The 57,671-nt window shown below is 63.9% G+C and carries 44 protein-coding genes and 3 tRNA genes (2 of these 47 only partly in view); 10 read left to right on the forward strand and 37 right to left on the reverse strand.

What is annotated here, in order from left to right; all coding sequences use genetic code 11:
* The 3 genes from secA to GT748_RS06320 form a co-directional block, all read left to right on the forward strand.
* Positions 1 to 1,271: the 3' end of a preprotein translocase subunit SecA gene (gene secA / locus GT748_RS06310; RefSeq protein WP_021660270.1), read on the forward strand. 1,465 nt of this gene lie to the left of the window's left edge; the window shows 1,271 of its 2,736 coding nt (coding positions 1,466-2,736); the start codon falls outside the window, past its left edge; it ends in the stop codon at positions 1,269 to 1,271.
* A gap of 216 nt (positions 1,272 to 1,487) precedes the next feature.
* Entirely contained in the window at positions 1,488 to 4,094 is a 2,607-nt protein-coding gene (locus GT748_RS06315; protein ID WP_021660268.1) for a heavy metal translocating P-type ATPase, read from the forward strand.
* Positions 4,095 to 4,098: 4 nt separating this feature from the next.
* On the forward strand, positions 4,099 to 4,362 hold the full coding sequence (locus tag GT748_RS06320; protein ID WP_021660267.1) for a metal-sensing transcriptional repressor: 264 nt from the start codon (positions 4,099 to 4,101) through the stop codon (positions 4,360 to 4,362).
* A gap of 66 nt (positions 4,363 to 4,428) precedes the next feature.
* Here GT748_RS06320 and GT748_RS06325 read toward each other — a convergent pair whose 3' ends face one another.
* From GT748_RS06325 to trhA, 4 genes are all read right to left on the reverse strand, one after another.
* Positions 4,429 to 5,766 (reverse strand): amidohydrolase family protein, encoded by a 1,338-nt coding sequence (locus GT748_RS06325; RefSeq protein WP_021660266.1) that lies wholly within the window; start codon positions 5,764 to 5,766, stop codon positions 4,429 to 4,431.
* 102 nt (positions 5,767 to 5,868) lie between these two features.
* Complete coding sequence (locus tag GT748_RS06330; protein ID WP_021660265.1) at positions 5,869 to 6,561, reverse strand: L-2-amino-thiazoline-4-carboxylic acid hydrolase; 693 nt, start codon at positions 6,559 to 6,561, stop codon at positions 5,869 to 5,871.
* Between the two features lie 123 nt (positions 6,562 to 6,684).
* Positions 6,685 to 7,512, reverse strand: coding sequence for an undecaprenyl-diphosphate phosphatase (locus GT748_RS06335; protein WP_021660264.1), 828 nt, complete (start codon positions 7,510 to 7,512; stop codon positions 6,685 to 6,687).
* A gap of 225 nt (positions 7,513 to 7,737) precedes the next feature.
* Entirely contained in the window at positions 7,738 to 8,391 is a 654-nt protein-coding gene (gene trhA / locus GT748_RS06340) for a PAQR family membrane homeostasis protein TrhA (protein WP_021660262.1), read from the reverse strand.
* A 144-nt stretch (positions 8,392 to 8,535) separates the two neighbouring features.
* Here trhA and GT748_RS06345 point away from each other — a divergent pair, with 144 nt between their 5' ends.
* Positions 8,536 to 9,081 (forward strand): DUF1836 domain-containing protein, encoded by a 546-nt coding sequence (locus GT748_RS06345; RefSeq protein WP_021660261.1) that lies wholly within the window; start codon positions 8,536 to 8,538, stop codon positions 9,079 to 9,081.
* Positions 9,078 to 9,695: an HD domain-containing protein gene (locus GT748_RS06350; RefSeq protein ID WP_021660260.1), complete on the forward strand. Its 618-nt coding sequence runs from the start codon at positions 9,078 to 9,080 to the stop codon at positions 9,693 to 9,695. The genes GT748_RS06345 and GT748_RS06350 overlap by 4 nt, the downstream gene beginning before the upstream one ends.
* Before the next feature lie 72 nt (positions 9,696 to 9,767).
* On the opposite strand, the gene GT748_RS06355 is transcribed toward GT748_RS06350, so the two are convergent.
* From GT748_RS06355 to GT748_RS06370, 4 genes are all read right to left on the reverse strand, one after another.
* Entirely contained in the window at positions 9,768 to 11,114 is a 1,347-nt protein-coding gene (locus GT748_RS06355) for an amidohydrolase family protein (RefSeq protein WP_021660259.1), read from the reverse strand.
* A 733-nt stretch (positions 11,115 to 11,847) separates the two neighbouring features.
* Positions 11,848 to 14,763: a competence/damage-inducible protein A gene (locus tag GT748_RS15950; protein ID WP_021660257.1), complete on the reverse strand. Its 2,916-nt coding sequence runs from the start codon at positions 14,761 to 14,763 to the stop codon at positions 11,848 to 11,850.
* Positions 14,764 to 14,796: 33 nt separating this feature from the next.
* The gene (gene thiI / locus GT748_RS06365; RefSeq protein WP_161213559.1) at positions 14,797 to 15,969 is read right to left on the reverse strand and encodes a tRNA uracil 4-sulfurtransferase ThiI; all 1,173 of its coding nucleotides are present in this window, start codon (positions 15,967 to 15,969) and stop codon (positions 14,797 to 14,799) included.
* Positions 15,970 to 15,972: 3 nt separating this feature from the next.
* Positions 15,973 to 17,118 carry a cysteine desulfurase family protein gene (locus GT748_RS06370; protein WP_044992971.1) on the reverse strand — a complete coding sequence of 382 codons (1,146 nt, stop codon included), beginning with the start codon at positions 17,116 to 17,118 and terminating at the stop codon, positions 15,973 to 15,975.
* A gap of 263 nt (positions 17,119 to 17,381) precedes the next feature.
* On the opposite strand from GT748_RS06370, the gene GT748_RS06375 reads away from it, so the two are divergent.
* Positions 17,382 to 17,777, forward strand: a complete 396-nt coding sequence (locus tag GT748_RS06375) for a DUF2127 domain-containing protein (protein WP_052537683.1) — start codon at positions 17,382 to 17,384, stop codon at positions 17,775 to 17,777.
* A 153-nt stretch (positions 17,778 to 17,930) separates the two neighbouring features.
* Here GT748_RS06375 and hflX read toward each other — a convergent pair whose 3' ends face one another.
* The 14 genes from hflX to GT748_RS06445 form a co-directional block, all read right to left on the reverse strand.
* Positions 17,931 to 19,196 (reverse strand): GTPase HflX, encoded by a 1,266-nt coding sequence (gene hflX / locus GT748_RS06380; RefSeq protein WP_073261201.1) that lies wholly within the window; start codon positions 19,194 to 19,196, stop codon positions 17,931 to 17,933.
* A gap of 28 nt (positions 19,197 to 19,224) precedes the next feature.
* Positions 19,225 to 20,418, reverse strand: coding sequence for a M20 metallopeptidase family protein (locus GT748_RS06385; protein ID WP_021658082.1), 1,194 nt, complete (start codon positions 20,416 to 20,418; stop codon positions 19,225 to 19,227).
* 51 nt (positions 20,419 to 20,469) lie between these two features.
* A complete protein-coding gene (gene alr / locus GT748_RS06390; protein ID WP_244273536.1) occupies positions 20,470 to 21,630 on the reverse strand; it encodes an alanine racemase in 1,161 nt (386 codons plus the stop codon).
* 161 nt (positions 21,631 to 21,791) lie between these two features.
* Positions 21,792 to 22,439, reverse strand: a complete 648-nt coding sequence (locus GT748_RS06395; protein ID WP_044991742.1) for a hypothetical protein — start codon at positions 22,437 to 22,439, stop codon at positions 21,792 to 21,794.
* A 157-nt stretch (positions 22,440 to 22,596) separates the two neighbouring features.
* Entirely contained in the window at positions 22,597 to 23,325 is a 729-nt protein-coding gene (locus tag GT748_RS06400) for a helix-turn-helix domain-containing protein (RefSeq protein ID WP_052537577.1), read from the reverse strand.
* 156 nt (positions 23,326 to 23,481) lie between these two features.
* Positions 23,482 to 24,282 (reverse strand): RnfABCDGE type electron transport complex subunit B, encoded by an 801-nt coding sequence (locus GT748_RS06405; RefSeq protein WP_021658087.1) that lies wholly within the window; start codon positions 24,280 to 24,282, stop codon positions 23,482 to 23,484.
* A 14-nt stretch (positions 24,283 to 24,296) separates the two neighbouring features.
* Positions 24,297 to 24,887 (reverse strand): electron transport complex subunit RsxA, encoded by a 591-nt coding sequence (gene rsxA, locus GT748_RS06410; RefSeq protein WP_021658088.1) that lies wholly within the window; start codon positions 24,885 to 24,887, stop codon positions 24,297 to 24,299.
* A complete protein-coding gene (gene rsxE / locus GT748_RS06415; protein WP_021658089.1) occupies positions 24,887 to 25,600 on the reverse strand; it encodes an electron transport complex subunit RsxE in 714 nt (237 codons plus the stop codon). The genes rsxA and rsxE overlap by 1 nt, the downstream gene beginning before the upstream one ends.
* Entirely contained in the window at positions 25,600 to 26,142 is a 543-nt protein-coding gene (locus GT748_RS06420; protein ID WP_021658090.1) for an FMN-binding protein, read from the reverse strand. The genes rsxE and GT748_RS06420 overlap by 1 nt, the downstream gene beginning before the upstream one ends.
* A gap of 2 nt (positions 26,143 to 26,144) precedes the next feature.
* Positions 26,145 to 27,110 carry an RnfABCDGE type electron transport complex subunit D gene (locus GT748_RS06425; protein WP_044991745.1) on the reverse strand — a complete coding sequence of 322 codons (966 nt, stop codon included), beginning with the start codon at positions 27,108 to 27,110 and terminating at the stop codon, positions 26,145 to 26,147.
* A gap of 18 nt (positions 27,111 to 27,128) precedes the next feature.
* The gene (gene rsxC / locus GT748_RS06430; protein WP_044991747.1) at positions 27,129 to 28,463 is read right to left on the reverse strand and encodes an electron transport complex subunit RsxC; all 1,335 of its coding nucleotides are present in this window, start codon (positions 28,461 to 28,463) and stop codon (positions 27,129 to 27,131) included.
* Positions 28,464 to 28,854: 391 nt separating this feature from the next.
* Positions 28,855 to 30,318 (reverse strand): amidohydrolase, encoded by a 1,464-nt coding sequence (locus tag GT748_RS06435; RefSeq protein ID WP_021658094.1) that lies wholly within the window; start codon positions 30,316 to 30,318, stop codon positions 28,855 to 28,857.
* 257 nt (positions 30,319 to 30,575) lie between these two features.
* Positions 30,576 to 32,798 carry a 5'-nucleotidase C-terminal domain-containing protein gene (locus tag GT748_RS06440; RefSeq protein WP_021658095.1) on the reverse strand — a complete coding sequence of 741 codons (2,223 nt, stop codon included), beginning with the start codon at positions 32,796 to 32,798 and terminating at the stop codon, positions 30,576 to 30,578.
* A gap of 415 nt (positions 32,799 to 33,213) precedes the next feature.
* Positions 33,214 to 34,593 carry a glycine--tRNA ligase gene (locus GT748_RS06445; RefSeq protein WP_021658098.1) on the reverse strand — a complete coding sequence of 460 codons (1,380 nt, stop codon included), beginning with the start codon at positions 34,591 to 34,593 and terminating at the stop codon, positions 33,214 to 33,216.
* A gap of 278 nt (positions 34,594 to 34,871) precedes the next feature.
* Between GT748_RS06445 and GT748_RS06450 the strand changes: the two genes are divergently transcribed.
* Complete coding sequence (locus tag GT748_RS06450; protein ID WP_044991749.1) at positions 34,872 to 36,233, forward strand: hypothetical protein; 1,362 nt, start codon at positions 34,872 to 34,874, stop codon at positions 36,231 to 36,233.
* A 98-nt stretch (positions 36,234 to 36,331) separates the two neighbouring features.
* Here GT748_RS06450 and GT748_RS06455 read toward each other — a convergent pair whose 3' ends face one another.
* From GT748_RS06455 to GT748_RS06500, 10 genes are all read right to left on the reverse strand, one after another.
* Positions 36,332 to 37,111 carry a LytR/AlgR family response regulator transcription factor gene (locus GT748_RS06455; protein WP_044991751.1) on the reverse strand — a complete coding sequence of 260 codons (780 nt, stop codon included), beginning with the start codon at positions 37,109 to 37,111 and terminating at the stop codon, positions 36,332 to 36,334.
* Between the two features lie 87 nt (positions 37,112 to 37,198).
* Positions 37,199 to 38,491 carry an ATP-binding protein gene (locus GT748_RS15955; protein ID WP_021658102.1) on the reverse strand — a complete coding sequence of 431 codons (1,293 nt, stop codon included), beginning with the start codon at positions 38,489 to 38,491 and terminating at the stop codon, positions 37,199 to 37,201.
* Positions 38,492 to 38,629: 138 nt separating this feature from the next.
* The gene (locus GT748_RS06465; RefSeq protein ID WP_021658103.1) at positions 38,630 to 39,577 is read right to left on the reverse strand and encodes a diguanylate cyclase domain-containing protein; all 948 of its coding nucleotides are present in this window, start codon (positions 39,575 to 39,577) and stop codon (positions 38,630 to 38,632) included.
* 273 nt (positions 39,578 to 39,850) lie between these two features.
* Complete coding sequence (locus GT748_RS06470; RefSeq protein WP_021658105.1) at positions 39,851 to 41,596, reverse strand: hypothetical protein; 1,746 nt, start codon at positions 41,594 to 41,596, stop codon at positions 39,851 to 39,853.
* Between the two features lie 354 nt (positions 41,597 to 41,950).
* Positions 41,951 to 42,775 carry a tyrosine-type recombinase/integrase gene (locus GT748_RS06475; RefSeq protein WP_044991752.1) on the reverse strand — a complete coding sequence of 275 codons (825 nt, stop codon included), beginning with the start codon at positions 42,773 to 42,775 and terminating at the stop codon, positions 41,951 to 41,953.
* A 708-nt stretch (positions 42,776 to 43,483) separates the two neighbouring features.
* A complete protein-coding gene (locus GT748_RS06480) occupies positions 43,484 to 44,056 on the reverse strand; it encodes a 6-carboxytetrahydropterin synthase (protein WP_021658110.1) in 573 nt (190 codons plus the stop codon).
* A gap of 71 nt (positions 44,057 to 44,127) precedes the next feature.
* Complete coding sequence (locus GT748_RS06485) at positions 44,128 to 44,520, reverse strand: Fur family transcriptional regulator (protein WP_021658111.1); 393 nt, start codon at positions 44,518 to 44,520, stop codon at positions 44,128 to 44,130.
* Positions 44,521 to 45,021: 501 nt separating this feature from the next.
* Positions 45,022 to 45,106, reverse strand: a tRNA-Tyr gene (locus GT748_RS06490).
* Positions 45,107 to 45,297: 191 nt separating this feature from the next.
* Positions 45,298 to 45,373, reverse strand: a tRNA-Thr gene (locus GT748_RS06495).
* 57 nt (positions 45,374 to 45,430) lie between these two features.
* Positions 45,431 to 45,507, reverse strand: a tRNA-Pro gene (locus GT748_RS06500).
* Positions 45,508 to 45,784: 277 nt separating this feature from the next.
* Here GT748_RS06500 and GT748_RS06505 point away from each other — a divergent pair.
* The 3 genes from GT748_RS06505 to GT748_RS06515 are packed head-to-tail and all read left to right on the forward strand — an operon-like array spanning position 45,785 to position 50,693.
* Complete coding sequence (locus GT748_RS06505) at positions 45,785 to 46,750, forward strand: AAA family ATPase (protein ID WP_044991755.1); 966 nt, start codon at positions 45,785 to 45,787, stop codon at positions 46,748 to 46,750.
* A 24-nt stretch (positions 46,751 to 46,774) separates the two neighbouring features.
* Complete coding sequence (locus GT748_RS06510; protein ID WP_161213556.1) at positions 46,775 to 47,965, forward strand: DUF58 domain-containing protein; 1,191 nt, start codon at positions 46,775 to 46,777, stop codon at positions 47,963 to 47,965.
* Between the two features lie 16 nt (positions 47,966 to 47,981).
* The gene (locus GT748_RS06515) at positions 47,982 to 50,693 is read left to right on the forward strand and encodes a transglutaminase-like domain-containing protein (protein WP_021658115.1); all 2,712 of its coding nucleotides are present in this window, start codon (positions 47,982 to 47,984) and stop codon (positions 50,691 to 50,693) included.
* 1,058 nt (positions 50,694 to 51,751) lie between these two features.
* Here the strand turns inward: GT748_RS06515 and GT748_RS06520 are convergent.
* The 5 genes in view from GT748_RS06520 to GT748_RS06540 are tightly spaced (at most 44 nt apart) and all read right to left on the reverse strand, a layout consistent with a single transcriptional unit that may run on beyond the window.
* The gene (locus GT748_RS06520; RefSeq protein WP_021658118.1) at positions 51,752 to 52,972 is read right to left on the reverse strand and encodes a hypothetical protein; all 1,221 of its coding nucleotides are present in this window, start codon (positions 52,970 to 52,972) and stop codon (positions 51,752 to 51,754) included.
* Positions 52,973 to 53,016: 44 nt separating this feature from the next.
* Positions 53,017 to 54,150 (reverse strand): nucleoside hydrolase, encoded by a 1,134-nt coding sequence (locus tag GT748_RS06525; protein ID WP_021658119.1) that lies wholly within the window; start codon positions 54,148 to 54,150, stop codon positions 53,017 to 53,019.
* Between the two features lie 22 nt (positions 54,151 to 54,172).
* Positions 54,173 to 55,462, reverse strand: coding sequence for a nucleoside hydrolase (locus GT748_RS06530; protein ID WP_161222321.1), 1,290 nt, complete (start codon positions 55,460 to 55,462; stop codon positions 54,173 to 54,175).
* A gap of 24 nt (positions 55,463 to 55,486) precedes the next feature.
* Positions 55,487 to 56,629 carry a nucleoside hydrolase gene (locus tag GT748_RS06535; protein WP_073261198.1) on the reverse strand — a complete coding sequence of 381 codons (1,143 nt, stop codon included), beginning with the start codon at positions 56,627 to 56,629 and terminating at the stop codon, positions 55,487 to 55,489.
* A gap of 24 nt (positions 56,630 to 56,653) precedes the next feature.
* On the reverse strand, positions 56,654 to 57,671 hold the 3' portion of the coding sequence (locus GT748_RS06540; protein WP_052537578.1) for a nucleoside hydrolase. The gene runs 209 nt beyond the window's last position; 1,018 of the gene's 1,227 nt are visible here — the last part of the coding sequence; the start codon falls outside the window, past its right edge; the stop codon is at positions 56,654 to 56,656.

The following is a 57,671-nucleotide window of genomic DNA, read 5'->3' on the forward strand; positions in this document are numbered from 1 at the left end:
CCGGCAAGAAGGGCGCCGTCACCATCGCCACCAACATGGCCGGCCGCGGCACTGACATCATCCTCGGCGGCAACGCCGAGATGATGGCCAAGGACGAGATGCGCAAAAAGGGCTATTATGAGGAGCTGCTGGTAGAGGCCACCGGCTATTCCGACACCGACGACGAAGAGATCATCGAGTGCCGCAAGACCTTTGCCGAGCTGGAGCAGAAGTACAAAGAGCAAATCGCCGCCGAGGCCGAAGAGGTCAAGGCCGCGGGCGGGCTCTTCATCATCGGCACCGAGCGCCACGAGTCCCGCCGCATCGACAACCAGCTACGGGGCCGCGCCGGACGCCAGGGCGACCCGGGCGAGACCATCTTCTACATGTCGCTGGAAGACGACCTGATGCGCCTCTTCGGCGGCGAGCGGGTCCAGGCGCTGATGAACTCCCTCGGCCTCGAGGAGGACCAGCCCATCGAGACCAAAATGCTGACCAACGCCATCGAGAGCGCCCAGCGCAAGGTGGAGGGGCGCAACTTCGGCATCCGCAAAAACGTCCTCCAGTACGACGACGTGATGAACAAACAGCGCGAGATCATCTACGCCCAGCGGGACAAGGTCCTCAACGGCGAGGACCTCAAGCAGTACGTCCTCACCATGCTCGAGGAGGGGATCAAGGACGTGGTCTCCACCTACCTAGCCGCCGACAGCGACCCGGCCGACTGGAACCTCAAGGGCCTCAAAGACCACTACCTGGGCTGGATTACCGGGGAGGACGACCTGGACTACACCCCCGAGGAGCTGGCGGGCCTGACCCCCGACGACATCGCCGCCCAGCTCATCGAGAAGGCCAAGAACATCTACTTCGAGAAGGAAGAGAAGTACGGCTCCCCCATCATGCGGGAGCTGGAGCGGGTGGTCCTGCTGCGGGTGGTGGACACCAAGTGGATGGACCACATCGACGCCATGGACGAGCTGAAAAAGGGCATCTACCTGCGCTCCTACGCCCAGAAAGACCCGGTGGTGGAGTACAAGATCGAGGGCTTCGACATGTTCGACGCCATGGTCGAATCCATCAAGGAGGACACCGTCAAGATGCTCCTCACCGTGCAGATCAAGACCCAGGAGGAGCCCAAGCGCGAGGCGGTGATGAAGCCCGCCACCAACCAGTCCGGCGACGGCTCGGCCGCCAAGGAGCCGGTGCGCAAGAAGAAGGTCGGCCGCAACGACCCCTGCCCCTGCGGCAGCGGCAAAAAGTACAAAAAGTGCTGCGGCCGGTTTGAAAACTAGCCCCACACACTGACAAAACGGGTCCGCCCCTTCGGGCGGGCCCGCTTTTTTGCGCCCGCGCCCGCATAGCGGGGCCCCAAACAGCCGAACCTCTTAGAGGAAAAAGGCAGAACAAAACTACACCAAATCGGTTGACATTTGTCCGGTGAAGGTGTATGCTGGATTTGGAAATTGACACCCCCCCGGGGGTGGGGTACCATAGAAAGGAAGGCTGCCATGAAACAGAAATTCGATGTCACCGGCATGACCTGCTCGGCCTGTTCGGCCCATGTGGAAAAGAGCGTCGCCAAGGTGAAGGGGGTCTCCGCAGTGGCGGTCAACCTGCTGGCCAACAGTATGGTGGTGGAGTACGACGAGAGACAGATCGGCCCCGACACCATCTCCAAGGCAGTGGCCGACGCCGGTTACGGCGCGTTCCCCGTCGCGGGCAACGGCCGCTCCGCCAAGGCCGCCGCCGGCAAGTCGGCGGTGGACCGGGCGCAGGAGGAGATGCGCGCCATGAAGCGCCGGCTCATCGTCTCCTTTGCCTTTATGATCCCCCTCTTCTACCTCTCCATGGGCCACATGATGGGCTGGCCCCTGCCGGGCCTCTTTTTGGGCAACGAAAACGCCATCACCTTTGCCTTTACCCAGCTGCTGCTCTCCCTGCCCATCGTCTGGGTCAACCAGCACTACTTCACAAATGGCTTCAAGACCCTCTTTCGCCGCTCTCCCAACATGGACTCCCTGATCGCCATCGGCTCGACGGCAGCCATCGTCTACGGCATCTTCGCCATCTACAAGATCGGCTGGGGGCTGGGCCACGGCGACATGCACCTGGTGCACCAGTACTCCATGGACCTCTACTTTGAGACTTCGGGGATGATCCTGGCCCTCATCACCTTGGGCAAGTTCCTCGAGGCCCGCTCCAAGGGGAAGACCAGCCAGGCCATCACCAAGCTGATGGACCTGGCCCCCAAGACCGCCCTGGTCATCCGCGACGGGGAAGAACGGGAGATCCCGGTGGAGGAGGTGCAGATCGGCGACCTGATCGCCGTCAAGCCCGGCGCCTCCATCCCGGTGGATGGGGTGGTGGAATCCGGCGCCACCGCCGTGGACGAGAGCGCCCTCACCGGCGAGTCGATCCCGGTGGAGAAGGGCCCCGGCGACAAGGTGACCGGCGCCTCGGTCAACAAGACCGGCGCCTTTACCTTCCGCGCCACCAAGGTGGGCGACGACACCGCCCTGGCCCAGATCATCCACCTGGTGGAGGAGGCCAGCGCCTCCAAGGCCCCCATCTCCAAGCTGGCTGACAAGGTCAGTGGGGTCTTTGTGCCGGTGGTCATCGGCATCGCTCTGCTGGCCACCGCTGTCTGGCTGCTCACCGGCCACACCTTTGAGTACGCCATGTCCATCGGCATCGCCGTGCTGGTCATCTCCTGCCCCTGCGCCCTGGGGCTGGCCACCCCCACCGCCATCATGGTGGGCACCGGCAAAGGGGCGGAAAACGGCATCCTCATCAAGTCGGCCGAGGCGCTGGAGACGGCCCACTCCATCGACACGGTGGTGCTCGACAAGACCGGCACCGTCACCGAGGGCAAGCCCCAGGTGACCGACATCCTCCCCGCCGCCGGCGTCTCCGAGAGGGAGCTGTTGCAGTTGGCCGCCTCGATGGAAAAGCCCTCGGAGCACCCGCTGGCCGACGCCATCGTGCAGCGGGCCGCCGAGGAGGAGTTGGAGCTCACCCCCGCCGAGCGGTTTGAAGCGGTCTCCGGCCGGGGGCTGCGGGCCACCCTGGGGGGGGAGAGCTGCCTGGCGGGCAACCGGGCGATGATGGCCGAGGCCGGGGTGGACGACAGCGCCCTGGCCGAGGCCGGCGAGGCCCTGGCCGAAGACGGCAAGACCCCCCTCTACTTTGCCAAAGCAGGGAAGCTGCTGGGGGCCATCGCCGTGGCCGACGTCATCAAACCCACCAGCGCCGCCGCCGTCTCGGAACTGCGGCAGATGGGGGTGGACGTGGTGATGCTCACCGGGGACAACCGCAAGACCGCCGCCGCCATGGGGCGGCAGGTGGGGGTCTCCCAGGTGATCGCCGAGGTGCTGCCCCAGGACAAAGAGGCCCAGGTGCGCGCCCTGCAGGAGCAGGGGCGGAAGGTCGCCATGGTGGGCGACGGCATCAACGACGCCCCCGCCCTGGCCCGGGCCGACGTGGGGGTCGCCATCGGTGCCGGCACCGACGTGGCCATTGAATCGGCCGACATCGTGCTGATGCGCAGCGACCTGCTGGACGTGGTGGGGGCCATTCAGCTCTCCAAGGCCACCCTGAAAAATATCAAGGAGAACCTCTTCTGGGCGCTGATCTACAACTCCATCGGCATCCCCCTGGCGGCGGGGCTCTTCATCCCCCTGCTGGGGTGGAAGCTCAACCCCATGTTCGGCGCCTTCGCCATGAGCCTCTCCTCGGTCTGCGTGGTGACCAACGCCCTGCGGCTGCGGTTCTTTAAGCCCAAATACCGCGGCGATGTGCACGGTGCACAGCCCGCCGCCCCCGCTGCGAAAGCCCTGCCGGTCCAGCCGGCGGCTGACGATAAAGCCCCTGAAACGACCACAAACTCGAGACAGACAGGAGGAAACACCGTGAAAAAAGAGATGCTGGTAGAGGGAATGAGCTGCGGACACTGCTCCGCCCGGGTGGAAAAGGCCCTGAACGCCATCGACGGGGTCACCGCCACCGTTGACCTGGACAAAAAGACCGCCTTCATCGAGCTGGCCAAAGAGGTGCCCGACAGCGCCCTGAAGGCCGCCGTGGAGGACGCCGGCTACGAAGTCGCCGAAATCCGCTAGGGCGATGAAGGCCGACAAAGCGTCCGTCACCCGGCTGCTGAAAACCGCCCGCGGACAGTTGGACGGGATCCTCAAGATGGTGGAGGAGGACCGGTACTGCCTGGACATCTCCAACCAGATCCTGGCCACCGAATCCATCCTCAAGAAGGTCAACCGGGAGATCGTCCACGCCCACATGCAGAGCTGCGTCAAGGGCGCGGTGGGCGGCCCCGACGCCGAGGAAAAGGTGGAGGAGCTGATGACCCTCTTTGACAAGCTGGCGAAGTGATCGCCCGCAGAGAAAGGGCCCAGGGAGAACGCGTTCTCCCTGGGCCTTTTTTCTTCTTTTGGCCGGTTAGATCCCCGCCCGGGCGGAGATGTCCACCATCCGCTTCTTTGCCTCAGCGAGGATCTTCTCCTCGTCCAGGGTGAGGACCTGGCGGTCCTTCATCACCAGTTTGCCGTCGATGATGGAGTCGTTGACGTCGCCGGCGGTGACCGCCTCCACCAGGGTACTGACCAGATTGTGGGTGGGGAGGATGTGGGGCTGCTCGATGTCGATGAGGATGACGTCGGCCTTCTTGCCCACCTCCAGGCTGCCCAGGTCGTCCCTCTGTAACAGGGCGTTGGCGCCGCCCTGGGTGGCCATCTTCACCAGCTCCTCGACCCGGATGACCACCGGGTCGAAGATGGGCAGGCCCCAGTAGGCGATGATGCCGTTGCGCATCACCTTCATCTCGTCAAAGAGGCTCAGGCTGGAGGAGCAGGCGCCATCGCTGCCCATCCCCACCGAGCCGCCGCACTCGAGGATGCGGGGGGTTTTGGGGAAGCCGTGATTGGAGAGGTTGGCCCGGGGGCAGTGGACGATCTTGACCCCCTTCTCCACCAGCAGGGTGATGTCTCCCTCGGAGAGGACCACGTTGTGGGCGGTGAGGAAGTTCTCCCCCACCATCCCCATCTCGTCCAGGAAGGCGGCGGGGCGCTTCTGGTAGTTTTTCAGGCAGAAGCTGACCTCGTCCTTGTGCTCGCAGAGGTGGGCGTGCACCCCGGTGCCCAGCTCCTTGGCCCGGGCCGCGGTCTGGCGGATGAGTTCGGGCGAGCAGGACATGACCTGCCGCATGGCAAACCAGATGCGCACCCGGTCGTCCCCGGCGCCGTTGTAGCCGGCAAAGAGCTTCTCGGCCTTCTCCATGGCGCTCTGGGTGGTGTCCTTCATGCTGTCGGGGATGACCCCCTCCTGGTCCATGGTGGAGCGGGCGATGGCCGCCCGCATCCCCGATTCCAGGACCGCCTGGACCACCCGGTCCATGTGCACCCCGCCCGAATCGGCAAAGGAGGTGGTGCCCGACTTGATCATCTCCAAACAGGCCAGCTGGGCCGACCAGTAGACGTCGTCCGGGGTGAGGTTTGACTCAAAGGGGACCAGGAATCGGGTCCAGATCATGGGGTACTCGTCGGTGGCGCGGGCCCGCAGCAGCTGTTGGCAGGTGTGGGTGTGGGCGTCCACCAGGCCGGGCATGGCCAGCTTGCCCTCGCCGGACACCAGCTGCGCGGGCTGGTATTTGGCCGCCATCTCGGCGGTGGGGCCGATCTCGGCGATCCGCTGGCCGACAATGGCGATGGCGCGGTCGTGCTCAACCTTGTAGTCGGGGGTCAGCAGGTCGGCTCCGGTGATCAGGATGTCGCAGTGCATGAAATTCCTCCTTCTTATCCCCGGGCGGTCTCCCGCCCGGACAGACGGCCCTCCCCGCTTGGGGCGGGCCGCACTTGCCACAAATGGATCTTCCTCTCTCCGCTAAACGGCCTCGAAATCGGCCTGGGTGGCGGCTTTCACCGCGTCGGCCGCCGGCTGGCCATACCGGTTGGCAAAGGCTGCCAGGGCCCCCTGGCAGATGGCTTCGCTCTCGCCCGGCAGCAGCTGGGCGAAGGTCTCCCCCATGGCGTGCAGCAGGTGGGCGGTGTGGTAGAGGAAGTCCCGCTGGTTCTTCTCCCCCATGGCCGCCTTTTTGGCCGCAAAGGCGGCGGCGCTCTCCCCGTCGAAGGAGGCGCCGTTCCAGACAAAGTGGCAGCGCTCCGCCCCGGCGGAGAGGGTGCTGTGGATGTCCAGCACCAGGTCGGGGTTGAAGCCCTCCACCAGGCTCTTGTCCACATCGAGGCAGTAGAGCTTGCCGTATTCCAGCAGCCCCAGCTCCTGCCAGCAGGCGCACCAGCCACAGGTGAGGCAGGCGGTGGCGTAGGGGGCAAGGCCCAGCAGCTCCTGCCGGTTTTTGCCCTCTCTGTCGGCCCACTCGCCGTAGAGCAGGTAGCTGGTCATGTTTGGGGGCTCCCCGTCCCGCTGGGCGCGGCGGGCCATCCGCCGGCCGCGCTGGCGGCCGTACTGGCGAACCCCTTCCCGCACCGCCTCCTCCCCCGCGGCGCCGCAGCGCTGCAGGGCCTCGCGGGCCAGGTAGGCAAACAGGGCGGCGTGATGTTCGATTTGAAATTCCACGGCAAACTCCCCTTTTCATCTGTTCTCACAAACCCAGTGTAGCGGATTGCCGCCGGTTTCGCAAGGCCATCCCCCACCCTTTGGGCGACAAAAAAAGAGCGGTTTCCCGCCCTTTTTTCAGCACTATTTGGCAAACAAGAGGAAATAGGCCAGCACCACCGCACCCAGGACGATGCGGTACCACCCAAAGACCTTGAAGTCGTGTTTCTTGACGTAGTTCATCAAAAAGCCCACCGAGAGCATGGAGACCACAAAGGCCACCAGAGAGCCCACCGCCAGGATGGCCACCTCCATCCCGGTGAAGGAGAAGCCGAACTTCACCAGCTTGAGAAGGCTGGCCCCCGCCATGGCGGGGATGGCCATGAAGAAGGAGAACTCGGCGGCCACCGGGCGGGCACAGCCCACCACCAACACCGCCCCCAGGATGGTGGCGCCGGAGCGGGAGGTGCCGGGGATCAGCGCCAGCACCTGAAAACAGCCCATGATGAAGGCGTGCTTGTAGGTGAGCTGCCCGAGGTTCCTCACCCGGGGCTGGTAGCGGCGGTTGCGGTTTTCCATCCAGATAAAGAGGACACCGTAGAGGATGAGGGTGATGGAGACGGTGATGTAGTTGTAAAAGAGGGCGTCGATCTGGTCGTTGAAGGGCAGGCCCACGATCAGGGCGGGGATGCTGGCCACCAACACCTTGAACCAGAGCTGGAAGGTGTCCTTCTTGACGTGGGGCTGGCCCTTTTTGAAGGAGAAAGGCCAGAGCTTATTCCAGAACAGCACCACGATGGAGAGGATGGCCCCCAGCTGGATGACCACCAGGAACATCTCCTTGAACGCCGGCGTGATGTCCATGTGGATGAACTCGTCCGCCAGTATCATGTGGCCGGTGCTGGAGACCGGCAGCCACTCGGTCAGTCCCTCGATGATCCCCAAGATGATTGCTTTTAAAATGTCCCACATGGCAGGTGATCCCTCTCTTCGGTCGGTATTTTTGCCGGCTGGCCGCCGGCGCAATGCAAGTCTTAGTATACACCCTTTTGCCCCGCTGCGGGTGACAATTTTGCAAGAATCAGAAAAACTTCAGATTTTCCCCTCCCCCATCCCTATGGCGGCAGGGCGGGCGGTTATGCCGACGCAAAGGGCGCGCCCCCGGAAAATCCGGAGGCGCGCCGGGGGCTATGATCGCTAAAAGACCACGTAGAACAAAACCGCCATGAAGTGGAAAAAGGTGCCCAGCAGCACAAAGATGTGAAAGAGCTCGTGATGGCCGAATTGGGGGCTGGGGTTGGGCCGCTTGAGGGCGTACATCACCGCCCCCACCGTGTAGCAGACCCCGCCGATGGCCAGCAGGGCGATCATCCCCCCGCCCATCCGAGAAAAGATGGAGAGGTCGAAGAGGATGGACCAGCCCATGACCAAATAGACCAGGGCGGACACCCAGTTGGGGGCGGTGATCCAGACCAGCTTGACGGCGATCCCTGCCAAGGCCACCCCCCAGAGGATGCCGATGAAGAGGGCCGCCCGCTCAAAGGGCTGAAAGCGGAAAAAGATGGGGGTGTAGGTGCCGGCAATGAGGACGTAGATCATCGAGTGGTCGAGCTTGCGCAGCCGCCGCACCCGCGCCGGGTCACCGTTGGAGTAGTGGTAGACGGTGGAGGCGGTGTAGAGGGCCAACATGGAGAGACAGAACACCAGCGCCGGCAGGGCGTAGCGCAGAGGGGTGCGGTTGACCAGCGCCCCCACGGCGATGAGGATCGACCCCAGTCCGGCCAGGGCAATGCCGATAAAGTGGGTGTAGCTGTCCACCGGGTCCCGCGCTCTGCTGAAAAAAGATGGCATTGTATGGTCTCCTTTTTATAATATAGTTTCAAATACTACTTTATGTGTATTTAGTATACCACGTATCCTATGCCGATACAAGTCGAGATATTGCTTTTTGCCCTCTGCTGTTGTAAACTAATTGTGACAAAATGAGTCTGTGAGGTGATATTGGTGCCCGCCGTCGAAGAGCTGTACCGCAAGCTGACAAACACCGGGGAGCTGACCCTGGAGGAACTCCCCGACCTGGACCTCTACATGGACCAGGTACTGACCCTCTTCTCCCGCCAGGGGGAGGAGCCCCTGCTGACCAAGACCATGATCAACAACTACCGCAAGGAAAACATCATCCGCCCCCTGGACGGGAAGCGCTACACCAAAAACCACATCGTGCAGATGCTGCTCATCTACCACCTGAAGGGGATCCTCTCCATCGGGGAGATCGCCCAGGTGATGGAGGAGTGCTATGTCTCCCCCGGCTACGACAACGCCCTCACCCGGGTCTACCGCGAGTTTTTGGAGCAAAAGCCCCTGTTGGACGAGGCGGTGAAGGACTGCTTTGACCAGTTCCTGCCGGAGAGCGCCCTCTCCGACAGCACCGACCTGCTGGCGGCCCTGTTGGGACTCTCCCGGGTGGCGCAGTACGCCGACAAAATGGCCAAGGCCCTGGTCGAGGCCCATTTCGGGCCGGAAAAGGGGGCGGAGAGATGAGCGGCGAAGTGATTTCCCCCCGCCAGATCCTGGACTACCTCTCCCTGGGGGAGAAGCTCAAGTGCGCCACCCGCCACTGCTTCACCACCAGCGGCCGGCAGGAGAGCGTGGCCGAGCACAGCTTTCAGCTAGGGCTCCTCTGCATGCTGCTCTGGGACAGCTGCCCCGGGGTGGAGATGGAGCGGGTGCTGCAGATGTGCATCCTCCACGACATGGGGGAGGCCTTTACCGGCGACATCCCCACCTTCCTCAAGACCGACGGCCAGCGGGCGGTGGAGGACGGCGCCGTGGACGCCATGGTGGACGCCCTGCCCCCCGCCCTGGGGGCGCGCTGGCGGGAACTCTACCGGGAGATGGAGCAGCAGTGCACCCCCGAGAGCCGCCTCTACAAAGGATTGGACAAAATCGAGGCCCTCATTCAGCACAACTTCTCGGACATCTCCACCTGGATCCCCCTGGAATACCAGCTCAATCTGCACTACGCCGACAAGGAGTGCGCCCCCTTCCCCGCCCTCACGGCCCTGCGGGAACTGGTGCGGGAGGAGACGGTGGCGAAGATCGAGGCCGAAAAGGCCCTGGACCCCGGCATCGTCCGCCCGGTGTACGAGCGCTGATTTTGGACGCCCCGACAGAAAAAAGAGCGGGCGCACCCACGAAGGGTGCGCCCGCTCTTTTTCAAAGGCCAATCAGTGGTTCCAGTCGGCGTTCTTGCTGGCCAGATGGGCCTGGTAGATCTCGTTGGCGATCTTCTGCCCGTTGGCGAGGATCTCCTTCTCCTCGGCGGTCTTGAGGAGGTGATCCCGCACCGTCCAGCGGCCGGCGATCATCACGTCGCAGACGTCGTGCCGGTTGGCGTTGTAGACCAGGGTGGCCACCGGGTCGTCGAACATGGGGGTCAGGTTGGGGCTCTGCAGGTCGATGAGGATGATGTCGGCCTGTTTGCCCGCCTCCAGCGAGCCGATCTTGTCGTCGAGGCCCAGGGCCTCTGCCGGCTCGATGGTGGATTTGCGCAGCGCCTTTTTGGCGTTCATGTCGTGCACCGTGCAGCCGGCCATCCGGTCCATGGAGATGGCGGCGCGCATGTTGGTCCAGCAGTCCTGGGTGACCCAGTCAGTGCCCAGGATCAGGCGGACGCCCTCGTCAAACATCCGCTTGACCGGGGGCACATGGCCCCGCTTGCCCAGCATCTCGGCGCAGTGAAGCATGGGGGTGCGGCTCTCGGCCAGCATCTTCACGTCGTCGTCGCTGATGTAGATGCAGTGGGCGCCCATCAGGTGCTCGCCCAGCAGGCCGCTCTCCTTGAGGTAGCCCAGGCAGCTGAAGCCGTAGGTCTCCTGCACGTACTTCGCCTCGCGGGGGGACTGGGAGATGTGGGTGTGAAAGCCCACCCCGTACTTCTCGCCCAGCTCGACGATCTGTTTGGCCAGCTCCAGCGAGACGGTGTCGGTGGCGTGGGGGCCGAAGCGGCAGGTGATGCGGCCGTCGTCCTTGCCGTTCCAGTCCTCGATCAGGCGGATGTTCTGCTCGACAAAATCCTGCCCCATCTTGGGGTAGCGGGTGTAGTCGTCGTAGCGCAGAGCGGCAATGTCCACGTCGACGATGTTCTGGCTGACCACCGCCCGCATGCCGATGTCGTAAAAGGCCTGGGTGACCCGGTCCATGTAGTGGTAGATGTCGTTGGTGCAGGTGATGCCCGCCTTCATCTGCTCCACCGCGCCCAGAAGGGAGAGGTGGTAGGTGGTCTCGGGCGTCAGCTGGCCCTCCATGGGGAGGGAGAGGCCGTAAAAGCCGTTTTCCGGGTCCTCGGTGAGGGCCTTGAAGAGGCTGCCCGCCACGTGGGAGTGGGCGTCCACAATGCCGGGGAGGACGGCCTTGCCGGCCGCGTCGACCACACAGTCGGCCTCGCCCTGGTAGTCCCCCGCGCCGATCTCGGTGATCTTGTTGCCCTCGATGACCAGGTAGCCCTTGTCCAGCACCCGGTCGTCCCTGTCCACGGTGATGATCATGCCGTTTTGGATGACGGTTTTGCCCATTGAATAAAATCCCCCTTCTTGTCGTTTGCTGTCTCGATCCTGTACCAGTATCGCACAAAACGTCCCCCCTTTCAAGAGAGGGGGGCGCGTTTATACATCTTCCACAAAAGGGCGGATTTGTTTATGGACAGAGCGCTGAAAGGGCGGGGCGGCGGCTGTCTCCCCGCTCCAGAGAAAGCCCTCTCAAGCGGGCGCAAAATCCACCTGTCCGGCAACGCCAAAGCCGGGCACAGCGCAAAAGGCCTTTGTGCAGGCTGCCCTTTTTCTACCCAGAGACGAACGGGAACCTCTCCCTGCCACGGCAAATCGAGATGCCAAACGGCTCGGGTGAACAAATCCTGCAAACCGACCATGTGCCCACTGGCAGAGCCCCCTCATCCGGCGCTCATGTGGGTCCGCGGGCTGGGGTGAAGGGCATTGACCGCCCTCTCGCCCTCTAGAGAAAGCCCCGGCCAAGTGGCCCCCCTCTATCCGGCAGTGCTGAGCCGAGCGCGGCGGCAAGGGGCCTTTGTGGCCGACCTCCCCCTTTTACCCGGCAGCCGTGCCGGAGGACGAACAGCCAGCCCCTCTCCGCACACAGCAAATCGGGGTGTGGCGTCGCTCGGGCGGCCAACCGCCGCAAACCGGCCGCACATCTTACAAGGGCGCCGGGAGGGCCCGGGCCGAATCGACAGAAAGAAGGCCGGACAGGCATCCCCGCCTGTCCGGCCTTTGCAATATTTGGTTGGCTGGGTCAGTACTGCAGCGCCCGCTGGTAGTGGCTGTTGAGCTTGGCGGCATAGCCGGAGTCGGCCGCCCAGGTGCCCGCCAGATTTTCCCACAGCGGGGCCTTGCCCTTGGGGGAGATGTACTTGTACCGCGGGTCGACGCAGGCCTGGTTGAGGGGGGCGGCGGAGCCGTACCCCTTCAGGTGCTGAATATTGGCCCGCGCCCCGATGCGGGGGCTGTCAAAGGAGAGGCCGGGCTCGCCGCCCCCGGTGGCCCCCAGGCCGCCGTAGTTGTTCTGGGTCCACTTCACATCGCCGGTGAAGCGGAAAAAGCCCGTCTCGTGGATGGCCTGGCAGAAGGCGATGTCCCCCCGCACCCCTTCGGCCCGCCCCTCGCTCAAAAAGTAGCTGGCTAGCTCTTTGACCGAGCAGTTGAGCTGGGGGGAGGGGTTGTTTGCCAGCACGTAGGCGGCCAGCTGGTCGGCGGTGAGGGAGCTCTCGCCCATGATGCTCAGGCCGTAGATGCTCTGGGGGATCTGCTCTTCCGGCTCCGCCTCGGGCTGGGAACTGCTGGAAGACGACGAGCTGCCGCCCCCGGAGGAGGCGCTGCCGGAAGAGGAGCCGCTCCCCGACGGGGTGCTGGAGGAGGTGCTGGAGGAACTGCCGTCCACCGGAACGGTGGGCTCGGAGGAGGTGCTCCCCTGTCCGCCGGAATGGGCGGGGGAACTGGAGCTGCCGCCGGGGGTGGGTTTGCTCACCTGGGTCTGGGTCAGGTGGGAGAGGTCGGTGTTCAAATCCACCGAGGCCAGGTCCCCATTTTTGTAGAGTTTGGGCTGCACCGGGCTGGGGTTTTTCTGGGCCTGCTCCACGTCCACTGTGGCCTCCTCCCCCTCTCTGACCTTGCGGCCCACCAGCACCAGCCGCTGGCCGTCGTAGTCGTAGAGGCAGGTGGAGAGGGTGACCAGGGTGTCGCCGTACTGGGCGTCCACCGGGGTCTCGATCAGGGAGCGGCTGGTGATCTCCCCCACAAACTCGTCAAATCCCTCCTCGGTGAGGAAGCTCAGGGAGTTGTAGTAGTCAAACACCTCGCCCTGGCTGGGTTCGGTGTTGGCGGTGAAGATGGCCAGCACCTTGTACTGGGACTTCTCGTAGACGGTGTTCATCTCAAAGACCGGGTTGGCCTTGTAAAACTCCAGATCCCGGAACTTGGTCAGGTCGCCGAACATCTGGCTGTCCTTCATGTTGTGGCCGTAGATGACCAGATTTTCGGCGGGGTTTTGCAGGTCGTTGCGGTAGTCGAAAAAGAGGGTGCCGTACTTGGAGTATTCCTTGAAGAAATCGTTTTTCAGGTAGAAGCTGTTGTCGGTGGTCTGGACGATGGGGTAGTCGATCTGGGTGTTGGGGACCTTGATCCAACCCGCCACCTCTCTGTTTTTCAGGTAGAGGGCCTTGAAGTCGTCGAGATACCCCTCGGGCAGCTCCACATCCACGTCGGCGCCGGAGGTGTAGAGGCTGGTGAGCTCGCTGTTTTTGTTCTTGTTCTGCCACCCCTCGTAGAGGTACTGCCCCACCAGGGTCAGCGAGCCGATAAAGACGCAGAGGGCCAGATAGAAGGCCAGCACCCGCACCCCGTCCAGGGCCCGCACCGCCCGGTCGCCCCGGGTGTAGCTGGCGATCTTGTAGGAGGTGTAGGCCGACAGGTCCAGCCCCAGGGCCAGGCGGCGCACCAGGTCAAGGGCGTGCATGCAGGCCAGGTGGCGGATCTTCTCGCGGGAGGTGTTGCCGTTTTTCAGCTCCAACTTGCGCACGTAGAGCTGTTTGCCAAAGGCGGCGGCTATGTAGACGGTGCCCACCGGGTTGCCACGGTCGTCGCTGTCGGGCCCGGCCACCCCGGTGATCCCCACCCCGATGTCGCTGTGCCCCCGCCGGCGGGCCCCCAGGGCCATCCGGCAGGCCACCTGTTCGCTGACTGCCCCGTACTTTTTGAAGTAGCTGCGGCGGATGCCCAGGGTGTTTTGCTTGGCAAAGTCGGCATAGGTGGCGGCGCCAAAGCCAAAGACCGCCGAGGCGCCGGGGATTTCGGTGATCCGCTGGCTCATGAGGCCGCCGGTGCAGGACTCGGCGGTGGCCAGGGTGAGCTTTTTCTCCTTGAGGGCGGCCACCACCGCCTCCTGCATGCTCTCCACGTCCTGGCCGTAGACCGCGTCGCCCAGGCGGGTCTTCATCTCCTCCACCACCCCGGCGCAGAGGGACTTCGCCTCCGCTTCGCTGGCGGCCTTGGCGGTGATGCGCACCTCCACCTCGCCCTCCTTGGCGTAGACGGCGGCGGTGGAGTTTTGCCCCTGCAACAGGTCGTCGATCTTGGTCTCCAAAAGGGACTCGCCGATGCCGAACTCCCGCAGGGTGGTGGACCAGATGGTGCAGCCGGTGACCGACTGCAGGTAGGGGACCACCCACTCCTCCACCATCGGCTCAAACTCCGAGGGGGGGCCGGGCAGCATCACGATGTACTGGTTGCCCTTGTGGATGGCGCAGCCCGGGGCCGAGCCGTGGTGGTTTTCAAAGATCTCCGCCCCCTTGGGGACCAGGGCCTGTTTGACGTTGTTTTCGGTCATCTGGGCGCAGAGGTGGGCGTAGTACTCCTTGATTTTGTCCAGGGAGGGCTGGTGGATCTCCATCTCCAGCCCCAGGGCGCTGCAGATGGTCTCCTTGGTGAGGTCGTCCTTGGTGGGGCCCAGCCCGCCGATGAAGAGGATCAGCTCGCTGCGGGAGAGGGCCTGTTTGAGCGCCTCCAGCAGCCGGGCGCCGTTGTCCCCCACCACGCTCTGGTAGTACATGTCGATGCCCAGCTTGGCCAGCTGGCGGGAGAGGTAGCGGGCGTTGGTGTTGACGATGTCGCCCAGCAGCAGCTCGGTGCCGACGCAGATGATTTCCGCTTTCACGTGTGGTTTCCCCCTTTTTCTCTCTCGGTGCCCCTACCGCAGGATGGCCACCAGTTTTTCGGTGCCGGAGACGGCCTCCTCGATGAGGGGCTCCAGATCCAGCTTCTCCTCTTCCCGGACGATCTGTTCCAGCACCGGCCGGGTCTTGGGGTGCCGGGGGGTAAAGACGGTGCAGCAGTCCTCATAGGGGAGGATGGAGGTCTCGAAGGTGTCGATCTTGCGGGCGATGTCCACGATCTCCAACTTGTCCATCCCGATGAGGGGGCGCAGGACCGGCAGTTCGCTGGCCGCGTCGGTGCAGCCGATGGCCTGCATGGTCTGGCTGGCCACCTGGGCCAGGCTCTCCCCGGTGATGATGGCCCCGCAGCCCCGGGCCTTTGCCACCCGGTTGGCCACCATCATCATCACCCGCCGCATGATGACGGTGAAGTACTCCTCCTTACAGCCGCGCTTGATCTCCTCCTGAATGCGGGTGAAGGGGACCACGTGCACCTCGAAGGTGTTGCAGTACTCGGTCATCTTGTCGGCCAGGGTCAGCACCTTCAGCTTGGCCCGCTCGCTGGTGTAGGGGGGGCTCTCGAAGTGGATGCAGCACAGCTGCACCCCCCGCTTGGCCATCATGTAGCCGGCCACCGGGGAGTCGATGCCGCCCGAGAGCATCAGCATCCCCATCCCCGAGGAGCCCACCGGCATCCCCCCGGCGGCCTTGTGGGCCACCCCGTGGACGTAGGCGCCGAAGTCGCGCACCTCCACCACCACCCGGTACTCGGGGTCGTGCAGGTCCACCGACAGGTTGTCAAAGCGCTCCAGCAGCAGACCGCCGATCTCCTCGCAGATCTGGGGGGTCTTGAGGGGGAAGGTCTTGTCCGAGCGCTTGGCCTCCACCTTGAAGGTGGAGACCAAGGGCAGGCTGTCGGCCAGGTATTCCAGCGCCACCCGGGCGATGTCCCCCATCTCCTTTTGGGCGACGGCGGCCCGGGTGATGGCGGAGATGCCAAAGACGTGGCTCAGCCGCTCCTCCACCAGGTCCAGGTCGCACTCCTCCAGCGGCTCCACCACGATGGTGGACTGGGCGGCCCGGGTCTCAAAGCGCCCCAGCAGCCGCAGCCGGTGGCGGACGTTTTTCAGGAGGACCGACTCAAAGCTCTGCTTGTTGAGGCCCTTGAGGGCGATCTCCCCGTACTTTAACAAAATGATCTCTTTCAAACCCTATCTTCTCCCAACCAGGCTCTGTCGGGCCGCTTCGAGCCCGGCGCAGAGCGCGTCGATGTCTTCTTCTGTGTTCCCCGCATCCATGCTCACCCGCAGGGCGCTGTCCCCCCGGGGACCCGAGAGGCCGATGCTCGCCAGCACATGGCTGGGGCCGCCCTTGGCGCAGGCCGACCCGCTGGACACATAGACCCCCCGCTCGGCCAGAAAGTGCAGCAGGGTCTCGCTGCGAAAGCCCGGCACCGAGAGGTTGACGATGTAGGGCAGGGCATCCTGCGGGGAGTTGATCTGCACCCCACCATCCGCCGCGGCCCAGGCCAGCAGCCGGTCCCGCAGGGCGGTGACCCGCTCCATATTCCGGGCGCGGTCCTTCGCGCAGCGCTTTGCCGCCAGGGCCAGGGCGGCGGCGTAGGCCACGTTCTCGGTCCCCGGGCGCAGCCCCCGCTGCTGTTTGCCGCCCCGGACCAGGGGGGGCAGGTGCACCCCCTTTTTGATGTAGAGGGCGCCCACCCCCTTGGGGGCGTGGATCTTGTGGCCGGTGAAGGTGAAGAGGTCCACCCCCCAGGCCTTTAGGTTGATGGGCAGCTTGCCGAAGGCCTGCACTCCGTCGCAGTGGACCAGGGCCTTGGGGGCCTTTTTTTTGATGGCAGCGGTCAGAGCCTGGATGGGCAGGACGGTGCCGATCTCGTTGTTGACCGCCATCAGGCTGACCAGGGCGGTGTTCCCGTCCACCCGCTCCAACACGTCGACCGGGCGGATGTGCCCCTCGCCGTCGGGGGCGACAAAGACCGCCTGGGCCCCCTGGCGCTCGGCCAGGTACTGCACCGGCTCCAGCACCGAGGAGTGCTCAAAGGCGGTGGTGATGACCCCAGTCGCCCGCCGGCGGCGGCTCTCATATCCCGAGAGGATGGCCCAGTTGTTGGCCTCGGTGCCGCCGGAGGTGAAATAGAGCTCCTCCGGCGCGCAGTTCAAGATGCGGGCCAGGTCGGCGGCGGCCGACTTCATGAGCAGCTCCGCCTCCAGCCCCTTGGAGTGGAGGGAGGAGGGGTTCCCATACCGCTCCACCAACACCTCCCGCACCAGGTCGGCCACCTCGGGCCAGACCTGGGTGGTGGCGCTGTTGTCCAAATAGTGTTCTCTCGGCACAGCCGCATCGCCCTCCTCACCAATTCTCTTTGCCGCCCACTGCCGGCAGCCGTCAGATGGTTTTAGTATACTCTATTTTCACCGGTTTCGCAAACCCCGGCGGGCGGCCTCTCCCCTTTGCCGGCGGCTGTCGAAAAGCGCCGTTCGCTCCGCCAAACCGCCTTGCGGGAAACGATTTTGTGTGGTAGCATGAAAATAAAATATTCGCGCGACCCCGGCACAAAGGGATGCCCGCAGTCGGCAGCAAGGAGAAAAGAAATTCTATGAAAAAATATAAAATCGCATCGCTCCTCATGCTGATCCACGGGCTTTTTATGGAAATTGGGGGGTGTCTCTCCCTGATCCCCATTCTTGTTCTGGGAAATGGCCGATTGGATGTCAGCCAACCGTTCTCGTTTGTTGTCCCGTATTTCAAAGACAATATGCATTTGATGCTCGTCGCGGGGGCGCTTTACGGGGCGGTGAGGGTCATCGGCGCCGTCGGCTTGTGGAAAAACCGACTGTGGGGACTGGTTTTGTCAGTCATAAACTGCGTTGTCACAATGGCTTTGATGATGTTCATGTTGCCGGCGGGGATACTGGACGGGATCCTCGCTTGCAGCGCTTTGATTATCATGTTGACACAGTATTTCGGGAACAAAAAAATCGTTGAAGAATAGGCTTCTCCCCGGCCGGGCCAACAGCGCTCGCCTTTCTCCGGACAACGACCCCTCCGGATGTTAGGGCGCAGGTCCCACCGGCAGATGATGGCAGAGGGCCCGGCGCAGAGAAATCTCTCTGCGCCGGGCCCTCCTTTTTCGCACTGGCGTCCGCTACTCCCCCGCCCCTTCGCGCTGGTAGGGCGCAAAGAGGTAGAAGATCTCCTGCGGGCAGCTGCCCACCAGGTGGATGCCGTCGGCCAGGTATTCGCTCTGGCGAAGCTGCCCCTTTTCCCGCAGGGTGTTTTCCAACACCGCCTGGGAAAAGGGCAGCAGACAGTCCACCGGCAGGTAGTCGGCCAGCAGCAGCTCGGCGATCTTTTGCAGCAGGCCGTCCAGGTTGTAGCCGGTCCTGGCGCTGACAAAGACCGCCCCCTCCCGGCTGATGCCGGCCGGGAGAGATTCTATACATTTTGTGTTGTCGCACTTGTTAAATACAGTTAGTATTGGCGTCTCGCCGATTTCCAGGCTCTCCAGCGTCTCGCGGGTGGTGGCCAACTGCAGTTCCAGGTTGTCCGCCTGCAGGTCGCAGACCTGCAAAATCAAGTCGGCGTAGGCGCTCTCCTTTAAGGTGGAACGGAAGGCCTGCACCAGGTGGTGGGGCAGCCGGGAGACAAAGCCCACCGTGTCCACCAGCAGGGCGGTGGTCCCATCGGGGAGGGGCAGCTTGCGGGCGGTGGGGTCCAGGGTGGCAAAGAGCTTGTTCTCCACCAGCACCTCGGCGCCGGTGAGGGCGTTGAGGAGGGTGGATTTGCCCACGTTGGTGTAGCCCACCAGGGCCACCGTCTTGATCCCGCTCTTCTGGCGGGTGCGGTGGGTGGTCTGGCGCTGGGCCTCGATCTGGCGCAGGTCCTGCTGCAGGTACTTGATCCGCCGCATGATGTGGCGGCGGTCGGTCTCCAGCTTGCTCTCGCCGGGGCCGCGGGTGCCGATGCCGGCGCCCAGCCGGCTCATGGCGACGCCGGCCCCCGCCAGCCGGGGCAGCCGGTAGCGCTGCTGGGCCAGCTCGACCTGCACCGCCCCCTCCCGGGTGCGGGCGTTGCGGGCGAAGATGTCCAAAATCAGCATGGTGCGGTCCACTGGGGCCAGCCCCGCCACCTGCTCGATGTTGCGAATTTGCATGGGGGACAGCTCGTCGTCAAAGAGGAGGACGTCGATCTCCTCATCCTGGCAGAGCTGGGCGATTTCCCGCAGCTTGCCGGGGCCCACAAAGGTGGCGTTGTCGGGGGTGTCCTTCTTCTGCACCGCGGTGCAGATCACCTCGATGCCGGCGGTGTCGGCCAGCTGGGCCAGTTCGTGGAGGGACGCCTCCGCGTCGTAGGCGCCGGTGTCCAGGGCCACGGCCAGGGCGCGGGGGCGGGTTTCTTCGGTCTCGTACATGTGCTCTCCTTACTGTGGCAGTCGCCGCCTAGCCCCGCAGAAAGTCGAGGGCGTAGCGGCTGGTGGCCTCGACCCCCATGAGCAGGCAGTCGGGGTCCACCTCAAAGCGGGGGTGGTGGTGGTCGGCGGTGTAGCCGGCCGCTTCGTTTTTGCAGCCCAAAAAGGCAAAGACCCCGGGGCAGTGGCGGGTGTAGATGGCAAAGGTCTCCGAGGCGTACCAGGGGTCGGTGTCCTGCAGGGCCTCGGCCCCCAACTGGTCGCTCAGGGCCCTGGTGGCCAGGGCTGAGCAGGCGGGGTCGGTCTCGGCGATGTTCTCGCCGAAGATGTAGCCAAAGCGCTCGACCTCACAGCCAAAGACCTTGGCGGTGTCCTCGGTGACCTGCTTGATGATCTCCTGGCAGCGGCGGCCGGTCTCCACCTCAAAGTAGCGGATGCTGCCCCAGAACTCGCAGGTCTCGGGGATGATGTTGGGCTTGGTGCCCGACTGGATGATGCCGATGGACAGGGGCACCACCTTGGTCACGTCCCGCATGTTGACCCAGGCGCTCTGCAGGTTTTGCAGGATGGCGGAGGTGACGAAGATGGGGTTTTTGCAGAGGTCGGGGCGGGAGCTGTGGCCCCCCTTGCCGTGCACCTTGAAGGCAAACTGGCCAAAACCCGCCATCCGCTGGCCGGGGGTGACGCTGATCTTGCCGGTCTCCAGCTTGGCGTAGACGTGGATGGCCCAGGCCCCGTCCAGGTGGATGTCGGCAAAGTAGGCCTCCATCTCGTCGCAGACGCCGCCGTTCTCCTCCGCCTCTTCAAAGACAATATAGAGTTTGCCCGACAGCTCCTCCTCCATCCCCTTGAGGACCCGGCAGGCCCCCAGCAGCATGGCGGTGTGGGCGTCGTGGCCACAGGCGTGGCAGACGCCGGGATTTTCCGACACCGCCGCCTTGGGCCGGCGGTCGTTCTGGGGCTCCTCGTCCAGGGGCAGGGCGTCCATGTCGGCCCGCAGCAGCAGGGTCTTGCCCGGGCGGCCGGTGTCCCAAAAGGCGACGATGGAGTGCGTCCCCACCCGCTCCCAGGCAAAGCCCAGCCGCTCCAGCTCGGCCTGGACAAAGCGCGAGGTGCGCTCGGTCTTCATGCTCAACTCCGGGTGGCGGTGCAGGTCCAAAAAGGTCTCTTTGACAAAGGGCAGGTTCTCCTCGGCCAGGGTCTTGACAGCGGTTTTCAGCTCCATGAGCGGCCTCCTTTTTATACGTTCCGTTGTATTTTCACTCGATTATACTTTTTAGCAGATGTAGTCCAACACGTCGACCACCTGTCCCCCCCGCAGGTAGATGCGCTGGACCCGGCGGCCCAGGATACAGGTCAGCTCGTAGGGGATGGTGCCGCAGGTCTCGGCCAACTGGGCGGCGGTGAGGCCGTCTTCCTCGGCGCCAAATAAAATGGCCTCGTCCCCCCGGCAGACGCCGGGGATGTGGGAGACGTCGACCATCATCTGGTCCATACAGACCCGGCCCAGCACCGGCGCGACCTGGCCGTGAAGGACCACCGACCCCTTGGAGGAGAGGGCCCGCTGATAGCCGTCGGCATACCCCACCGCCAGGGTGGCGATGCGGGTGGGCCGCTGGGTCTCATAGGTGTTGCCGTAGCTGACAAACTCCCCCGGGGCCACCGTCTTGACCAGGGTCACCACCGTTTTCAGGCGCATGGCCGGGCGCAGGGGGATGCGCTCGTTTTTGCAGGGGGCGATGCCGTAGAGGATGATCCCCGGGCGCACCATGTCCAGGTGAAATGCCGGCCAGTTGAGGGTGCCCGCCGAGTTGCAGCAGTGGCGCAGGGGGAAGGCGATCCCCCGCCCTTCCAGGGCTTCGACCACCTCCATAAAGCGGCGGTACTGCAGCCGGGTGTGCTCCTCCGGGGCCGTTCCCTCCTCGTCCGCCACCGAAAAGTGGGTGAAGATCCCCTCCGCCCGCAGGTGGGGCAGGGCGGTGACCTGGGCGATCTCCTCCACCGCCTGGGGGCCAAAAAAGCCCAGGCGGCTCATCCCCGAATCCACCTTTATGTGGATGTCCAGCCGCTCCTCCCCGCCGGCCAGGGCCTGCTCCAACTCCCTGGCGTAGTCCAGGGAGAAGACCGTCTGGGCGATGCGGTGGCGCACCAGGTCGCCCACGCACTCCACCGGGGTGAAGCCCAAAATCAGGATGGGGCGGTGGATCCCCCCCTCCCGCAGGGAGATGGCCTCGGTCAGGGTGGAGACGGCGAACCAGTCGGCCCCCTGGGATTGCAGGGCGGCGGCCGTCTCCGCGTCGCCGTGGCCGTAGGCGTCGGCCTTGACCACCGCCATCAGCTTGGTCTGGGGCCCCAGCAGGGACCGGATGGCGCGGTAGTTTTCTTCGATGGCATCCAGGTCGATTTCGGCCCAGGTGCGCTTGATCTGTCTCTTCACAGCATCTTCTCCCATCACACAGCCGTCTAGCAGGCAAAACGCTTGCAAGCCGCTTTTATTATAGCCCCTTTGCCCCGGTTCGTAAAGGCGAAAAAGCGCGGCAAAAAGGGCCGCCCGGCCCCGCGGCGGCAGGGGGCGGGTGGCCCATTCAAGACCTGGTGTTACCCCTCCAGCGCGCCGGAGAGGGTGCGGGGATAGATGTCGGGCGAGCTGTCGTAGTAGTGCAGCCCCTCCAGTTCCAGCGGCAACTGCCGCCGGAAGGCATGGGCGTTTCGCCCCAGCCCCAGCCGTTCGGCTGCTGCGTCCCGGGCGTCGCGCTGGGCCCGGGTGGAGGACCTTTTGCTGAGATAGCCGTAGTCCACTTCTGCCTGCAGCTCGTAAAAGAGCTGCAATCTGCCGTCCCTGTTCCAGAAATCCACCGTGAGCTCCCCCGCCTGCTCAAACCGAAGCTGACCCGACAGCCGGTAGCTGGGTTTTTCGTCGGTCACGACAAAGTGTTCGCCCGACCGGCAGGAGTGGACCAGCACCGGGATCTCCATCTCCACCGCCAGGTAGGTGGGGTCGGCCACGTCCCGGGCGGCGATCACCTTCCAGAGAAAGACCCCCTCCTCCTTGCAGGTGGACTGGTGGCGGAAAATGGCCTCGGGCGGCAGGGCCAGCTCCTGTCCCGCCTCCTCCACCCGCAGGTAGGGCGGTGCGGAGGAGACCGGGGTCACCCCCTCCTCTCCCCCTGTGCCCCCGCTGCAGCCGGTCAGGGCGGCCGTCATCCCCACTGCCAACAAAAAGATGGGCCAACGCATCCGTTTCACCGCTGTCTTCCTCCCCTCTGGACAGGGCAGCCATACACTGCCTCGCACGATACCTTTCTATACACAGTATAGCGCATCGCACAGTGCATGCCTAGTGTCAAAATGGGCAAAGAGGGGGGTAAAAAACAGGCAGCTTGCACAGGGCGGACATCCCCTCTCAGTCGTAGCTATTTTGGTAGATGTCCCAAAAGTTGGTGAGCATCCGCCCCTGGGCGGCCACCCGCTCCTCTCCAGTGTCGATCTGCCAGCCGTAGATGCCATAGCTCTGCAGGGTGAAACGGGAGAGGGGGAGCAGGTGGTACTCCTTGCGGAGGTAGGCCGCCGCGTCGCTGCAGTCGGACGAGACCTTTTTCAGGGCGGCGGAGGGGTTTTGAAAGACCGGCCGCCCCCGCTCATCCAGCCCCATGGCGTAGGCGGAGTGAGGGGGAAACCGCTCCCCCCACCGGCTGGTGTCCCCCGCGCTCCAACTTGCCGGCGGGGAGAAGTAGTGGAGCGCCTGGGGGTAGGGGGCCACGCAGGTGCGGTAAAACAGGACGGCCAGGCAGAGGAAGGCGAGCAGGAGCAGACCGCTGGCCAGCAGCAGCGCCCGGCGCTGGCAGCGGCGGCGGGCCAGCTCCCGCTGGGAGAGGGCGAGGGCGCTCTCCACCGCCTCCTCCACCTCGGGGGCGGGGCACTTCTGCCGCTCCCCCCGCAGCAGTTCGGCCACCGACACCCCCAGTTGCCCCGCCAGGGGTTCCAGCAGGGCCACGTCGGGTAGGCTCAGCCCCCGCTCCCACTTGGAGACCGCCTTGTCGGTGACCCCCACCCGCTCGCCCAGCTCCCGCTGGGTGAGGCCCGCCTCCCGGCGGCACCGCGCCACAAACTGTCCAAAGCGCACACTGTCCATCTTCCCCGCTCCCTTCCTTTCCCCCACCATAGCACAGGCGGGGGCAAACTGGCAATCGACCGGCAGTCGAGGGGACTCTCCCCGGCCTTCCGCCCCTGGAAAAGGGCAGAAAAGAGGCGCCGCCCGGCGGGCAGCGCCTCTTTTGGCAATCAAAAATCAGTCGGCCAGGATGCGGGTGATGGCCCCGGTGGGGCACTCGCCGATGCACTTGCCGCAGTCGATGCAGACGGCGGGGTCCACCACCGCCAGGTTCTCCTCCATGTGGATGGCCTCCACCGGGCAGGTGCGGGCGCACTTCTGGCAGCCGATGCAGCCCACGTCGCAGCCCTTGCGGGTGACACCGCCCTTTTGGTGGTTGCGGCAGAGGACATAGGCCGAGGCCTTGGAGTCGTCCACCAGCTGGAGCAGGTGGTTGGGGCAGCGCTTGACACAGGCCCCGCAGCCGGTGCAGAGCTCCCTGTCCACCACCGCGACCCCGTCCTGCACCGAGAGGGCGCCGAACATGCAGGCGGAGACGCAGTCCCCGTGGCCCAGGCAGCCGTCGGGGCAGACCCAGTCGCCGGCGAAGAAGCGGTTGGCCGCGTGGCAGGTGGAAATGCCCTGATAGGTCATCTTGGTGCGGGTGTGCTGGGCGTTGCCCCGGCAGGCGACAATGGCCACCCGCTTGGCGACCGCGCCGGAGGAGCGGCCGGTGATCCCGGCGATCTCCTCGGCGGTCTTGGCCCCGCCGGGCACACAGAGGTTGCCCTCGGCCTGACCTGCGGCCACCGCCTTGGCGTACTCGTCGCAGCCGGCGTAGCCGCAGGCGCCGCAGTTGGCCCCCGGCAGGGCCTCGCGAACGCGCTCCACCGTCTCGTCGGTCTTGACCTCCATGATTTTGGAGAAGGCCACCAGGATGATGGCGGCGGCCAGCCCCAGGCCGGTGACCACCATGACCCCGTTGAGCAGGATATTCATTCTCTCAGCCCCCCTTACTTAAACATGTTCTCCGCCAGACCGGCGAAGCCCATGAAGGACAGGGAGACCAGCGAAGCGGCCACCAGGGTGATGGGGAGCCCCTGAAAGGCCTTGGGGACATCACAGCTCTCCAGTTTGCGGCGGACCCCGGCGAAGAGCACCAGGGCCAGCATAAAGCCGACGCCCGCGCCGACGCCGTTGACCACCGACTCCCAAAAGCCGTACTTGTTGTCCACGTTGAGCATGGTCACCCCCAGCACCGCGCAGTTGGTGGTGATGAGGGGCAGGTAGATGCCCAGGGCCTTGTGCAGGCTGGGGATATAGCGCTTGAGGATGATCTCCACCAGCTGCACCAGGGCGGCGATGACCAGGATGAACACCAGGGTGTTCATGTACTCCAGGTTCATCTGCTCCAGCAGGTAGTGCTGGATGGGCCAGGTGGCCGCCGAGGCCAGGCCCATGACGAAGATGACGGCGCCGCTCATTCCCAGGGCGGAATCCATCTTTTTGGAGACCCCCAGGAAGGGGCAGCAGCCCAGGAATTTGGAGAGGACGAAGTTGTCCACCAGGATGGCGCTGACCAAAATGACAAAGATCTGTTTCATCAGTTCTCGCCCTCCTCTCTCTTCTCGATCTCACCGCAGATCTCCTTGTTGGCGCAGCCCGCACAGCCGGCGCAGCCGTCCATCTTGCCCACGGCGGGCTTGCCGGTCTTCTTCTCGGTGATCTTGTTGGCCAGGGCCATCAGGCAGCCGAAGAGGAAGAAACCACCCGGGGCCAGCTTCATGATCCCCATGGGGGTGATGAGGTCGGCGGTGAGGGCGATGCCAAACCAGGTGCCGCTGCCAATGATCTCGCGGATGGAGCCCATGATCACCAGCACCACCGTAAAGCCGACGCCCATTCCCAGGCCGTCGAGGACCGAGTCCAGCGGCCCGTGTTTCGAGGCGAACATCTCGGCCCGGCCGAGGATGATGCAGTTGACCACGATCAGGGGCAGGAAGATGCCCAGCGCCTTGTCCAAATCGGGGGCAAAGGCCTTGACGATCAGCTGTACCATGGTCACGAAACCGGCGATCACGGTGATGTAGGCGGGGATGCGCACCTGTTTGGGGATGAAGTTGCGCAGCAGGGAAATGACCAGGTTGGAGCCGATGAGGACCACGGTGGCGGCAATGCCCATCCCCAGGCCGTTGGCCGCCATGGTGGTGACGGCCATGGTCGGGCAGGTGCCCAGCACCAGCCGCAGGACCGGATTTTCTTTTAAGAGGCCGTTGGTGAGGTTTTTCAGGTGGCCTCCCTTTTTCTGTTCTGCCATCAGTTTGCCCCTCCTTTCACCATCTCGTAGACGCTCAGGGCGTTTTGGACGCTGTCGCGCACCGCGGTGGAGGAGAAGGTGGCCCCGGTGAGGGTGGCCACGTCGGCCACGCTCCCCTGTTTGCCGGAGAACTTGCCCCAGAAGCTCTCCTCCTCGACCCGCTTGCCAAGGCCCGGGGTCTCTTCGTTGTCCATCACCTTGATGCGGGTGATGGCGCCGTCCGCGCCGATGCCCACCATCACCGGCACCTGGCCGGCGTAGCCCTTCTGGGAGGCGGAGATCACAAAGCCCGCGTCGCCGGCGCTGTACACCTCGGTGACGCCCAGGGCCTCCATCTCGGGGGTGAGTTCGATCTTCTCAAAGTCGGCCGCGTCGGGCAGCACTTCCCGGCGGCCGGCGTTGGCCACCGCGTCCAGGTTGTCCTGGATCTTCTTTTCTGTCAGCATGTTGACCCCGCCCAGGGCCAGGGAGACCACCAGGCAGATGATGGTCAGGGAGAGGATCGGCCAGACGATCTCTCGAAAGGTGTTTTTCTTCTCCATTCCTACTTGCCACCTCCAAACACTCTGTGCCGGGTCAGCCGGTCGATCTGGGGGGAGAGGATGTTCATCAAGATGATGGAGTAGCTGACCCCCTCGGCGCTGGAACCGAACAGGCGGATGAGCACGGTGATCAGCCCGCAGCCGATGCCGAAGATCAGCTTGCCCCCGTTGGTCATGGGGCTGGTGGAGTAGTCGGTGGCCATGAAGATGGCCCCCAGCATCACCCCGCCGGAGAGGATCTGCTGCAGGGGGTTGGCCCCGGCCACAGCGGTGAGGGCAAAGACGGTGCCGATGAAGCTCAGGGGGATGATGGGGTTGATGACCCGGCGGACCACCAGGTAGACCCCGCCCAGGATCAGCGCCAGGGCGCAGGTCTCGCCCAGCACGCCGGGCTGGTTGCCCAAAAAGAGGTCCAGGTTGCTGGGCAGCTTCTCCCAGGTGCCGTTGGCAAACATGTTCTTGATGGCCACCAGAGGGGTGGCGCTGGCCATGGTCTGCACCCCGGCCTTAAAGTAAAAGGCGTTGGGGTAGGCGGTCATGGCCGAGGTGAAGGAGAGGGCCAGGACGATTCGCCCGCCGATGGCCGGGTTGACGAAGTTCTGCCCCAGGCCGCCAAAGAGCTGCTTGACCACGACGATGGCCACGAAGCAGCCGATGACCGCCATCCAGATGGGGAGGGTGGCCGGCAGGTTGAAGGCCAGCAGGATGCCGGTGATGACGGCGGTGAAGTCCCCCACCGTCTGCTGTTTTTTCATCAGCAGGTTCCAGAGATACTCAAAGCCCACGCAGGAGACGATGCAGACCGCGATCAGGATCAGCGCCTTGGTGCCGAAGAGGACGCCGGAGGCGACGATTGCCGGGATCAGGGCGATGACCACGTCCCGCATCACCGAGGAGGTGGTGCGCTTGTCCCGCAGGTGGGGCGATGAGGAAACGATGAGTTTGTTTTCGGTTGTTTGGGTGTTCAAGTTGTCTCCTCCCCCTCTCTATTTCTTCTTGTCGGCGCGGTAGTCGCGCAGGTTGGCCTTGGCCTCCCGCATGGCCTGGGTCACCGGCCGCTTGGAGGGGCAGACAAAGGAGCAACAGCCGCACTCCATGCAGGCGTCCACCTGCAGCCGGGCCACCTCTTCCAGGTCGTTTACCTTGTTGGCCTCGTAGATCTGCGGGGGCATCAGCCCCATGGGGCAGGCGTCGGCGCAGCGGCCGCACTTCATGCAGGCCAGCACCGCCTGGCTCTTGACATACTTGTCCCCCAAAAAGAGGAGGCCGTTGGTGTTTTTGGCCACGTTGTAGGCGTCGGTGTAGACGCACATCCCCATCATCGGGCCGCCCAGCAAGATCTTCTTGGGCTCCTCGACATAGCCGCCGCAGAAGGCCGCCACGTCGGCGATGGAGGCGCCCACCGGCGCCAGCACGTTTTTGGGGGTCTTGATGCAGTCGCCGTCCACGGTGATCCGCTTCTCCACCAGGGGCATGCCGGTCTTTAAATAGCGGGCGATAAAGGCCACGGTGGAGATGTTGAGCACCACCACCCCCACGTCAGCCGGCAGCTTGCCCTTGGGGATGACCCGGCCGGTGAGCTCGTTGACGATCACCTTCTCCGCCCCCTGGGGGTAGCGGGTGACCAGGGTGCGCACCTGGATGCGCTCGTCCCCCTCGGCCTTCTGGGTCAGGGCGGCGATGGCCTCGGGCTTGTTGCTCTCGATGCCGATGAGGGCGGTGCGGATGCCCAGGTACTTCTGCACCAGCCGCACCCCCTCCAGCACGTCGTCGCCGCGCTCCAGGCACTCGCGGTAGTCGGCGGTGAGGAAGGGCTCGCACTCGGCCCCGTTGACGATCAGGGTGTCGATGGCCTCGGGGTCTGGGGGAGCGAGTTTGACATAGGTGGGGAAGCCCGCGCCCCCCAGGCCGATGAGACCCGACTCCCGCACGGCGGCCAAAAAGCTCTCCCGGTCGCGCACCTCCGGGGGGGCGATGGCGGGGTCCGGGGTCTGGGCCCCGTCGGCCTGAATGACCACCGCCTTGGCGCGGATGGAGTTGGGCAGGATGAACTCCTCAATGGCGCTCACCTTGCCCGAGACGCTGGCGTGGACGACGGAGGCCAGTCCCCCTTCTGTCCGCCCGATGACGGTGCCCACAAACACCTCCTGCCCCGGCTTGACCGCGGGCTCACAGGGTTTGCCCACGTGCTGTGCCAGGTGGATGCGGACGGTTTTGGGGACCGGCATTGCCTCGGTGGCGCACCCGCTGGTGTTCTTGAAGTGCCCCGGCAAAACGCCGCCCCTGGTTTTTTTGAACGCGTTCTTACCAAACGAAAACACAGATTGTACCCTCCCGTACTGACCGCGTCGGCGCGCGCAGACCCCGGCGGCAAAAACGCCGGACAGGCTGCGCGCAAAAAGGGGGCAAAGCCCCATTCCCCGCCGGTTTCACGGTTTATTTACAATTGGATATTATAGCATTTCCCCGCGCCGCTGTACACCAATTTGCTGTCGAATTGGGAAAACCACGAAAAGTGCAAAGGGTTTCTGTGCAATTTGTGGCAGGTGCACAGAAGTCTTGTTAAAAGTTTGTCGGAGTGTATAAATTTTTCCTATCGATAAAAAACGGATGGATACTCGCCCCGCCCGGGCAAGCATCCCTTCTGAACAGAGAACAGCGCCCCCACCGGCCGGCGGGGGCGCAAAAACTCTGCTCTGTGGGACAGTCGGTTTAGAGGCCCGCCTCTTTTGCCCGCTGGGCCACCCCTTCGGGGATGGGGGGCAGCACGTCGTCGGGGGCGGGGCAGTTGTAGCCACCGCCGGTCTCGGCCACCAGCTCTTCTCTGGCCTTGGCCGTCACCTCGGGGCAGTCGATGACCTTGGCCGCCGTCAGGGCCAGCACCTCGCCGGCCTTTAGGTACCCCTTCTCGCCGATGGAGGAGCCGGTCTGCCCGGTGACCTGCCAGGTGTGGGGGGTGGTGCCGATGCAGAAGCCCGCGATCATGGCCTGGGCGGTGGGGGTCACGTAGCTCACGTCCCCCACGTCGGTGGAACCGGCGACAGGGGTGGCGTTGAGGTCCAGGGGGTCGACGGTGTCGTTGAGCGGGGCGGCCACGATCTCCTTGGCCCGCTCCTCGCCGTAGCGCTTGACCAGGCCGCTGACCACCTGCTGGCGGCTCCCCTCGTCAAAGGAGGCAAAGAACTTGGCCGCCAGCTCCCTGTCTGCCCCGTCGAATGCAGGGGCGCCCAGCTCCGCCAGGGAGTCGTAGAGGAGCTTGGTCATGGTGGGGTTGGGGATGTAGTCGCTCATCCCCGACTGGATCTCGCAGACGCACTCGGTGCCGCAAATGAGGGCGGCGCCCTTGGCGATGTCCTTCACCCGCGCCAGGATCTCCTGGACCTGGGCGCTCTTGGGGGCGCGCAGGAAGTAGTGGACGCAGGCGTGGTCCTGCACCACGTTGGGGGAGGTGCCGCCCACGTCCAGGTAGGCGTAGTGCATCCGCGCCTCGGGGATGACGTGCTCGCGCAGGTAGTTGACCCCCACGTTCATGATCTCGCAGCTGTCCAGGGCGCTTCTCCCCGCGTGGGGGGCGGCCGCCGCGTGGGCGGTGCGGCCGAAGAACTTGAACTTTACGCTGACGTTGGCCAGGGAGCTGAAGGTCCAGGCGGCATTGTTGTCAAAGGGGTGCCAGGTGAGGGCGCAGTCCAGGTCGTCGTACAGGCCGGCGCGGGCCATAAAGGTCTTGCCCCAGCCGTTTTCCTCGGCCGGGCAGCCGTAGAGGCGGACGGTGCCGCTCTTCCCGGTCGCGTCCAGGTAGTCCTTGATCGCCACGGCCGCCGCCGCGGAACCGGTGCCCAGGGCGCTGTGGCCGCAGCCGTGGCCGCCCTCCTGCCCGGGGATGGGGTCTTTGGTGGGGCAGCCGGGCTGCTGGCTGAGCTGGGAGAGGGCGTCGTACTCGGCCAGGATGCCGATGACCGGCTTTCCGCTGCCGTAGCTGGCCACAAAGGCGGTGGGGATGCCGGCCACCCCGGTCTCCACCGCAAAGCCCTCGGCCGCCATAAAGTCCCGCAGGGCCAGGGCGGACTGGACCTCTTCGTAGCCCAGCTCGGCGCTCTCCCAAATCCTTTTGTGCAGTTCCCGCAGGGCAGACGCCCGCTTGGCCACCGCCTCTTTGACAATGTTCTTCGCTTCCATTCTCGCAAACCTCCTCGCGCATTCGGCCCCGTCGGGCGGGGCAGATGGATCTCTCGCCTCCATTGTATCACCCACAGGTCGCCGGAAGAAAGGGGCGACGGCCCCTTTCTTCCAACTTTGGACGGATGACCAGGAACCGCGCTGTTTTTTGGCGCTTTTCACAAGGCATATCCCCCTAAAGCAAAGGGGGCCGACGCCCCCGCCCACTGGCGGGGATCGCCGGCCCCCTTTGAAAGGTGTGTCCGGTCCTGCGAGAACTAGCGGCGCTTTTTGCGCAGCAGGAAGGCGGTGATGGCCGCCCCGGAGAGAGCGACGGCCACGGCCGCCGGGCGGAAGGTGTCGCCGGTGTTGACGCTGGGATCGCCGGCGGGCTTCTCCTCCTCGCCCTGGTTGTTCTGTTCGCCCTGGTTGCCCTCCTCGCCGGAGGGTTCGCCCTTGTCGGCGGGGATGGCGCTCTCGCTCTCCACCACGGCCGAGAGGATGCCCGCGTAGTTGTCCAGGTAGAAGAGGGTCTCCTCCACTGCGCCCTCCTTAAAGATGGTCACCTCGTGGGGACCGTTGGAGAGGGTGAGGGCGAACTGGCCCTTGTCGTCGGTCTTGTAGGCTTTGGCCTCGCCGCCGTCGATGCGCACCTGGAAGGTGGCGCCGGCCGCCCGCTCCCCCGCGCCGAGGGCGGTGATGGACACCTGGTAGCTCTCGGCGGTGTACCCGCCGCCGATGGCCCGGATCCGGCCGCCGTTGACCGGCACCCGGATGCCGTCCTTATTTTCCGGCTGGGCGCTCAGGTGCTCCAGATAGCGCACGAAGATCCCCTTCTCCCCGTCGCCGCTGCCGATCTTGGTGTAGGCGTCGTCCTCGGTGAGGCCCCAGAAGCCGTCGCCGCCGCCCAGGTTGTAGGTGCCGCTGGTGACCACGATCGACTTCACATCGTCGTTTCGGTCGAGGACGGTGCCGTCCTCCAGCTTGATTTCGGTGACCCGCTGACCCTCCTGGGTCTTGCGGCCGGCCTTGGTGCCGTCTGGCTTGGTGTACTCCTGGTAGGCGATGGCGGGCTTGGAGAGGTCATAGGTGTAGGTGAAGCCCGAGGGGATCAAAAAGTGGCCGTGGCCGCCGCTGATCTGCCCGGTGGCGGCATCCTGCGAGGTGACGCTGCTGACCCCGACCTCCACCATGTCGTAGAGGGTCTTGGGACTGATGGCCACATAGATGACCGGCGAGTCGCTCCAGGGGAGGATCTGGTAGACGTTCTCCATGGTGATCTCCCCGGCGGGGATGGTGGCCCGCACGTTGCCACTGCAGATATAGCCGATGTAGTTGTAGTCCTTGTAGGCGGCGTTGGCCGAGAGGGCCTCCTTCGCCTCCCACCGACGGCTGTCGGCCACCAGGTCGTAGAGGTTTGCCTCGGTGGTGCCGGAGACGCTGTACTCGGTGTCCACCACATTGCCCTGCTCGTCCAGGGTGCGGGCCTGGATCTTGCTGGCGTAGAGGGTGGACTGGGTGTTGCCCACCTTCTGGGTCTTGCTGGTCTCCTGCATGGCCTTGACCTTGTCGATGGCCGCCTGGCAGGTGGGGTCGGGCTGGATCCCCTCGGCCTCAACGGTGGCCTTGTTGATCCGCCCGGTGCTCATGCCGGTGAGGTCGTGGCCGTTAAAGGTCAACGTCAGCTTGCCCAGGTTGGCCAGGGTGCTGCCGGAGGAGACAATGAGGGTGTCGCCGACCTTCTCCGATTTTCCCTCCAACATGTCCTGGTGGGTGTGACCATCAATGATGACGTCGATCTTGCCGGCCCCCGCCTCGGCGATGGCCTTGGAGGAGTATTTCTCCTCGGTGGACCAGCCGCAGTGGGCCAGACAGACGATGGCGTCGATGTCCGTCTCATTTTGGTCGATGAGGTTTAGGATGCGGGTGGTCTCGGCCTTGACGTCCAGGAAGTCCAGCCCCTTGAGCTTGTCGGGAGAGGCCAGACTGGAGGTCTCGGGGGAGATCATCCCGAAGATGGCGATCTTGTGGCCCCCCACCGGCTCGACGATGTAGTCGCGCACCAGCTCATTTTTGAGCTCCTGGTTGGAGCCGTTGCCAAACTGCAGGTTGCCCGCCAGAACGGGGAAGTTGGCGGTCTTGACATTCTCCAGCAGGGTCTCCTGGGGGTAGTCAAACTCGTGATTGCCCAGCACCATGGCGTCGTACCCGGCGGCGTTCATCAGCTCAAAGACGCTCTTGCCCTTGGTGAGCATGGAGAAGGGCTGCCCTTGGGTGGCGTCGCCCGCGTCCAGCAGCAGGCTGTTGGGGGTGCTCTTTTTGATGGTCGTGACGTGGGCCAGGTTGAAGGCGTCGCTGATCATCGAGGCGTGCATGTCGTTGGTGTGGTAGATGGTGACGGTGTCCGGCTCTGCCGCGAGGGCAGGCGCCCCCACCGCCATGGTCAGCACCAGCGCCCCTGACAGGAGCGAGGCCAGTGCCCGTTTGAGCGTTCGGTTCATTTCTTCCTCCCCTTTTCGCTGCAAGCAGCGATGATAAATTATAATTTTTCTTTCAGCAGCGAAATATCCTCTTTTTTTGAAAAAACTGGGCTGGTTTGCCAATGGCAGGCCAGCTTTTTTGTGCGCAAATCACAAAATCATCTGCCGAAAGAAAATCTATACGTATTTTATCACAAAAGGGATGGAAGAAGTGTTCTTTTGTTGCAGTCGAAATGACAATCTTTCCCTCGCAAAATTATTCACCCTGTATAATTTTCGCCTGTTTGTAGACGTATTTTCTCGCATATTTGGCAAAATGGACAGAACATTTCCCTTTTGGCCTTCCAAAACCATCTCTCTTTTTCGCAAAAAGAGGCGGCCCCTCTCCCAAAAGGGAGGGGCCGCCTCTATCCCTTCGCCCGGGGGCGACGGCGATCTAGAATTGGATCTTTTCCTCAATGTAGCGCTCCAGCTGGTCGATGGCGATCCGCTCCTGGGCCATGGTGTCCCGGTCGCGGACGGTGACGCAGCCGTCCTGCTCGCTCTCAAAGTCGTAGGTGATGCAGAAGGGGGTGCCGATCTCGTCCTGGCGGCGATAGCGCTTGCCGATGGAGCCGGCGTCGTCGTAGTCCACCATGAACTTTCCGGCCAACTGCTCGCGCACCTTGCCGGCCTGTTCGCCCAGCTTTTTGGACAGGGGCAGAACGGCCGCCTTGAAGGGGGCCAGGGCGGGGTGGAAGTGCATGACCACCCGGCTGTCCTTCTCCCCCACCTGCTCCTCGTCGTAGGCCTCGCAGAGGAAGGCCAGGGCCACCCGGTCGGCGCCGAGGGAGGGCTCCACCACGTAGGGGATGTAGCGCTCATTTGCCTCCTGGTCGAAGTAGCTCAGGTCCTTGCCGCTGTGGTTTTGGTGCTGGGTCAGGTCGTAGTCGGTGCGGTCGGCGATCCCCCACAGCTCGCCCCAGCCAAAGGGGAAGAGGTACTCGATGTCGGTGGTGGCCTTGGAGTAGAAGGACAGCTCCTCCTGCTCGTGGTCGCGCAGCCGCATGTTCTCCTCCCTCATCCCCAGGTCCAGCAGCCAGTTTTTGCAGTAGTCCTTCCAGTAGTAAAACCAGTCCAGATCGGTGCCGGGCTTGCAGAAGAACTCGCACTCCATCTGCTCGAATTCCCGGATGCGGAAGATGAAGTTGCCGGGGGTGATCTCGTTGCGGAAGCTCTTGCCCACCTGGCAGACGCCGAAGGGCAGCTTTTTGCGGGTGGTCCTGGCGATGTTGGCGAAGTTGACAAAGATGCCCTGGGCGGTCTCGGGGCGGAGGTAGATCTCGTTTTTCGAGTCCTCGGTGACCCCCTGGTAGGTCTTGTACATCAGGTTGAACTTGCGGATGTCGGTGAAGTTCTCCCCCCCGCAGTTGGGGCACTTGATGTGGTTGTCGGCGATGAACTGCAGCATCTTCTCCTCCGACCAGCCGTCGGCCGACTCGCCGGTGAAGTCCTCGATGAGCTTGTCCGCCCGGTGGCGGCTCTTGCAGTCCTTGCAGTCCATCAGGGGGTCAGAAAAGCCCCCTACGTGGCCGGAGGCGACCCAGGTTTCGGGGTTCATGAGGATGGCCGAGTCCAGCCCCACGTTGTAGGGGCTCTCCTGCACGAACTTCTTCCACCAGGCCCGCTTCAGGTTGTTTTTGAACTCCACCCCCAGGGGGCCGTAGTCCCAGGCGTTGGCCAGGCCGCCGTAGATCTCCGACCCGGGGTAGACAAAGCCCCTGCTCTTGCAGAGAGAGACCACCTTGTCCATGCTCTTTTCACTGTTTTGCAGCATTGCAAATCCTCCCATTTTCCAGCCCCTGGGGCCAGACTTCTTGTTTCGCCGGCCCTGCGGCCGCGGTCGGTCTCGCAGGCGGCGGTACGCCCATCCGACAAAGCCCCCGGCGAAGCGGGGGCAGTACGCTTCCTATTGTAAAGTCTGGCCGCGCAGAAGTCAAGGCGGAAAGCCCGCTGCCGAGGCCCTTTCGCCAAAGTTTGAAGGCCCCGATTGCGCCGCCGCCGTTTCCGTGGTAGAGTAGAGAAAAATCGCAGTGGAAAGGGCAGGCGATCTTCTTGAAAAACAGCGGTATTTACGGCGTTCGGCGGCGGGTGGGCGACCCCTCCCCCACCCTGGAGCGCGTCTGCGACAGCGCCGGGCTCACAGCCCGGGTGGGCGTGGGCGGACAGCGGGTGCAAAACGACTTTGACCAGATCCTCCCCTGGGGCGGCTTTCGCCGCTGCAACCTGGGCCCCGACGGCCGGGTGCGCGCCTATTTCGGCGAGCCCGGCTACCGAAGCGACGGCGAGGGGGGCCAGGTGATGGTGGAGATCCCCCGCTTCTATCAGCTCCACCTGGAGCGGGAGGGCTGGGAGTACTGGCTGGTCAGCCCCTGCCGGCAGGAGGGGTTTCGCCTCTCGCCGGCCTTTCTCGACGCGCGGGGACAGCCGCTGGAGCACATCTACATCGGCGCCTATCTCTGCGCCCCCGACGGGCGGGGCGGGGTGGTCAGCGCCGCGGGCCGGTACGGCCGCATCCGCACCGACCGCCCCACCTGGCGGGGCCTCTGCCGCAACCTGGGCCCCCGCTGGGGGATGATGGACGCGGTCTTCCTCTGCGACGTGCTGCAACTGCTCTTCACCGTGGAGTTTGCCACCCTCAACTCCCAGTCGGTGATGACCGGGCTGACCGACCTGCCATACAGCGCCGAATCTCCCCTGCTCCTGTCCGAGCAGGGGGCCAACCGCGCCGTGGTGGCGGAGGGGTATGCCCGGCAGTTTCGCCCCGGCCAGGGGATCGCCCTGGGCTGGGCGCTGGGGGACAACCGGGTGGTCCCCCACGCCGCGGTCACCGGCGTCACCCTCCTGGGCGGGGGACGGGCGGCCGTCTCCTTTGACGGCCCGCCCGCCGACTTGGAGGCGGGGATGCTCCTCTACTCCTCCCTCTGGATAAACGGGGGCGCCGATGAGGTGGCCGCCTCCTCCGGCGCGGCCTTTGCCGACGCGCAGGGGCAAGCCCCCATCCTCTGGCGGGGGATCGAAAACCCCTACGGCAACACCTGGGAGTGGATCGACGGGGTCAACATCCTCGACCTGCGCCCCTATGTCTGCACCGACCCGGGCGCTTACAGCGACTGCTCCATCACCGGCGCCTACCGGATGGTGAACTACTGCGACAGCCCCACCGACGAGTCCCCCATCGTCGCCTGGGGGGAGGACCCCCGCCTCCCCTTTGCCCGCTTCCCCACCCGCTCGGGGGAGGACGGCGGCCCGGAGCGCTACTGCGGCGACTTCTACTGGCAGCGGCCGGGGCTGCGGGCGGTCATCTTCGGCGGCAGCTGGTACAACGGCCGCCGGGCGGGGATCTACTGCTTCAGCGGCTGGAGCGCGCCGGAGATGATCCACGTCAACACCGGCGCCCGCCTCCTCTACCGGTGAGGAGCGGACAAAAAGCCGGGTTTCCACCCCGCCCCCCTCTCCGCCAAAAGGCAAAAAAAGGCCCGTGAGCGCGCTGCGCCCGCGGGCCTTTTTCTCTGTCAAACCGTCGCTTCTCCGGCGGGCCCCGCAAAGACAAAGGGGCCCCGGCGACGGCTCTTCTGCGCGAGAAAGCGGATATAGCTGCTCTTGACCGAGCTGAAATTCTTTCTGGGGATGGGGATGAGCGAGCCGTCGCCCATCACAAAGGCGTTGGAGGTGAGCTGGCGCACCCAGCTCATGTTCACCACATAGGACTTGTGGGGGTGGAGAAAGTCCTCATTTTCCAGGAGGACGGCCACCGCCTGCTCAAAGGGGACGCGGATGTGCAGGGAGGGCAGCGTCTCACCGTTTTCCAGGTGAAAATAGAGGATGTGGTTGCGGTACTCCACATAGAGGATCTCGCTCTGGTAGACCGCCGTGAGCCCCGCCTTGCTCTTAAAGGCAAACTGGGGGGCGCTGCCGGTCTGCCGCCAGGTGCGAAGGGCGTCCAACAGGGAAAAGAGGGTCTGACGCTCCACCGGTTTGAGCAGGTACTGAAAGGCGCTCACCCCATAGGCCTCCAGCGCAAAGTCGCGGGAGGAGGTCAGGTAGACCAGCGCCGCCTCCCAGTCGGTCCGGCGGATCTCCTCCCCCAGGCGGATGCCGTCCACCTCCGGCATCAACACGTCCAGGAGGTAGAGGTCGTAGCGCGCCCCGCCCTGGATCTCGCCCAACAGCTGGGCGGAGGAGCCGTACCGGCACAGCTCCATCTCGCAGCCGCGCTCCCACCGGTACTGAGAGAAACTCTCTTCCAGCGCGCGCAACTGCTCCTGGTCGTCGTCGCAGATGGCGATCTTCACCCTGTCACCCCCTCTTTTCGCCCGCGCCGATGCGCGGGTGGTTGCAGCCATTGTACCACAAGCGGGGCACCGGCACAAATGCGCCCGCTAGCGCCCCCCCATCTGAAAGAGCAGCCGCAGCACGAACCAGCCCCCCTCGGCGCTGCTGTCGAGCAGGATGCCGTACTTGCGGGCAAAGGCGAGCATGCTCTTGGTACCGACGCCGTGCTCTTCTCCCTCGGGGAGGGGGAGGTCTGTCTTGGGGTCAATGGCGATCTCCCCCCGGTAGGTGTTGGCGATCTCCAGCAAAAAGCTGTCCCCCACCACCTGGCCGCTGAGCACGATGCTGCGCTGGGTCCCCTCGGGCATCTTCTGGCAGGCGTGCAGGGCGTTTTCCGCCGCGTTGGCCAGCACCACCGCCAACTCCAACTCCTCTGCGGGCAGGGGGTCGGGGAACTCCAGCGCCGAGCGGACGGCGATCCCCTCCTCCTCGGCCCGCCGCAGGTACCCCATAAGGGCGGCGTTGACGGTGAGATTTTTGCAGTAGCAATGCACGGCCGTGCTCTTTGACACCTGTTCGTCCAGGTCGTTTACGATCTGCCGCGCCTCCTGATAGCGCCCGCCCCGCAGGTGCTCGTCGGCGATCTGCAGGTAGTGGCGCAGGTCGTGCCGGTAGATGCGGATGCGGTCCTCACTGCTCAAAATGGCCTGTTCCTGGGCCTTCATCACCTCGACCTGGGCCATCAAGATCTGGTTGGCCCGCTCCTGTTCCAACTGCATCCGCAGCTGGCGGAAAAAGAGGAGCAGCAGCACATAGGTGGCCATCATGGCGCAGACCACCATCAGCACAACGGCCGTGCCCTCCCCGCGGTAGAGGGAGAGGCGCGCCGAATCCGCCAGCAGGTCAAAAATCTCGCAGTAGAGAAAGGGGATGGCGGTGAGGAGGAGCCAGAGGCGGCGAAACCGCTCTTGAATCAAGAAAAACTGCTCCTGAAACACCCGGGCGATGGCCGTCAGCAGGACCAGGTGCAGGGCCAGTTCCAGCGGTATCTCCACCCAGGGGCTCAAAAAGCGCTTCCATATCTCCCCGATCACCCCCACCCCCATCATGATCGAGCAGATGGTCACCACCGTAAAAATGGTTCGCGCGTCCCGGTATTTGGCGTAAAACAGGGACAGCAGGACCACCGGCAACACGATGATCAGCGCGCTGAAGGTCATGACGAAGGCCCGGCCCTTGTAGAGATACAGGGAGAGGCTGAGCAAAAAGATCGCCAAACTCCCCGCCGTCAGCACCGCCACCGCCCGCTTTCCCGAAAAGCGGCTGGGCACGAGCAGATAGATGTAAAAGGCGATGATCAGATAGTTCAGCCAGTTGGACAGCTGTTCCGGCTGGTTCACAAAAGGGCCTCCTTCTCCCCCCGCCCGCGGCGCTGTGGGGGCACTGATTGTTTGGTCAAAGGAACGGGCGCACACCGCCCGGTGAAAAAAACGACCTGCGCCGCGTGCAGGCCGTTTGTTCAGTTGCGCGCCGGGGCGTCACTCCCCGCCGCGGCGAATGCAGACCTGATTTCGGCCGCCCTTCTTGGCCGTGTAGAGGGCCTCGTCCGCCCGCTGCCAGAGGGTCTCGTAATCCGCCCCGTCCCGCGGACACTGGGAGATGCCGATGCTGACGGTGATGGGGCGGCCCGCCTGCAGCGCCTGCTGGCTCTCCTCCCAATCCCCTTTAAAGCGGGCCAACAGCCTCTCGAGCGCCGCCTGCGGCATCTCGCCCGGCAGGTAGACGACAAATTCGTCTCCCCCCACCCGGCCCGCCACCGCCTGTGAAAAGGCGCTCTTGACGCTCTGCGCCAGCGAAATCAGCACCTTGTCCCCAAAGGGGTGGCCAAGGCTGTCGTTGATGTCTTTAAAGTGGTCGATGTCCAGCACCAGCAGCCAGCCCTGGGGGCCGTTGCCGATGAGTCGGCTGGCCGTCTCCGTCAAATACAGGCGGTTGAGCAGCCCTGTCAGCGAGTCGTGGCGCAGGTTGTAGATGATCTGCTGGCCGGTCTGCTCCACCATTCGGTGGGGGAAGAACTCGTCCTGGGTCTGGTTGGGGTCGGGGACCGACTGGTGGACGTGGACGAGCTTCCAGCCCCCATCCCCCTTGCGCAGCACCATGGTGAAGCGAAAGTGCAGGTCGTAGGGGATGCCGTCGCCGGTGCTCTCCCGCACCACCAGCTCCCCTATCACCAGGCAGCACCCGTCCGAGAGGGCGGTCGTCTGATACCACTGGTCCTTGATGAGGAAGGTGCCGTTCCACTCCCCGCTCTCCCGCGCCATGGCCGCCTCAAATGCCTGGACATTGCGGCTGACCTCGTGCGCTCCGGTGCCGATGACGCTGAGCGCGGGGTCCACGACCTCTGCAAGAAAGTCATAGCGGCGCTCCTCCAGATACTGGTGCCAGAGAAACCGGCAAAACTCCTCCGGCGTTTGGGGACCGTTCATCCTCGCCCTCCTTTCACCGCCGCCACCGCGGGCAGGCGTTTGTCATTTACCTTATTTTATCAGGAAATCGCCCTCATTAAAAGGGGGCGCTGCAAATTTACAGCGCCCTTTGATGGGGGAAAATCATCCATCGGGCAGGCCTGTCAAACGGCGACCATCCCGTCTGCCGCAGGGCGCTGTTTGGCACCCCGCCCAGCCCGGCACCTCCCTTCCGCCGCCCAAACAAAAAAGGGGCGCCCGGCGGTCCGGCCGCGGGCGCTCCCTTAAATGGCGCTATTTGTTGTACTTTCTCTTCTTGCCGTAGACGGCGGCGCCGGTCAGCCCTGCGGTGGATACCAGCAGGAGGGTGACCCACAGCCCAACGCTGCCAAAGTCGCCGGTCTGCGCCGTGTCGGACTTTTCATCCTCGGCGCCCGCTTCACCGGTGGCCGGGATCTCCACAGCCGCCTTCTTGAAGCCGCAGACAGTGCACGCCTCGTACTTGCTCCCCTTCTCGGTGGCGGTGGCTTCCTTTTCGACCACCCATTTGAAGGTGTGCTCGGCCGCCTCGACCTTTTCGCCGCAGACGGTGCACAGGTGCCAGTGCTGGTTGCCGTCAGAGACCCACTCAGCACCTGCGGAGTGGCCGACGGCCTTCACCACAGTGTCCGCCTGGGCGATCTCTTTGGTCAGCTCTTTGTCGCCAAAGTACTTCCCGCAGTCAGCACAGTACCAGTAGGCGATATTGCCATCCTCGGTACAGGTGGGCGCTTTTTCCGCAACAGCAGTGACGGCCCCATGGGTGGTGACAGGGGTGTCGGTGACCGGCACGTCATTGACGGTGACATTGCCACTGCCGGTGTTGGTGACGGCGACCTGGTCCAGGCCGGTCAGGTCCGCATCGCCGCACAGAACGGTCACCTTGTCGCCCTTGGCGGCCTTTTCGTTGAGGGTCTCGTTGATTTCGGCAGCGGTGCCGATGTAGGTCTTGCCGGTGGAGTTCAGAGAGGCGGCAACGGCGCTCTGAACGGCGTAGTCCGCCGCGTCGGGAGAGGTGAAGGTGCCGGCAGAAATGCTGGTGTCGTAGTAGTCGTCCATGAGGGCGCTGTCAAATTCGCCGGTGTAGTCGCCGCCCTTGATGGCGACCGAACCGCCCGCTCCAGAGCCCTGGCCGTAGGAGAACAGCTTGGCGCTGGTGGCCTGCTCGTCCACCACAAAGGTGCCGCCCGAAATGGCCAACTGGCCTTTGGCGTGGTCGCCCCAACTGCCGTTGGAGACGACGCAGGCGACATCGCCACTGGCGGTGAAGGTGCCGCCGTAGATGTTGGCGATGTTCCAGTTTTGCACCACAGCGCCCTCATAGGTCGGGCAGCTGAACGCGCCGTCGTAGATGTTCAGAACGCCGCCCTCGTCGTTTTTGACGGGGTTGTAGCCGGCACTGGTAAAGGAACCGCCGTTGATGGTCAGCGTCGGGCTGGCGCTGTTGGCGCCCTCCACGTAGTTGTTGCGCTCGTTGGGCTTGGCCGCAGCATAAGAGGAGTAGCCGTTCTCAATCAAGCTGGAAACGGTGTCGACGGTGGTCTTTACGGTGACGCCCTTGTTGATGGTCATCTCGCCGTGGTTGCAGATGGTGTACCACTGGTTGGCGCTGCGGGTGTAGTACCCGCCGGACAGGGTGGTCTTGCCGCTGTTGAACACCGCGGCATAGCCCTTTACCGCCGCCTGCACCTTGCCGCCGCCCACCGAGTCGATCACCTCGAGGGTGGCACCGGCGCTCACGTAGATGGCGTCCTTGTCCTTGGCGGTCAGGGTCTTGCCGTTCAGGTCCAGGGTGACGGTGACCCCCGTCGGAACGACGACGCTCTGCTCGATGTCCGCCCCGAGTTTGACTGTGCCGCCGCTCTGGACAGCACTGGTTAGCTCGTCCGCCGTGGAAACCGTCGACTCTGCCGCAAATGCAGTGACGCTGCCCATGGATATGGCCAGCGCCGCACACAGCGCCAGGGACAAGAGTTTCTTTGGCATCTTTACTTTGCCCATATGTATGCCTCCTTTTTATTCTTCAAGAGAACCTGTTGGCGGCTCCCATTGAATTTCCTACCAAATTGCCACATAATCTGCATTATGTAGTGGGTGTCAACCGAAAACTTCTTTAACTTTTAATTCATATTACCATTCTCTTCCTGCCACAGTCAAGGGCCCCGTGGATATTTTACAGATACAGGCGTCAGAAAGAGACCTTCCGATCCTCTTTTTCGGGAGGTTTGATTTGCTGCGCGCAGATAGTTGTCGGTCCTGCTGCGAATGTCCTTTTGCGGGGCCGATGGGCAATGTCCATGCTCCCTATTTTCCCCAGGTGCGCACATAATGCAGATTATGTAGTTTTTTTTGTTTTTAAAGCACCAGTTTTAGGGCGTCCATCCGCTGGCGGTGTTCTCTGCCGGAGGAGATGATGTAGATGCGGGTGGTGTTGATGTTGGAGTGTCCCAAAATATCGGCCAGTTTCGCCAGATCCCGGTCGACGGCATAAAAGCAGCGCGCAAACAGGTGCCGCAGGTTGTGCGGAAAGACCTTGCTGCGCTCCACCCCAGCCTCTGCACAGAGCGATTTCATCATCCGCCAGATGCTCGAGCGGTCCAGCGGCCGCCCCGTGCGGGTGATGAATACCGGGCCGCTCTTGATCCCCTGCCGGCGCAGATAGCACTGCAGCCTCCTCCGCAGTTTTCCCGTCAGCAAGATCACCCGGGTCTTCCCCTTGAGCTGGAGGACCGCCTCCCCCCTCTCCACCGCCTCGGCGGTGATGCTGTGCAGTTCCGACACGCGGATACCCGTAGCGCAGATCGTCTGCATCAGCAGTGAGAGCCTGTCGCCACGCCGGGTCTCCGCCGCGCGGACCAGGCGCAGGTATTCGGCCTTTGACAGCTCCCTTTCTCTGGAGCAAAAGGCCTGTCGCTGGATTTTCAGCTGTTTCACCCGCAGGTCGTGTCTGCCCAAAAACGAGAAAAAGCCGTTGAGCGCCGCCAGCTTTGCGTTGACGCTGGCTGGCTGATACACCTCCTGCAGGTGCCTCTTGTAGCCGATCACCCGCTCCTTGGTGAGCTCCCGCCCCGACAGCCAGCGGAGGAATGCCTCGATGTCCCGGCGGTACTGCCCGCGGGTGGCAGGACTTCTCTCCCCCCACTCTAGATGCTCTATATACCCTTCGACTGCTTTCCACATGTCGCCATCCCCTTGTCTCTCTGCAAATTCCTTCCTTTTGACCCGTTTGTCCACCTGTTTGATTGTAGGGGATTTTGTCGAATTTTGCGTACAGGTAAATGATGGAAAATTCTTTATGAAAAGCGGTTTTTCCCTCATCTCCAGGAAGCGCGCCCGATCCGGAGAGGCAAAACCGGCCATCTTTCCCCCACATGGTCGGAGTTGCCCCCCTGCGGGGTGAGCGGCTTTTTTCTCAAGCGGGCCCCCGTCGACCCGGCAAACTTTATTTTTGCTACCCATATAAAGAAAGAGGCGGCCGCTTTTTCGAATCGGCCGCCTCTTTGACTTAAAAAACGTTCTGCCCTCCCCATCAGGCACTTCAAAGAGCTTTCTCTACTTCCAGAAAGAGCAGCCCCTGTCCCTTCCCACTCTCTTGCCCCCCTGCGGCAAACAGGCGCAATGAAAAGAGATAAGCACCCTCCCCATATGAAATGCACCCCAAAAAAGCAATGTTGAGTGCGAACAGGCGAGGCACCGCCCCACGCGCAGGCGCTATCCTGCAAAAAGAAAAACCTGCGGAGCGCGAATTGCTCGCCGCAGGTTTGAAGGGGCGGATACGTTAGCCGCCCATAGCAAAAAAGTGTTTCTCAAAAGGGAAACCGGGGCAACGCAAAGGTTGCCCCGGTTTCCATGCCATTCGGTTGTACACATCACGGCACTGGTTTGCACTTATTTGTCGGCTTTTCTATATCCGCACTTGGGGCATACGCCGTTTTCGTCGAGGGCGATGCCGCACAAGGGGCAGCGATCGATCTTGTTGTCCGTCTGGAATTCAGCAGAAGCTGCATTGACACCACTGGTAAAGGTGATTTTGGCAATATTGAGTTTATCCTTCAGCAAATCATAGACGATTTTGATCATGCCCTCTACCGTCATGGTTTCTTTTGTAACAACCAACCGGCAGTCCGGATAAGCGGTGGCCAACTCTGTTTTAAAAGCCGGGCCTTTCATCTGATTCTGCGGTGCGCCGTTGCGGATGCCTTGCTTTTCGTACACGTCAAGAACGGCGGGAAGGAGGGGGTCGTCCTCTCTGAGGATCAGCGCGTGGTCAAAATTCTTCAGAACTCCCCAAGCGGTTTTCTGGATCTCGTTGCAAGGAAAAACCATATTTACACCAGATTCCACCGAATCCTCAACCTCAATGGTCAGAACACCGGTGTGCCCGTGCAAGTACTGAGCTTCTCCCTTAAAGCCGTAAAATCTGTGCGCATATTGCAGGTCCAATGTTGTAATGCTTCTCATATACTGATATCCTCCTAATTTATTATTTACGGGATCATGCACCCGTATGGCACATTGAATTTGCGAAAGGGCTATGATTGAGACTTGGTTTTGCAATCCGGGCAGATGCCTTTAAACATCAGGTCATGGCCGCTAAACTCAAAACCGTGGGCATCCTTGATCCGTTTTTCCAAATCTTCGATGTAGTCCATATCCACATCAAAAACCCGACCGCATCTTAAGCATCTCGCATGATAGTGATCGTGACATAGGTGATCGAACCGATCGGCGTCGCCCGGAACCTCCAGCTTTCGGATCTCCCCGTTCTCCGCAAGCTGATTTAAATTCCGATAGACAGTCACCTTGCTGATATTGGGGTACTCTTTGACAACCAGACTGTAAATTTCTTCAACGGTGGCATGGCACTGTAAGGTATTGACCGCTTTCAAAACCAAAGCCCTCTGAATCGTATTTCGCTTTATCATTTCATTCGACCCTTGATCTATAATTAGAATCCATTTCTAATTAGCATAATAATCCAATTAGAACAGTATGTCAAGTATTTCTATGAAATTTTTTACAATCCTCTTTTCCGACCATATCCTGCCTACTGATAAAAAGCCTGTAAACCCTCACGAATACTAAAAACGGGCCGGTCATCCCAGGGGACCGGCCCGTTTGAGTGGGAAAAGCGATTGAGAGGCCGCCCATATCCCAGTCACAAGGGCGCAAAAAGGCGCGTGAGAAACTGAAGGGAGGATTGAAACCCCTGCATCAGGACCTTCTAAACTGTGTTGGCCAACAGATCGACTCTGTTGGGATACATACGGCAGAAAAACACAAAAGAAATCGCCATACAGCTGCAAAACGCAACCATACGGCGATTGATTTATTGAAAGGGGCGGACACTTTAGGCGTTGCCCGAGCGCGGGAGCATTGCTGTAAAAAGAAAAAACCTGCGGAGCGCGAATTACTCACCGCAGGTTTGGTGGTGGAGGATGGATTCGAACCATCGAAGCGAAACGCAACAGATTTACAGTCTGCCCCCTTTGGCCACTCGGGAACTCCACCATATTTTATTTTAGTAGCCACATTGGCCGGCTCTTTTCAATGGAGCTGGTGGACGGACAAAAGCGCTTCGCGCTTTTACGGCTTGCGGCATAGCCGCTGCGCCACTTTTTGCTAAAAATTGTTCACTGAACAATTTTCTTTACGCAAAAAGCCCTCTTAGGGTTCAAGTCCCACCTAGCTACACATTTAACTGGAGCTGGTGGACGGACTTGAACCCCCGACCTGCTGATTACAAATCAGCTGCTCTACCAACTGAGCTACACCAGCAAATGTGACAACAGTATAGATTATACCATCTTCTTTTTGCGTTGTCAACAAAAAAATTGGTCGAGGCGACAGGACTTGAACCTGCGGCATCCTGGTCCCAAACCAGGCACTCTACCAAACTGAGCTACGCCTCGTCAGCCTTTGTGTTACAGCGCAGCACACCAAAAATTGCTGGATATTCGTAACACAGCTTTTATATTTTAGCCCATCCGCGCCCGTTTGTCAACCAGATCTGCCTCCCTCTTTTCCCTGCTCCGTCCGCGCTGTAACCCAACTGTAACACTTTGTAACCTCCGTCAGGTTGTATGAAAAAATTTGCTCATGTATACTGTTGTTATAGCAAACGGCCGCCCTGCCGCCCCGCCCTGCGGGGAGACGGCCGCGCGGACAGAGCAAAAAGGGAGTGAAAGCATGGAGCACACGTACAACCCCAAGGCGCAAAGCATCCTTTCTGAAATCAAAAAAGCGGTGGTCGGCAAGGACGACATCGCCGCCAAGATCCTCATGGCCCTGCTGGCACAGGGTCACGTCCTCCTCGACGACATCCCCGGCGTGGGCAAGACCACCCTGGCCATGGCCTTCTCCAAGGCTCTCTCGCTGGACTACCACCGCATGCAGTTTACCCCCGACGTCATGCCTTCGGACATCACCGGCTTCACCATCTACAACAAGCAGCTGGGCGATTTTGAGTACAAGCCCGGCGCGGCGGTCTGCAACCTCTTTTTAGCCGACGAGATCAACCGCACCTCCTCCAAGACCCAGTCGGCCCTGCTGGAGGTGATGGAGGAAGGCCACATCACCGTCGACGGGGTCACCCGCGAGATCCCCAAGCCCTTCATCGTCATCGCCACCGAGAACCCGGTGGGCTCGGCGGGCACCCAGATCCTGCCCGAGTCGCAGCTGGACCGGTTCCTCATCTGCCTCTCCATGGGCTATCCCGACGTGGAGAGCACCATCACCATCATGGAGCGCCGCCACGACAGCAACCCGCTGGACGAGGTCATCCCCCAGGCCAGCCGGGAGGAAATTTTGCAGATGCAGCGGGAGACCCAGCTGGTCACCGTGCACAAGGCCATCTACGAATATGTGGCCCAGTTGACCGAGGCCACCCGCAACCACGCCATGATCACCCTGGGGATGAGCCCCCGCGGCGCCCTGGCCCACATCCGGATGGCCAAGGCCATGGCCTACCTCTACGGCCGCGACTTCGTGGTGCCCGACGACGTGCAGGAGACCTTCTTCGACGTGGGCGCCCACCGGCTGGTGCTGGGCTCCAAGGCGCGGGTCGGTGGGGTCACCGCCAAGACCCTGCTGCAGGAGATCCTCAACGACACCCCGGCCCCGCAGATCACCGAAAGCCTGCTCGACCAACAGTAGAAGACGCCGAAAGGGGATGTTCCCGTGAAAAAAGCGCGCATCATCTACGGGGCGTTCTGCGTCGCCATGGCGGTGTTCGCCTTCTCCTACCGGGAGTACCTGTCCATGCTGGCCTTCGCCATGGCGCTGCTGCTCCCTCTGGGGCTCTATCTGCTGCTGCGCCACTGCGCCAAAAAAGTCGAGGTGGAGCTGCTGCCCGGCCCCCACTCCCTGGGGCGGGGCGAGTCGTTCTCCCTGCAGCTGCAGATCAAAAACCGGGGGCGGCTGCCCATCGCCCGCTGCCAGGTGGAGCTGTTGGCCCGCCACCAGTTCTACGGCGACCCCAACCGAACGGTGGTGGAGACCCCCGTCTTCTCCAAAAACACCCAGACCATCTCCTACTCGGTGGCCCCCCGCCACACCGGGAAGATCACCTTCTCCCTGGGCGAGGTGCGGCTGTACGACTTTTTGGGGATCACCTGCATCCGGCTGGAGCCGAACAGCCGCTTCGTGCTGCCGGTGCTGCTCGCCTTTGTGGACTCGGCCGCCCGCATCGGGGTGGACTTTTTCCGCCACGTGCCCGACAGCAACACCTTCTCCCGCCACCGGCGGGGGGACGACTCCTCCGAGACCTTCAAGCTGCGGGAATACCAGCCCGGCGACCGGATCAACCACATCCACTGGAAACTCACCGCCAAGGTGGGCGAGATGATCGTCAAGGAGTCCAGTTTCCCCCTGCAGGACACCACCTGCATCTTCTTGGAGCTCTACCGGGTCTCCGGATCGCGGGAGGACAAGAACTACCTCGACGCCATCTTGGAGACCCTCTGTGTCCTCTCCCCCCTCTTTTTGCAGGAGGGGATCGAGCACACCGTCTACTGGTACGACCTGCAAAACGGGGGGCTCGCCTCCCACCGGATCACCGATGAGGCCGACCTGTTTGGCTGCCTGGACGACCTCTTTGACGCCGCCAGCTACACCGAACAGATCTACGCCCTGCAGGCCTACTGCCAAAACTTCACCGTGGCCAAGAGCGCCCAGGTGCTCTACCTGGCCCCCATCATCGAGACCGGCCCCATCGAGCAGATGGGGATGGAGCACCGGGAGCCCTTTACCTTTTTCTACATCCACGACTTCGACCACTGCGACATGCCGGTGCTGGACCGGTATGGCATCCGCTGTATCTGCGTGGACTCTGACCACCCGGAAGGGGCCCTGCAGGCCCTGATCCTGTGAAGGGGGGGACTGAACTTTGAAAGCGAAGAAAAAGCGCGGCAAGAAACCCTCCCTCCTCTACAAACTGCGCCACCCGGCGCCCCTTCCCCCGCTGGAGGGGGACGACATCGTCCTTCTGCGGGACACCTCCCTCGCCCTGGAGCGGCGCGCCCCCCAGGCCAAGTGGTATGTGCGGCTGTTTTTGCTGGGGCTCTGCACCCTCTCCTTTTTGGCCAGCTTCCTCACCCTCTACCAGCTGCCGGTGAGCCTTGTCTCCCCGGTGGCGCTGGGGGTCTGTCTGGTGGGGGTCTGCCTGCTCTACACCCTCTTTAAATACCCCCTGGCGGGGACGGGGGCGGTCCTCTTTGCAGCCGTCTCCTTTGGCCTCTTCAAAAGCGACGCCCTCTTTTTCGGCTTTGAGATGTTTTTCAACCGGGTCATCGAGCTGCTCAACTGGCACACCTTTGAATTTTTGATCCCCTACCGGATCCCGCCCCTCTACGACCAGCCGTCCAACGAGCGCTTCTTTGTGAACTTTGCCCTCTGCTGCATCCTCTTCGTCATTGGGGTGGCCATCCTCTACCGGCCCAACATCTTCCTCTACCTGGCGGCCACCTTCCTGCCGCTGCTCCCGGGGCTTTTCTACGGTCTCACCCCCTCCTACCTCCCCTTCTTGCTGCTGGCCGCCTCCTACGCGCTGGTGCTCTCTTTGCACCTGGCCACCCGGCACCCCCGCGCCAAGAGGGATTTCTCCGAAAAAATCGAAAAAAAGACCCGCGCCTTTCGGGTGGACTACCGAAATTACAGCTACCGCTACGCCACCGCCCTCAAGAGCGGCTGTGTCCTCATCGGCCTCTGCCTCTGCTGCCTGGCGGCGGGCGGGCTCATCATCTCGCCGCCGCTGTACAACAGCCGGGCCTTTACCTCCTTTCGCAACGGCGCCGGACACAAGCTCTCCGAGGTGTCGATGGAGAAAGAGCCCAGCCGCATCCTCAGCCTCTATCGCGGGCAGTTGAGCCGCCTGGGCATCTGGCGCAACTACGACGCCGCCAACGACCTGATGATCCGCACCCCCACCCTGGGCCAGTCCATCTACCTCAAGGGGTATGTGGGCGGGATCTACCGGGGGGACCGGTGGGACACCCTGGACGAGGAGGCCGAGCAGACGGGCCGGCAGGCCTTCGGCTCCCTCTTCTCCGAGGCGGAGACCTCGCCCCAAAACCTCCCCAGCGACTACATCGCCCTCTGTGACACCATCGACAACCCGGTGCTCAAAGGGGTCTACCTCTCCCACGCCACCATCTCGGTGGAAGGGCTCAAGGACACCGCCCTCAAGCAGTTCACCTACGTGCCCTACGGCGCGGTCTACCCCTGGTACATCGGGGAGGAGATCGACCCCTCCCTCCTCCTCGAAGGGGAGGAGCTGCCCGAGCGGGAGACCGCCCAGACCGACCTGGACAGCACCATCTGGACCGACAACAACCGCTGGGCCGGCTCCTACGACTTTGACTTTTACACCACCCCCAACCTGCTGGGAGTGGACATGGACACCCCCTTGCAGGAGGCGGCGCAGCGCGACCGCGACGCGGCGGCTTACGCCCGGCGGGAGGCGGCCTACCGCCGCTTTGTCTACCAGACCTACACCCAGGTGCCCGAGAACATTCAGAAGGTGCTCACCGACGAGCTCTTCACCCCCCAGGCCCTGGCAGAGGCGGGCGACCTGGCCACCTACACCGACTGGGTCCGCAGCTATTTGAATGAACACTACCACTACAACCCCGCCCCCGGCTCCACCCCCGACGGGCAGGACTTTGTCGAGTACTTCCTCACCCAGCGGGACAGCGGCTTTGCCACCCACTTCGCCTCGGCGGGCGCCATGATGCTGCGCTCGGCCGGCGTGCCCGCCCGCTATGTGGAGGGCTACGCCCTCACCCCCCAGACCTTGAGCGGCCGCGGGCTGGAGGACGAGAAGGTCCCCATCGAACAGCCCCTGTTGGGGGTCACCGCCCTGGTGGAGCGGCGGGGCACCATGGTCAGCGGCAGTACCATGCACGCCTGGGTGGAAATCTACCTGGACGGCTTTGGCTGGGTGCCGGTGGAGATGACCCCCTACCGCTCTATCGAGTACGACACCCTGCCCGTGGTGGACGGCGAAGTGGCGCCCCCCATCATCTCCGGCGGGGGCGGGGGCGGGGCCGGCAGCGGCGACCCCAGCGACAGCATCGGCGGGGGCAGCGTCACCTTTGACGGGGTGGACGATCCCCTCTCCATCTTCGACACCTGGCGGCGCCCCCTCAAAAACGCCCCCTGGACCACCATCGTCTGGACCGGCGTCGTCTGGCTGGGCGGCCTGATCGCCGTCGCCGCCGTCTTTCTGGCCCTGCGCCGGTTTGTGCGCATCCACCGCTTCAAGCGCTCCCTGGAGACCGACGAGCCCCGCCGCAACATCATCCGCCTCTACCGCTACCTGCTGCAGGCGCTGGACTTCTTCTCCTTCGGCTACACCCACGCCCACTCCTACTACGGGATGGCCAGCAGCATCGAGGTGGCCTTTGGCGACCACCTGGAGCACGGCGAGGCCCTGCCCATCATCGAGCTGGTGCTGGAAGCCGGCTTCAGCCAACACCAGATGACGCCGGAGCAGTTCCGCGAATTCCTGGTTTTTGTCGACCGGTTCATCCGCTCGGTGTCCAAGGATCAAAACATCTTTAAAAAACTCTCCTTCCGCTTCCTCCATGCGCTCTGGTGAGACGTCCCCTACCGTTGCCTTTCCTCCTCCTTTTTCACACAGCGGGTCCGGCACCTGCCACACGGCAGGCCGCCGGGCCCGCTACTGCGTTTTTCCCTTCGCCCCCGCCGGTGGTCGGGTCGTTTCAGCCATAGGGGAGAGAGGGCATCCCCATCTCCCCCTCGCAGAAGCCTACCCTGCTCAGAATGGCGGCGGCCGGAAAGCGGCTTCCCCCTCCCCTCTCGACAGGTGCGCCGGCCGGCCCAGCACCCAAAGGAGAAGGCTCCCATATTTAATGGAGTGCGCCTGGCTGCACAGCACACAACCGGGACCGCTCCATATTTTCTGCCCCCCAATATCAAGAGGGACAACCTTCCCCACCCCACAGGCAAAAAAATAGAGGGGCTTTTTCCCGCCACCGCAGGGACCGCTCCCTTCCATCGGGTGGACAGCCTTTCTCCCAGCGGCCTGTCCCCCACCGCCACAGAGGCGACCCACCGGTGAAGTGGGGGCACCCTAGATTGGGCGAATGCCGGACTCACTTCAACTGCTGCTGGGGATCTTCTCCCCTCCCGACCAGTCTTTTGCCCCTTCGCCGGGAGCAGGGTGCCGCCTGTTCCTCCCCCGATGCCCTCAATTGGCCCCCATTGGCCCCATCGGCAGGGCGACAGCTGCTGGGAAGCGAGCGGTCCCCCAAGGCCGAGAGAAACCTCCCCTCTCCCACAGACACTGCCGCCGCATCGCCCTCCCCTCCCACTGTCGGGAGCATCGCCCCCCCGCTTTCCTCAGCATCTTTGGCCGGACGAGCCCTTTATATATCCCAGACCAAGAGGGGAACTGACCCACCGATTGAAAAAGGGGCAATTCCGCCAGAGTTCGGGGAGAGCCTCCGCCGTCTTCTCGCCTCCAAAAACGCAAAGCCAGCCGCCGATTGGGGATCCCCCACTTCTCTCCTTCATCGAGCGACTCCCCCCATCTGAACAGCCCCTTCTCCCCGCAGCCCCATCATCTCCAGGTGCAAAAGGCAGCGGGCCCGTCGCCCGGGGTGTGGGGCGACAGGCCGCTGTCTTTATGGGAACTTATTTTTCCGGGGAGAGGACGATGCCGGGCCACCCCCACTTGATCCGCGCCTCATAGGGCATGAATTCCAGGGCGATCCCCTCCGGCTGGGAGGTGAGAACTTCCAACTGCTGGCTGGAGGTGCCCTTGGCCGCCTCCCCCCGCAGCTCGTAGGTGATGGCGGGCTGCTGGTACTCCGCCCACTTGCCGGCGGGGCCCACATTGGCCTTGAGGGTGACGATGGACGAGGTCTCGCCGTAGGTCTCCACCGTGGTGAAGACCGTCCCGTTAGAGCGCTTGACGGCGCTCAGGCGGTACCGCTGCCCACCCACGGTGAAGGGGGTGTTCAGCTCGATGGTCTCCCCCTCCGCCGGGTTGGGGATGGACACCGCCTCGCCGGCGGTGGCGCAGACGGTCTCCGCCAGGTTGTCAAAGGTCATGTACCAGACCTTGGGGGTGCGGTAGAAGAGCTCGTAGAGGGAGGGGACCCGCTTGAGGGTGTAGAGGGACAGGCTCCTCTCCTCGCTCTGCTCCAGCACGCTCTCCACCGTCTCCTGGGCACGCCAGTTGGTGCCGGCCATCCCCAGGTCGGCCAGGGCGGGATAGACCATCTGGGTCTCGCCGTCGGACAGGCACTCCACCAGCAGGTTGCGGCCGTCCGCGCTGGCCGACTGCACCCGGATCTCCACCGAGCGGCCGCCCTCCAACTGCACCGTCTGCACCGCTTCCGGCTGGTCGGAAAGGTCGATGACCGGCCGCTCCTTCTGCCCGCTGTCGTTTAAGGTGAGGTAGGCGCTCTCGGCCTCCCCAATCTGCCCCACCGGCACCGTGTAGTAGGCGAAGAACTGATCAGCCACCCAGTTGTAGTGGACGTCCACCTGCTCCGGGTCGCTCTCGACGCGCTGACCGCCCACCTCCAGCGCCACCTGGGGGATGTTTCTCTGCAGGTCGATGAGCAGGTAGCTGATCTCCTCGTCGCTCAAGTTGTAGGCCTGCCCCGGGCCCTTGGGGTTGGGGCAGCGAAATACCCGGGTCAACAGGACATACCCCTCGCCGTTCTGCCGGCGAAAGACCGACTCGATGTGGGTCAGGCCGTTTCGCTCCGCCACCTCGGGGATGTCCTGGATCTTTTTGGCGGCCACCTTGCCGGTCAGCGCCAGCGCTGCGGCCGCACAGGCCACCGTGGCCACGCAGACCGCCAGCACCTGTTTTTTGCTTTTTCCCTTCTTGAGCAGGTTCATACAAACACCCCGTCTTTATCTTCTCTTCTGTCTGCCGTTCACCGTCACAGCGCCGCCGCACTGCCCAAAAGGTTGCGGCACTGGTGGAGCAGCACCACCGGCGCCGGGGCGGTCTTTCCCTGCCAGTCCCACATGGCGCAGGCCACAGCCACCCGGTGGGGGCTCCCCCCCTCGGCCGCGGATGTGACCGTCACCCGCCTCCGCCCGTCCAGGGGCTCCCCGTCGAGCCCTGTCACCGGCCCCTCGCAATAGCCCAGGTCGGCCGGTTTGAGGACCAGGGTCGTCTCGTCGATCAGCAGGGAGACCGCCGCAATGCCGTCCAGCGGGAGGGTGCCGGCGGCAAAGTTGCGCTTCCCCTTTTCATCCCAATAGCTCCAGAGGGCGTCAAACAGCCTGGGCTGGCTGGCAAAGAGGGTCCACAGGTCCTTCTGGGTGCCGTGATCGCCTAAAGAGATCGACGCGTCTATCATCACCAGGGGGATGCCGCTGGCCAGCACCTTCTGCAGGGCCGCCGGGTCGGCCGGGCCGTTGGCGTCGCTCCCCACCCCGGCCACCGCCCCATTTTCGGTCAGGGAGACGCTCCCCGCCGAAAAGACGACCCGCTGGATGTACTGCGGCAGGTCGGGGTGTTCCTCCAGCGCCCGGGCCAGGTTGGTCAGGGGGCCCAGGCAGAGGATCTGCAGCGCGCCCCCCTCCTGGACAGCGGTCTCGTACATCAACTCCCAGGCGGGGCGGGGGTCAAAGTCTTCCTCCCCCCCAAAGGGGAGGACCAGGTTTCCGGCGCCGGTGGGACCGGTGTCCTCCCCCCAGACGACGGCCTCTCCCGCCGAATTGCGGGTGGAACCCAGGGCCACCGGGCAGTGAAGGTCAAAGTAGGTCGCTGCCGTCAGCCCGCTGCGGCCGGTCTGGGCAAGGGTCCCCGCGCCGCTGCAGAGGGTGATCCCCCGCACGTCCAGCAGCGCCGTCCCGGCGGCCAGGCCGATGGCCAGAACGTCGTCTCCCCCCGGGTCGCAGTCGATGAGGATCGGGGTGCGCTCGGTCAGGGTGGTGGGGATGTTTCTCTGGGGCGAAAAGGCCATCACCCCCACCCAGAGGGCGAGGGCCCCGCAGAAAACCCGCCCCGCCCGCGCCCGCACCGCCTGCGCCAGGCGGCGTCCTCTCTCCCAAAACATCTGCATCTCTCTCTTCCTCTCTGGCAGGTCAGCTCTTTTTTCCAAGTTGGTTCCGGCAGTCAAAAATGGGACCCAATACCGCACATTCTCCAGCGCCCGATGTCCCCACCCGCCGCTCCACCGCCAGGTGACAGTTGGCCTCTTCCTCCCCCGTGAGCCGCACCAGGGTCCGCCCTTCCAGATCGGCGGGGGTCAGGTAGTCCGCCTCCTCCCAGAAAAACATCCCGCTGGGGAGGTTTGGCTCGACCGGCTCCCTGGTCTCCCGCTCCTTGGTGGGGTCCATCATCCGCATCTGCCCCGCGGGGTCGTAGACGACCACGCTCCTCTCCGGCACCGCCCGCTCCAGCAGCCCTTCCGCCGGGCACAGCTGGGCCGGTGCAAAGCGGTAAGCGCCCTCGTCGAGCACCGCGTAGAGGGCGGCGAGGCCGTACAGGGGCACCCCGCTGTCCTCCCCCCCGCTCTTGTAGATGTTCATGGGGTAGGTCCAGATGGCCCCGTAGAGCTGCGGTTCGCTGGCAAAGGTGGTCCAGTCGTCTTTACAGACCACACTGCTCCCCGCCGCATACCGGTCGTTGCCCACAATGTAGAGGGGGAGGCCGCTCGCCAGCACCGCCTCCAGGGCGCCGGGGTCCGCCTGGCCGTTGGGGTCGGGGGCGGTCAAGGTCAGGCTGCTCCCCGCACCGCCCGCCGTGTAGGTTCCGGCGGCCTCTGCCGCCCGCAGATCGACGCTGCCGGCCGAGACCACCACCCGCTTCAAATAGCCGGGCAGGTCGGGGTGTTCCTCCAGCGCCCGGGCCAAGTTGGTCAAAGGCCCGGTGCAGACCAGCTGCAACTGCCCCCCCTCCTCCACCGCCAGGTCGTAGAGCAGGTCCCAGGCGGGGCGGGGGTCAAAGGAGCGGCCGCCCTCCCAGGGGAGGGTCAGGTTGTTGGCGCCGTTGGCCCCCGCGGCCTGCGCCCAGGTGAAGGGGACCCCCCGCACCGTCTGCGCGGCCCCCAGGGCCACCGGGCAGTGAAGGCCAAAGTGGGCTGCCGCCGTGAGGGCGTTACGCCCGGTCTGGGCCAGGGTGCCCGTCCCCACCACCACCGTGATCCCCCGCACGTCCAGAAGGTCGGCCCCGGCGGCATAGCCCAACATCAACACGTCGTCGCTGCCCGGGTCACAGTCGATGACCACCGGGGTGCGCTCGGTCAGCCCGGTGGGGATGCCCCACTGGGGAGAGAAGAGGAGGAGCGCCGCATAGAGCACCGCCAGCCCCTCGATCAGATGCCGGCGCAGGGCCCTTCGCGGCCCCCGCCGAGCAGTTTGCCCGCCTGCCATCCCGCTTCCCCCTTTGCGCCCGGTCTACCAGTATCGGAAGGTCTGCTCCAAAGTCCCGTACAGCTGGGGAACGGGGATCAACTCACCGGCGCCGGATGCCGAGACCCGCCGGTACTTCTCGTCGGTCACCGCCGTCAGGGCCGCCGCTACCCGGCACTCCCCCTCTCCCTTGGCGGGGGCGTATGCCAGCGCCCCCTGCCGCCACTGCAGATCGGCCGGGAGAAAGGAGAAGGCGCTCTCGTCGGTGAGGGCGGCCAGCACCGCCACCCCGCCCAGCTCCAGCGAGACCCGGTCGCCGGTGCTCCCCTGCTCCTTGAGGAAGGAGAGCATCTGCCCGTAGACGGGCTTTGTCTCCCGCAGGTCTTGAAAGAGGGGGCTGATGGTGTCCCTATCTCTCTGCCGCACCGCCGCCATCTCCGCCTGCACCGGGGCCGGCACCACCGTCAGGGGGATGCCGCTCTCCACCACCTCCCGCAGGGCGGTGGGGTCGGCCTGCAGGGTGTAGTCACCCTCGGCCACGGCCGCCCAGTAAGCGCTCTCCCCCTCTTCGTCCAGCCCCTCCTCGGGGAGGGGGAGGCCCGCCCCCAGGGTCACCCCGGCGATCCTCCCCGCCAGGTCGGGGTGTTCGCGCAGGGCGACGGCCAGGTTGGTGAGGGGTCCCAGGCAGACCACCTGCAGCCGCCCGCCCTCCTCCACCGCCAGGTCGTAGAGGAAGTCGCTGGCGGTGCGGGCGTCAAAGCTGCGGCCGCTGGGGGGCAGGGCGGCCCCGCAGAGACCGGTCTTCCCCCACCGGCTCTCCTGCGTCAACAGGCGGCCGTCCAGCGAGGCCCCGGCCCCCAGGGCCACCGGCCAGTCCCGCTCCATCCAGTCCGCCGCCGACAGCAGGTTGCGGGCCGCCTGGGGCAGGGGGACCACCCCGAAACTGGCGGTGATCCCCCGCACGTCCAGACAGCCGATCTGCCGGGCCATCAGCAGGGCCGTCAGGTCGTCGAGCCCCCCGTCGCTGTCGATGACCACCGGGGTGCGCTCGGTCAATGTGGCGCCGATGGCCTTCCCCGGCAGCAGCCGCCCGCCGCCGACCACCATCAGCGCAGCCAGAGCGATCGCCGCTGCCGCCGTTCCGATCTTCCGCCCGCGCCGGCGGCCCGCTGTGCCGATCAGTGCCATCTCAAAACCCTCCCGTCGGGAAAATCACCAGTGCCGAAAGGCCTTCTCCATCACCAAAAAGAGCTTGGGGATGGGGATGCGCTGGGTCGCCACCGCCGTGGTCCCAGTTCTGGGCCCGGTGTCCTTGGCCCACTTGTAGTCCTCGTCCGTCACCATTTCCAGTTCGCTCGCCACCCGGCAGCGGACCCCCTCGCCGCCCGGCTCCACCACCGGCCCGTACCGCGCCCAGGCGATGCCCCCCTCTTCCAACGTGAAAGCGCTCTCGTCCATCAGGGCGGCCAGCACCGCCACCGCCGAAAAGTCCATTGCAATGCTCGGGCTGCCCTTGCGGTACTCCTCATTCAAGTATTCCTTGGCCCCCGCGTAGAGGGGGGCGGCTTTGCCGGTGTCCTCCAGCAGGGGGGTCAGGGTGTCCCAGCGGTCTTTTTTGCCCGCCTCCATCCCCTCCAGGGCCGAGACCGGCACCACCGTCAGGGGGACACCGCTCTCCACCACCGCCTGCAGGGCGGCTCCGTCGGCCTCCCACAGCAAGTCGGGGTGGGCCCCCACCTCCTCCTGCTCGTGCTTTAACTGGGCCTCTTCCCAGCGCTTGCGCCAGGCCTCCTCGCTCTCGCCCTTGAGCCGCTCCACCTCCACCTCAGGGATGGGGAGGCGGGTGCTCCCCAGGGTGACCCCCGCCAGCAGGCCGGGCAGGTCGGGGTGCTCCTCGATCGCCCTGGCCAGGTTGGTCGCCGGCCCCAGGCAGATCACCTGCAACTGCCCCCCTTCCTCCACTGCCAGGTCGTAGAGGAAGTCGCTGGCGGTGCGGGGGTCGGTCTGTCGGGTGGCCGGCGGCAGCACCGCGCCGTAGAGCCCGTTTTCCCCCAGGGTGCGGACCCCGGCGGGCAGGGAACCGTCGAGGGCGCTTTTGGCCCCCAGGGCCACCGGCCAGTCCTCCCCCATCCACTCGGCCGCCGCCAACAGGTTGCGCCCGGCCTGGGGCAGGGAGACCGCGCCGTAGGAGGCGATGAGGCCCCGCACCTCGAGACGGTCCACCTGCCGG

The sequence above is a fragment of the Bittarella massiliensis (ex Durand et al. 2017) genome, assembly GCF_009876955.1.
GTDB lineage: Bacteria > Bacillota > Clostridia > Oscillospirales > Ruminococcaceae > Bittarella > Bittarella massiliensis.

Coding starts and splice junctions, on each gene's coding strand:
- GT748_RS06465 (WP_021658103.1), bottom strand. CDS start 39,577: ATGAACGGTCCCCAAACGCCGGAGGAGTTTTGCCGGTTTCTCTGGCAC.
- GT748_RS06315 (WP_021660268.1), top strand. CDS start 1,488: ATGAAACAGAAATTCGATGTCACCGGCATGACCTGCTCGGCCTGTTCG.
- GT748_RS06355 (WP_021660259.1), bottom strand. CDS start 11,114: ATGGGCAAAACCGTCATCCAAAACGGCATGATCATCACCGTGGACAGG.
- GT748_RS06405 (WP_021658087.1), bottom strand. CDS start 24,282: ATGAATATCCTGCTCAACGGGGTCATGGTGGTCACCGGCCTGGGGCTG.
- GT748_RS06320 (WP_021660267.1), top strand. CDS start 4,099: ATGAAGGCCGACAAAGCGTCCGTCACCCGGCTGCTGAAAACCGCCCGC.
- GT748_RS06525 (WP_021658119.1), bottom strand. CDS start 54,150: ATGCAGATGTTTTGGGAGAGAGGACGCCGCCTGGCGCAGGCGGTGCGG.
- rsxE (WP_021658089.1), bottom strand. CDS start 25,600: ATGGCAGAACAGAAAAAGGGAGGCCACCTGAAAAACCTCACCAACGGC.
- GT748_RS06470 (WP_021658105.1), bottom strand. CDS start 41,596: ATGGGCAAAGTAAAGATGCCAAAGAAACTCTTGTCCCTGGCGCTGTGT.
- GT748_RS06480 (WP_021658110.1), bottom strand. CDS start 44,056: ATGAGAAGCATTACAACATTGGACCTGCAATATGCGCACAGATTTTAC.
- GT748_RS06475 (WP_044991752.1), bottom strand. CDS start 42,775: ATGTGGAAAGCAGTCGAAGGGTATATAGAGCATCTAGAGTGGGGGGAG.
- GT748_RS06435 (WP_021658094.1), bottom strand. CDS start 30,318: ATGGAAGCGAAGAACATTGTCAAAGAGGCGGTGGCCAAGCGGGCGTCT.
- GT748_RS06350 (WP_021660260.1), top strand. CDS start 9,078: ATGAGCGGCGAAGTGATTTCCCCCCGCCAGATCCTGGACTACCTCTCC.
- GT748_RS06445 (WP_021658098.1), bottom strand. CDS start 34,593: ATGCTGCAAAACAGTGAAAAGAGCATGGACAAGGTGGTCTCTCTCTGC.
- GT748_RS06375 (WP_052537683.1), top strand. CDS start 17,382: ATGAAAAAATATAAAATCGCATCGCTCCTCATGCTGATCCACGGGCTT.
- trhA (WP_021660262.1), bottom strand. CDS start 8,391: ATGCCATCTTTTTTCAGCAGAGCGCGGGACCCGGTGGACAGCTACACC.
- GT748_RS06520 (WP_021658118.1), bottom strand. CDS start 52,972: ATGAACCTGCTCAAGAAGGGAAAAAGCAAAAAACAGGTGCTGGCGGTC.
- rsxA (WP_021658088.1), bottom strand. CDS start 24,887: ATGAAACAGATCTTTGTCATTTTGGTCAGCGCCATCCTGGTGGACAAC.
- hflX (WP_073261201.1), bottom strand. CDS start 19,196: ATGTACGAGACCGAAGAAACCCGCCCCCGCGCCCTGGCCGTGGCCCTG.
- GT748_RS06535 (WP_073261198.1), bottom strand. CDS start 56,629: ATGGCACTGATCGGCACAGCGGGCCGCCGGCGCGGGCGGAAGATCGGA.
- GT748_RS06420 (WP_021658090.1), bottom strand. CDS start 26,142: ATGGAGAAGAAAAACACCTTTCGAGAGATCGTCTGGCCGATCCTCTCC.
- GT748_RS06335 (WP_021660264.1), bottom strand. CDS start 7,512: ATGTGGGACATTTTAAAAGCAATCATCTTGGGGATCATCGAGGGACTG.
- GT748_RS06400 (WP_052537577.1), bottom strand. CDS start 23,325: ATGGACAGTGTGCGCTTTGGACAGTTTGTGGCGCGGTGCCGCCGGGAG.
- GT748_RS06505 (WP_044991755.1), top strand. CDS start 45,785: ATGGAGCACACGTACAACCCCAAGGCGCAAAGCATCCTTTCTGAAATC.
- GT748_RS06530 (WP_161222321.1), bottom strand. CDS start 55,462: ATGGCAGGCGGGCAAACTGCTCGGCGGGGGCCGCGAAGGGCCCTGCGC.
- GT748_RS06440 (WP_021658095.1), bottom strand. CDS start 32,798: ATGAACCGAACGCTCAAACGGGCACTGGCCTCGCTCCTGTCAGGGGCG.
- GT748_RS06325 (WP_021660266.1), bottom strand. CDS start 5,766: ATGCACTGCGACATCCTGATCACCGGAGCCGACCTGCTGACCCCCGAC.
- GT748_RS06485 (WP_021658111.1), bottom strand. CDS start 44,520: ATGATAAAGCGAAATACGATTCAGAGGGCTTTGGTTTTGAAAGCGGTC.
- GT748_RS06385 (WP_021658082.1), bottom strand. CDS start 20,418: ATGGAGCTGAAAACCGCTGTCAAGACCCTGGCCGAGGAGAACCTGCCC.